Source organism: Blautia sp. DFI.1.216, assembly GCF_020594215.1.
Taxonomy (GTDB): domain Bacteria; phylum Bacillota; class Clostridia; order Lachnospirales; family Lachnospiraceae; genus Blautia_A; species Blautia_A wexlerae.
Genome location: NZ_JAJDML010000025.1, coordinates 1 through 52953 on the forward strand (window position 1 = coordinate 1; position 52953 = coordinate 52953).

Consider the following 52953-nt stretch of genomic DNA (forward strand, 5'->3'; position numbering starts at 1 on the left):
CGGAGGACACCAAAGCCGGAATGATACAGGCGTATCTTGATAAGTACACCGGGAGTATGGTCTGTTCCAAGCAGCTCTACAAGGAAGCCTTGAACCATGCCTTTGACGAACCGAAGCAATGGGAAATCCGGGAAATCAACGAGATTATGAATCAGAGCATTACCGGCTGGCGGTACTTCCCGAACCCAAGAATGTTTTCCGAATATGGCAGACAAAAGGGCTGGGAGCGTGAAAACCCGGCAACGGACTCCGGCAACCCGTCTGAAAAAACGATGGACGGTTTTGTGGAGGTCGCAGAACAGATGGAGCTTCCATTCTGAAAAGGACAGCCCGTTGCACCCCCTGTTGCTATCCCGTTGCCGAGCCGGTTGCCGGGGGAAATCCCATAACTGCGGGCTTTTCTCCCTTATAACAACCAAAACAACAGAAAAATAAAAGAAAAATATAAATAGTAACTATCGCCAGATTGAGATTGTTTGCAAGGTCTTTTGAAGCCCGTTGCCGGACTTCGTTGCCGACACCCTCTGTCTGGCTGTTTTCATGTGCGCAGGCAATGAGCCAAGCGGATACGCTTGCGTATCCATTTGGCGAATGCTGCGACAACGATAATTATGGAGGATAACTGCCTATGGCAAATAATAAGATGAATATTGAAGGAAAAAATTACTCGGATATTCCGGTGTGGCGTAGATATACGCTTACCATTGAGGAAGCAGCCAGATATTATCATATCGGCGAAGGAAAATTGAGAACGCTTATTGACACACATCCCAATGAGGATTTTTATGTGATGAACGGCAATCGTGCCCTCATTAAGCGTGAGAAATTTGAGAGGTATCTGGATCAGGCTACGGCTGTGTAAACAGAGCTGACAGATTTACCAATTTCACATGATATAACTATGCGGAGAGCCGGATTTGTGCTATGATAAGAGTGCAAGTCTGGCTCTCTTTTTTTGAAAGGAGAGTTCACGATGAGTGAGAAAAGACGAGATAACCGTAATCGGATTTTGCGAGAGGGCGAGTACCAGCGTAAGGATGGGAGGTATCGGTTCCGCTATATTGATGAGGACGGAAAAGAGAAAAATGTATACAGTTGGCGTTTGGACAAGAATGACCCAATGCCAAAAGGGAAGAAGCGGGAGCCTTCCCTGCGTGAGAAAGAAAAACAGATTGAAGCGGATTTGTTTGACCGTATCGTAACCAACGGTGGCAACTATACTGTTTTGGAACTGGTAGAAAAGTACATTTCATTGAAAACAGGAGTTCGTCACAATACGGTTGCCGGATATAAAACGGTCATCAATATGCTGAAAAAAGAGAGTTTTGGGAATCTGCGAATTGATAAGGTGCGTTTGTCAGATGCAAAGGCATGGTTAATTAAGCTCCAGCAGATTGATGGACGGGGATACAGTTCGATTCATTCTATCAGGGGAGTTCTCAGACCGGCATTTCAGATGGCAGTAGATGATGACCTGCTCCGTAAAAATCCATTTGAATTTGAACTTGCATCCGTCATTGTCAATGATTCTGTTACCAGAGAAGCGATTACCCGAAAGCAGCAGAGAGATTTACTGAAGTTTATTCAGGAAGATAAACATTTCAGCAGATACTATGATGCAATCTATATTCTTTTTCACACAGGGCTTCGTATCTCAGAGTTCTGTGGGCTGACGGTTTCAGAAATCGAGTTTGGAGAAATGCGTATCAAGGTAGACCATCAGTTACAGCGTACTGCACAGATGCAGTATGTAATTGAAGAACCAAAAACAGATAAAGGCATCCGCTATGTGCCGATGACGGAAGCTGTCGCAGCGTGTTTTCGCAGAATCATTGCCAACCGCAAGACACCAAAAGTTGAACCGATGGTGGAAGGATATGCAGGATTCTTGTTTCTGGATAAAAACGATATGCCGATGGTTGCCCTTCACTGGGAAAAGTATCTGGAGCATATTATTCAGAAATACAATAAAATTTACCGTATCCAGATGCCGAAAGTTACCCCTCATGTATGCAGGCACACCTTTTGCTCTAATATGGCAAAATCCGGGATGAATCCGAAAACCTTGCAGTATATCATGGGTCACGCAGACATCAGTGTAACCTTGAACACTTACACCCATGTGAATTTTGATGATGCAAAGGAAGAAGTATATCGGATAGCGAATAGTTAAAAAAGCCCGTTGGTAAGGACGTTTGCTTTACCAACGGATTTACCAAGATTGCAGGGAAAAACACAAGAAAATACGAGAAGATTTGAGAAAATATCTTGAAAAGAAAGGAAAACTCAAAAGTCGGAAAACCCTGAAAAATCAAGCATTTGAGAAGAAATACAAGACTTAAATGGAGATATAAAAAGATGATTAAAGTATTATTCATTTGCCACGGCAATATCTGCCGCTCACCAATGGCAGAATTCATTTTTAAAGACATGGTTTCTAAACAAGGTCTTTCAGACCGATTTTATATCGCATCTGCTGCAACCAGCACTGAGGAGATATGGAATGGAATCGGGAATCCGGTATATCCTCCGGCGCGAGAGGAGCTTGCTAAGCATGGGATTGATTGTAAGGGTAAGCGCGCAGTTCAACTAACGAAGGCAGATTATGATAAATATGATTATATTCTCGGTATGGACCACTGGAATCTGAAGAATATGTTAAGAATATTGAAATCAGATCCAGAGGACAAGGTTAAACTTCTTCTGGATTACAGTGATGATCCGAGGGATATCGCAGATCCGTGGTATACAGGTGGATTTGATGTCACATATTCAGATGTGGTGGAGGGCTGTGAGGCTTTTCTGGAATATCTGAAAGATAAAAAGAAACTGTAATAAATATTGTCGATGAAATTTACTTTACAAATAGCTGTGGCTATTTTATACTATGTCTACAGCGACTCTTAAGGGGGCTTTCGCTCCCTTATTTTCTTTTTTCCGAAAACGGAAAGTCAACATTCAAATCAGGGCATCCTGCCCGTATTATTTTCAAAGCAAGAAAGGAACTGAATATGCAGAAAGACTATGAAACATTCGTAGAGAAACTGGAGATTGGTATTTACGAGGCTACAGGGATTCCGAGGGAAAATATTTCTTTTGAGAAAGAAGGCGGGAGGTTTGCACCTGTAGGAGACAGACTGTTGGTGAAGTTTGCAGAGCATGATGATGCCTGGGAGGTCTGTGGACTTTATACACAGGAACTTTTTAAATCTTATCAGAATGGCAGTCCGTTTGAGGAAATTATAAAAGAAATCACAGATGATCTGAATCGGATAAAAAAGGCGGATATTTATGAGAAAACAAGAGTGATCAGGGATTATGAGAAGACAAAACCCCGCCTGTTTATAAGATTGCTGAATGCAGATAAATATTCCGCGGATCTTCAGGATGCGGTGTATAAAACTCTTGGTGATATTGCACTTGTGCTTTATATGAAAGTTACGGAATATGAAGGATGTGTGACAAGTACAAAAATCCGGCAGGGAATGCTGGAGCAGTGGGGAAAAGAATGTGATGAGGTGTTTCAGGAGGCGATTCTCAATACGTATTTTATGAGTCCACCCAGAATTTACAGATGGGAACAGATGATTTTTAATCCGGAATATGAAGGTGAAAGTTTTATGAATCTGGGTGATAAGTGTGAATTGAAGAAAGATGCAATGGGAAATTGTCTCAGTACAACGAAGAAAACAAATGGTGCAGTTGCAGTGTTCCTGCCGGGAGTGGCAGAACAATTGGCATATATGCTGGATTCCGATTTCTATATGGTGTTTACCAGTGTACATGAGGTAATGATCCATAATGATAAATTTGTAGAACCTGAAGATTTGCAGTGTGTTTTGCGGGATACGATCAGGGAGGCTACACCGAAAGAGGACTATCTGACGTCGAGAATCTACCAGTACAATAGGGAAACACATAAATTTATCTGTGTAACTCCGCTGGAAAAAGATGAGAAATAAAAATATGAGAGTACTCTGTAAAAAAGTACTCTCATATAAAGGATATTTAGAAACGTTATGAGTAATTTATACGGTTATCCGAGCAGTGCAGAGTCATTGCTGAACTCTTCTCCGCTTGCTTTTTCAAACTGATCCAGAAGGTTTTTAACTGTCAGTTTTTTCTTTTCTTCTCCCTGGATATCCAGAATGATTTTTCCTTCCATCATCATGATCAGACGATTGCCATGTGCAATAGCGTCCTTCATGTTGTGGGTGATCATCAATGTCGTAAGGTGATCGCGGTTTACGATCATATCTGTAATCTCCAGAACTTTGGCAGCTGTTTTCGGATCAAGAGCTGCGGTATGTTCATCCAGAAGCAGAAGCTTTGGTTTCTGAAGTGTTGCCATCAGGAGAGTAAGAGCCTGTCTCTGACCGCCCGACAGAAGACCTACTTTAGAAGTCAGTCTGTCTTCCAGACCAAGACCAAGAATTTTCAGGAGCTCTTTGTATTCTTCGCGCTCTGCTTTAGTGATTCCGGAGCGGAGAAGACGGGATTTTCCGCGGCGTTTTGCAAGTGCAAGGTTTTCTTCGATACCCATTGTTGCAGCGGTTCCTGTCATTGGATCCTGAAACACACGTCCAAGGTATGTAGCACGTTTATGTTCAGAAAGTTTTGTAACATCAATATTGTCGATAAGGATCTGTCCTTCATCAACCGGCCAGGTTCCTGCAACAGCATTTAGCATAGTAGATTTGCCGGCGCCGTTTCCTCCGATAACAGTTACAAAATCGCCTTCGTTCAGCTTCAGGTTCAGACCATTTAATGCACGTTTCTCATTAATGGTTCCGGGATTAAAGGTTTTATAGATATTTTTAAGTTCAAGCATTTTTATTTACCTCCCCTTTTGGCTGGTTTATTAAAGTATTTGCCTTTCCAGTATGGGAATGCAAGGAAGAGAGCAACTACGATTGCGGACAGCATCTTCAGCAGGTCAGTGTCGATACCCATCCAGATAACAATCTGAAGTACCAGATAATACAGAATGGAACCGAAGATAACTGCTAACAAGCGAAGGGCAAAGTTGCGGAAAATACGTCCAAAGATTGCCTCGCCAATAATAACTGCTGCCAGACCGATAACGATGGAACCACGTCCCATGTTGACATCTGCAAATCCCTGATACTGTGCAAGGAGTGCACTGGAAAGTCCTACCAGACCGTTGGAAATCATAAGTCCGAGAACTTTATTCATGTTTGTGTTGATACCCTGGGCGCGTGACATATTTGGGTTACATCCGGTTGCGCGAAGGGAACAGCCAAGCTCTGTTCCAAAGAACCAGTAGAGAATGGCAATCAGGAGAATACACATAACTGCTACAATAAAAATTGTGTTTTTGGAAAGAGATGCATTTTTTATATGTCGCAGGGAAACCAGAAGATTATATTTATCAACGTTGATTGCCTGATTTGCTTTTCCCATGATCTTCAGGTTTACGGAATACAGAGATAACTGTGTCAGGATTCCGGCAAGGATTGCGGGAATTCCCATAAAGGTGTGAAAAATTCCGGTTACAAGGCCTGCCAGCATTCCGGCGAGAGTAGCGGCCAACATAGAAATCCAGACATTATGACCGGAAAGCATCATCATAATACACACTGCACCACCGGTGCACATAGTGCCATCAACTGTAAGGTCTGCAATATCAAGAATACGGAAAGTGATATAAACACCGATTGCCATAATTCCCCAGATCAGACCCTGGGCTACTGCACCCGGAAGTGCAGTGATTAATGTTATAATTTGCATTTGTAATTTCCTCCTGTTGAGATGCGAAAAGCGAGAGAGGCGTCAAACCTTTCCCGCTGATCGCATATAAATTGAATTTTTTATAACTGTTTGATAAGCTGTTATTTAAAATCCTGTTGGTGTGAGTATTTTTCAACTGTCTGACCGGATTTATTTGGCAGTTTCTTCAGCAGCCTCGCCGATTGCAACATAATCGTCCGGAACTTCGATGCCCAGCTCTTCGCAGATATCTTTGTTATATTCTTTTGTGAAGTTTGGTGCATATTCGATCGGCATTGTGGAAATATCTTCACCGTCCTTTAAAATCTTAACAGCCATCTTGCCGGTCGTAACACCAAGGTCATAATAGCTGATGGAAAGTGTCGCAACACCGCATCCGCTGCAGATACCTTCTTCGCCTGTGATTACCGGAACTTTTGCCGGAAGGCAGATGTTGTTGATGATCTCTGTGTTGGAAGCAACTGTATTATCTGTCGGTACATAAATTACATCACTTGCGTCAGTTGCTGTTGTAGCAACAGAAGAGAGATCATTAGAGTCAGAGAATGCATAATATTCACATGTATATCCGAGTTTTTCAAGTTCAGCTTTTACTGTATCTACCTGATACTGAGAGTTTGCTTCGGCAGAACAGTAGAGAAGACCTATATTTTTTGCATCCGGGAAAAGTTCATTGAGCATTGCTGCCTGCTGATCAAGGGGAGCAAGGTCTGCAGTTCCGGAAATATTTCCGCCCACAGTCCCGTCGAAATCATCCAGTCCAAGTGCAACACCGTATTCAGTAACAGAAGTACCAAGAATCGGAATATCGCTTGTCCCTGCTGCAGCTGCCTGAAGAGCAGGAGTTGCATTTGCAAGAATCAGATCAACATTATTGGAAACGAAGCTGTTAATGATTGTAGAACAGGTGTTGGAATCTCCCTGTGCGTTCTGCTCGTCAAAGGTAACTGCGTCTTCTCCCAGTTCTTTGGTGACTTCATCCTTGAATCCCTGTGTCGCAGCGTCGAGAGCTTCGTGCTGTACAAGCTGACAGATACCGATTGTATATTTGTCTCCGTCAGCAGCACTTGCTGTTACTGCGCAGGTTCCCATAGCCATGGCTGCTGCAAGAGTGATTGCTAATGCTTTTCTTTTCATAATGATATATCCTCCTAATATAATGTTTAAATTAAGTCAGGTAAGAATTGCGTTTATTATTTAATAATATAAAACTTACCTGAATCCGAATGATTTTCTGCAGGGAAAGCAGTACTGGTAAATGATTCGGATAATGTCATCGGGCTATTCGACTATGACGTTTTAAAGTATAACGCTTTAGTGTGAAAAAGTCAAGCAACCTGCACAATTATATTTTTAATTCATATAGTATAAAGAGTATATGAAGAAAGCAGAGTGTCGTCATGGCATATTCGATCATGCTGGATGCCGGACATGGAGGTCAGGATCCGGGAGCCGTATATAAGGGAAGACAGGAAAAGAATGACAATCTTAAACTTGCTCTTGCGGTAGGTGAGATTTTAAAAAATAAAGGGATTGATATCTCTTATACCCGTACCGGTGATGTCTATCAGACACCTTTTGAGAAGGCACAGCTTGCAAATCAGGCAGGAGTAGATTACTTTATTTCATTTCATCGAAACAGCAGCCCAAAGGAAAATCAGTATAATGGAGCGGAAGTTCTGATTTATGATAAAAGCGGGATTAAATATCAGATGGCTGAGAATATTCTGGGAGCTCTGGGAGAAGTGGGATTCCGCGAAATCGGTGTAAAAGAGCGGCCGGGACTTGTGGTCCTCAGACGAACCAGGATGCCGGCTCTTTTAATAGAAACCGGATTTATCAATTCTGAAGAAGATAATAAACTGTTTGATAACAAGTTTAGCGATATAGCTCAGGGAATTGCAGATGCGATTCTTGGAAGCCTGGATGAGGAAACAGTGCAGGAACCGCTTTATTACAGAGTGCAGACTGGAGCGTTCAGAAAAAAAGAGAATGCGGACCGTATGTTATATCAGTTACTGGAAAAAGGTTATCCCTCTTTTATGTTACATGAAAACGGATTGTATAAAGTTCAGACAGGTGCCTATCAGCAGATTGGTAATGCAGTAAATATGGAGCAGAGACTGAGGGATGATGGTTACAGTACGGTTATTGTGACAAAATAGCTTTCTGGAAATATTGGAAGTCTGCGGATTTTTTGTTTAACCGAATCAAATAAGTCCCCTGCGGAGGTTGCGAAAAGCAATAAGTAGTGGGGGACATAGTTTTAAGAATTAACTTGGTTGTACGTTAATAGAAAAAATATGGTACACTGTATCTATCTATAGAAATTCCATAGAAATCTTCGTAAATAATGCATATTGTTCCGGCTCATCAGAGCGTGAAATTCTGTTGGACTGTTACAAACGCATTATTTGAGAGGTGCTGTAGAAAAAACAGATAACGAGGAGTTAGTAATGATGAATGACGTATATGAAAAATTTTTAAAAAGTTCAGAAGAGTTTATTTTTGCAGAAAACAAGCCGGAAAAATCTGATATTATTTTTGTCCCTGGAAATGGTTATCCGCAGATGGCGGAAAAAGCAGCAGAATTGTTTAAGAAAGGGATGGCGGACTGGATTCTGCCCAGTGGAAAATACAGCGTAGTAAATGGAAAGTTTTCAGGCGTTCTTGAAAAAAGCAATGTATATAATAAGGAATATGGAACAGAATGGGAATTTCTCAGGGATGTTCTTATAAAAAACGGAGTTCCGGATCAGAAAATCCTGAAAGAAGACCAGGCAACCTTTACTTATGAGAACGCAATTTATTCCAGACAGGTGACAGATCATGCAGAACTGGAAATAGAAAGAGCGATTTTGTGCTGCAAATCTTACCATGCAAGAAGATGTCTGATGTATTATCAGCTCTTGTATCCGAAAACAGAATTTTATGTGGTGCCTGTGAATGCAGATGGAATTACCAGAGAAAACTGGAGAAAGAACGAAGAAGGAATTGATGCGGTTACAGGAGAACTCTCCAGAATCGTGAAACAATTTTCACTGATGCTGGAGAGATGACAGTTACGGCTGTTCTTCTGTTTCAGTTTTCTTCTCGGGAAGCCAGATGTGGACAAGTTCGATTCTGTTTTTGTCCAGACGGTCAACAACCAGGCGGATGCCACTTTCAAGTGTGACAGACTGACCCTCTTTGGGAAGGCAGTCAAGCTGTTCAATAATATATCCGCCAATAGAATCATAATCTTCAGATTCCAGATTAATATGGAGGGCTTCGTTGATATCATCCAGCTTGGCAGAACCCTGAACAACATATTCTCTTTCAGGCTGGATTTCTTTAATATCTTCGACTTCATCCTCATCGTATTCGTCGCGAATCTCACCTACGATCTCTTCCAACAGGTCTTCCAATGTGACCAGACCGGCTGTGGCACCGTATTCGTCCAGAACGATTGCCAGATTGACGGATGCTTTACGCATTTCGATCATCAGGTCTGCTGTAGCTTTGTATTCATAGGTAAAATAAGGCTCACGCAGGATGTTGCGGATTGAAAAAGGTTTGTCCTTTGGATAAACAAGAAGATCTTTCATATTGATAATACCGATTACGTTATCAGTGTTGTCCTCATAAACCGGAAAACGGGTATGCATATCTTCACTGAAGACCGCCATAAGTTCATCATAGGAAAAATTGATATCTATAAAGGTCATGTCGATTCTGGGAATCATGACATCTTTTGCAGTTGAATCGCCAAAATCAAACACATTGTAGATCATCTGTTTTTCTTCGTTTTCAATGACGCCGTCTTTTTCACCTACATTGACGAGAGTACGCAGTTCATGTTCAGTCATGGCATTTGCCTTTTCGTCCGGGTTAACATGCAGAATGACCAGTACACCTTCTGTTATTTTATTTACAATGAAAACAACGGGAGTAAGGAGAATCATAAGCCCGTATATTATTCTTGAATAGGCCAGGGACAATTTTTCAGCATGAATTGTTGCCAGGTTTTTGGGGGTTATCTCACCGAAAATGAGAATCAGCAGAGTCAGGATGCCGGTTGTGATTCCTACATATGCGTTTCCCAGAATCTTTATGGTGAGTGTAGTCATGAGAGAAGAAACAGACATATTTACAATGTTGTTTCCGATTAATACGGTACTGAGCATCTTTGGGGAATCGGAAATTATTTTTTCCAGAATAACAGCACGTTTGTTGCCCTGCTCGGCAAGAGACTGTATCCGAATCTTATTTACGGTTGTCATAGCGGTTTCCGCAGAAGAAAAAAATGAAGAAAGTGCGATCAGTATCAGAATCGCCACCGCCTGAAAGGCAATACTTGAATCCAAGATTTATTCACTCCTTTTGATTATCTTTATTGATTGAATCATATCATAAAACATTTAAGCAAAATATACATGATTTCATATAAAAAATCAAGAAAAAGCTTTTGGTTCAAAGATAGTATAAAAAAATTTAAAAGAGGACTGTCGAAAAAGTAAGATTTGTGTTATAATTCACTCGATTAAAATGAAAAAAAACATTACAGAATATTTACAAAATGATAAAAGTTTGATAATATACAGATATGTAATATTATTGTATTACGTAAAAAGAGAACTGATATTTGGCCGAAAGTAAAAAAATGATTATCAGGAAACATAAGAATCGAATATAAATATAGAGGTGCGATATGTCCAATAATATAAATAGAATAAGAAAAAATAAATTAAAAGGAACGGGTATTTTTGCGGCAGCGGCTTTAACAGCGGCTTTGATTGCAGGAAATAATATACCGGGTGTAACAAGACAGGTCAGTGCGGCTGAGTCACAGGAGAATACTGTGTCTTCTCTGATTCCGGACAACATCACGCTTGATAAGCCTGTAGAACTTGCGGATGTAGAACTTCCGGCAACGGAATATGGAACTTTTGAATGGGCAGATGGAAGTTTCGTTCCTGCACAACGTGTACAGAGCTGTGAGGTACTTCTTATACCGGCAGAAGGGCAGGATTTAAGCCATGTGGATGGATGGGATCCGGAGAGCGGCGCGGTTGTCGGTTACATCAATGTAATAGTGAACAGTATTACGGATGGTGATAATGTTGATAAGACAGAAGGCTCAGGTAAAACAGATCCAACAGAAAATGCAGATCCAACAGAAACGCCTGAAACTTCGTCAGAAAAACCTGCCGCAGATGAAAACGCTGATACAGACAATAAAGAAGATAAGGAAAGTAAATCAGATCAGGATAATAAAACTGATACAGACAATGAAGAGAATAAGATTGAAGAAGATAAAACAGATAATAAAAACAACAAAGATAATAACAGCAATGCAGATAAGACGGATAAAGATACAGAAACTACCGGTAAGCTGGAACCTGCAGATGATATGACACAGGATAAAGAAGATACGAAGAAAGATGATGAAGATGGCGCAGATGATAATATCTTTGATAATCCTGTTCTGCCGGACGATAAGGATGACCGTCCTACAGATGCAGAGGATTCTCTTTCTGATGAAGAAAAAGAAGAGAGGGCCGCACTTAATCATACCTGCGACGGTATTACAGTAAGTGGAGTTAATCTTCCATGGTATGTACAGTTCAGAGTTTCAAGCGGTGACAGCTATCAGTTTACCAATGAATCAGATGCAATGATTTTCCAGTCATATGAATTTGAACTCTGGGATCTTAAGAATAATACAGAATATGAGATCCCTAATGGAGATTATATCAGTGTCACTGTGCCGGTAAAATCCGGATATCAGTATACTATCGAACATCTCCTGGACAACGGGGCAACTGAGACGATTATTCCGAGTGTAGAGAATGGTATTATGGTATTCAGCACACATTCTTTCAGTCCATTTGGAATTGCAGGAAGCAGACAATTAGTAGGACCTGATGCGGGGAATGATACGGACGACACAGATGCGGTAACTCCTGCACCGGCTTCCTCCGACAGTCAGAGTTCTGATTCCGGAAAGAACAATACAGTATCTATGAATGACAGTTCTGACAGCAATAATGGTTCTTCTTCTGATCAGAATGATAATTCAACGGAAAATAAAGCTGTGAAAAATAACAATACAGTAAATACCGGAGATACAACATCAATTATGCCGTTTGTGATACTGTTTGTGGCAGCTGCAGTGATCGCCGGTGTGGCTGTATTTATAAAAAAGAGAAAGAAATAAAAGAATAACACTGATTCCTCCCCCATATAGTTTAACAGGAGGGGAAGCAATGAAAGTCAGAGCAATTTTGAAATCACTATTATTTGCATATGCATTAACAGGAGTGGCATTACTGCTTTTGGCCCTGGTACTGTTTGCTTTTGATCTGGGAGAAACAGCTGTAGATGCGGGGATTATTATAATTTATGTACTTGCATGTTTCATGGGAGGCTTTATGGCCGGCAAAATTGTGCGTAAAGACAAATATCTGTGGGGTGTTATCACAGGTCTGGCTTACTATGTATTACTGTTGACTGTCTCTGTTATGGCAAAAGGCGGCTGGGATATGAGTGCAGCTCATGCAGTTACAACATTTTTTATGTGCACAGGCGGTGGAACACTGGGTGGAATGCTGTCGTAAAAAAAAGCTTTTAAAATGAGAAGATATATGATATACTATGCCAAGAATATAATTACATAAGGAGGATAGAGTTATGGAACATATCAAAACCCTGAATACAAAGAATTTACAGAACACTGTAAAAAAAGGTGGATGTGGCGAGTGCCAGACTTCCTGCCAGTCCGCATGTAAAACTTCCTGTACAGTAGGAAACCAGAGCTGCGAGCAGAAATAAGATCAGCTATGGAGAAATGAGATAAGCAGCGGAACTTTTATTCCGCTGCTTATCTTACGCTTAGAAAGGATTTTAGTAAAATGAGTCTGATTCACCGTTATAAAAGCAATGGCTTTAATATTGTACTGGATATCAACAGTGGATGCATCCATCTGGTAGATGAGGTTACATATGAGGTTCTTCCATATCTGGAAGAGGGCCTTGGCACAGAAGCTATTGCAGAGAAACTGGAAAACAAATATAACAGAGAAGATATTGAGACATCTGTAAGAGAATGTAATAAGCTGAAAGAAGATGGAATGCTTTTTACAAAAGATGTTTATGAGAATGTAATTGAAGAATTTTCAAATAACCGGCAGACCGTTGTAAAAGCATTGTGCCTGCACATTGCTCATGACTGCAATCTGGCCTGCCGTTATTGTTTTGCCGAAGAAGGCGAATATCATGGCAGAAGAGCTCTTATGTCCTATGAAGTCGGCAAAAAAGCTCTTGATTTCCTGATCGCGAACTCCGGTTCCAGAAAAAACCTGGAAGTAGATTTCTTTGGCGGCGAGCCGCTGATGAACTGGCAGGTTGTAAAAGATCTGGTAAAATATGGCAGAGAGCAGGAAAAGCTTCACAATAAGAAATTCCGTTTCACTTTAACAACAAACGGAGTTCTTCTGAATGATGAAGTAATGGAATTCTGCAATAAAGAGATGGGCAACGTTGTACTGAGTGTGGACGGACGTAAGGAAGTACATGATTACATGCGTCCATTCAGAAAAGGTGCAGGAAGCTATGACCTGATCATGCCGAAGTTCCAGAAGTTTGCAGAATCCAGAAATCAGGACAAGTATTATGTAAGAGGTACTTTTACTCACCATAATCTTGATTTCTCCAAGGATGTGCTTCATCTGGCAGATCTTGGATTCAAACAGATTTCTGTAGAGCCTGTAGTTGCGGCTGATACGGAGGAATATGCGATCCGCGAGGAGGATATCCCCCAGATCATGGAAGAGTATGATACTCTTGCAAAAGAAATGATTAAAAGAGAGAAAGAGGGAAAAGGATTTAACTTCTTCCATTTTATGATCGACCTTACAGGTGGCCCTTGTGTATACAAGAGACTGTCAGGCTGCGGTTCAGGAACAGAGTACCTGGCTGTAACACCCTGGGGTGATTTTTACCCATGTCACCAGTTTGTTGGTGAAGAACAGTATCTCATGGGAAATGTAGACGAAGGCATCACAAAGCCGGAAATCCAGAAGGAATTCGGCGGATGCAACGTTTACACAAAGAAAGACTGCAAAGACTGCTTCGCACGTTTCTACTGTAGTGGCGGATGTGCGGCAAATGCATTCCATTTCCAGGGAGATATCAAAGGCAATTATGAAATCGGATGCGAACTCCAGAGAAAACGTGTGGAGTGCGCCATCATGATAAAAGCCGCACTGGCATGTGATTAGTGGGCAGTAATCTGTCTGACTGATACCGCCGTCGGCTGTTATCATAACAGAAAATGGCTGGCAGGCGGATGAACATGACCGCGGACAAAAAATCAAGAAGGGAAAAGAACTATGAAGAAAAGTAAAGGAATCGTAGTGCTGCTTCTGACACTGATCCTGACTGTGTTCTTTTGCTTTACTGCAGCCGTAGGTATCGGTCCTACCGGAACCGGTGCAGCAAAACATATCAACACGGGTCTTGATCTTGCCGGTGGTGTCAGCATTACCTACCAGGCTAAGGAGAGCAATCCGACAAGCGAAGAGATGTCAGATACGATCTACAAGCTTCAGAAGCGTGTAGAGCAGTACAGTACTGAGGCTCAGGTATACCAGGAAGGATCAGACCGTATTACAGTTGAAATTCCTGGTGTTACAGATGCAGATACTATTCTGAATGATCTGGGTAAACCAGGTTCCCTGTATTTCATCACAAAAGAAGATGCTGACGGAAACCAGAACTTTACTACAGGACAGGATGGATATGTTCTCTCCAGAACTATGGATGAGATCAAGGAATCCGGAAGTGTTGTTCTGGAAGGTTCTGATGTAGCAGATGCCCAGGGTGGTGCGATCCAGAATCAGAACACAAGTGCAAAGGAATATGTGGTAAGTCTTACTCTTACTTCTGATGGAGAAAACAGTGGTAAAACAAAATTTGCAGAAGCTACAAAGAATAATGTAGGCAAGCAGATCGCTATCGTCTATGACAATAACATTATCAGTGCTCCGAATGTAAATGAAGAGATTTCCGGCGGAAAAGCACAGATCAGCGGAATGTCTGACCTGGAAGAAGCACAGAACCTTGCTTCTTATATCCGTATCGGTTCTCTGGGACTGGAACTGGAAGAACTTCGTTCCAGTGTTGTAGCTGCACAGCTTGGTGAAGAAGCAATCTCTACAAGTGTTCTTGCAGGTGCGATCGGTCTGATCATCGTTATTATCTTTATGATCATTGCATACCGCATACCTGGTATAGTTGCAGGTATTGCACTGATTCTTTATACATCATTAATGCTGATCACGCTGAATGCCTTTGATATTACTCTTACTCTTCCGGGTATTGCGGGTATTATCCTTGGTATCGGTATGGCGGTGGATGCCAATGTTATTATTTATGCCCGAATCAGAGAGGAAATTGGTGCAGGAGTTTCAGTAAGGAATTCTATTAAGTCCGGTTTCAGCAAAGCTTTCTCTGCAATCTTTGATGGAAATATTACAACGCTGATCGCAGCCTTTGTGCTGATGTGGCTTGGTTCAGGTACTGTTAAGGGATTTGCTTATACACTTGCCCTTGGTATCGTGATCTCCATGTTTACAGCACTGGTTGTATCCAGACTGATTGTAAATGCACTTTATGCAGTTGGTGTACGTGATCCGAAATTCTACGGATCTGCAAAAGAACGTAAGGCAGTTGATTTCCTTGGAAAGAAGAAAGTATTTTTTGCTATTTCCATTATCCTGATCCTCTGCGGTCCGGCAGCGATGTTTGCTAATTCGCATGCAGGAAACAAAGCGTTAAATTACAGCCTTGAGTTCTCAGGCGGTACTTCTACAACTGTTACATTTAATGAAGATATGGATATTAAGACCATTGATTCTGAAGTAACTCCTGTTGTAGAAGAGGTGACAGGAGATAAAAATGTTCAGCCTACAAAGGTAGTCGGAACAAATCAGGTTGTGATCAAGACACGTTCTCTGAATCAGAGCGAACGTGAAGCTCTGCAGAGTGCACTGGTTGAGAAATTTGGTGTAGATGACAGCACGATTTCCACAGAAAGTATTTCTTCTACAGTAAGTAGTGAAATGCGTCGTGATGCGATCGTAGCCGTTATAGTAGCTACAATCTGTATGCTTCTTTATATCTGGTTCAGATTTAAAGACATCCGTTTTGCAAGCAGTGCGGTATTGGCGCTTCTGCATGATGTTCTGGTTGTACTTGCATTCTATGCTATTGCCAGAGTATCTGTCGGTAATACATTTATTGCCTGCATGCTTACGATCGTAGGTTATTCTATCAATGCTACAATCGTTATTTTTGACCGTATACGTGAGAACCTTCACAGTGGTTCCAGAGAAAAACTGGCAGAAATTGTAAACACAAGTATCACCCAGACTCTTACAAGAAGTATTTATACCTCTTTTACAACTTTTGTTATGGTAGCTGTTCTTTATATCATGGGTGTTTCTTCTATCCGTGAATTTGCAGCACCTCTGATGGTTGGTGTTCTTGTCGGTGCATATTCTTCTGTATGTATTACAGGTGCGTTGTGGTATGTGATGAAAAAGAAATTTGCAGGAAAAGGACAGCCGGCAATTGCTGCAGCCTCCGCATCTGCAAAGTCCTCTTCAAAGCCGAAGAAAGCACGTGATGTATCACAGAAAGATCCGACTCAGCCAAAGAAGAAAAACAGAAAAAGAGTAGCTGAACGTCTGGCTGCCGAAGAAGCAGCTAAAAAACAGCAGAATGATGATGCTGAATAAAACAATAATTGTCTGAAAAACAGGCAGACAGAAATATCCCGGGGTAAAACTCCGGGATATTTTTATGAGGAGAGAAAATATATGGAGAAATGGGTAATAGCAGCAAAAAGAGCAGATTTTAACCAGATCGGTCAACAGTTTCATATTGATCCGGTGATTGCGAGACTGATCAGGAACAGAGATGTGATCGGAGAAGATAAGATAAGAGAGTATCTGTCAGGAACAGTACAAGAGCTTCCTTCTCCCTGGCTGATGAAGGATATGGAAAAAGCTGTAGATATCCTGGAGAAAAAAATATCGCAGAAAGCAAAAGTCCGTATTATTGGTGATTATGATATTGATGGTGTGACCTCTACATACATTTTAATGAAAGGTCTTGCGAGGATCGGAGCAGATGTGGATACTTATATTCCGGACAGAGTTGCAGACGGATATGGGATTCATGCACATCTTATAGAAAGAGCGGAAACGGACCGGATCGATACGATCGTGACCTGTGATAATGGAATTGCTGCGGCTGCTGAAATCCAGATGGCAAAGGATAAGGGAATGACAGTGATTATTACAGATCATCATGAGGTTCCTTACAGGGAGGAAAAGGGAGAACGCCAGATGGTGCTTCCGCCGGCAGATGCGATTTTGAATCCGAAACAATATGATTGTCCATACCCGAATAAAAACCTGTGTGGGGCAGTGGTGGCCTTTAAATATATTGCAGCACTTTACGAGAGATTTGGTGTTCCGGCAGAGGAACTGGAAGATTATTATGAACTGGCGGCTATTGCAACAGTAGGAGATGTTATGGATCTTCAGGGAGAGAACAGGATTCTGGTAAAAGAAGGACTGTACCGTCTGAGAAATACCAAAAATCAAGGATTGCAGGAACTGATCCGAGCAAATTCTCTGGAAGATGCTAAAATCACAGCTTATCATATCGGATTTGTGCTGGGACCATGTATCAATGCCAGTGGAAGACTGGATACAGCTGCCCGTTCTCTTGCACTTCTCAATGCAAAAACAAAGGAAGAAGCAGCAAGGCTTGCCGGAGATCTTACAGCTCTTAATCAGAGCCGAAAAGCTCTCACTGAGAAAGGAAAAGAAGAGGCAATCCGGATCATAGAGACTACAGAGCTGAAAAATGACAGAGTACTGGTAGTTTATCTTCCAGATTGTCATGAAAGTCTTGCCGGTATTATAGCAGGCAGGATCAGGGAAAAATATCACAGGCCTGCCTTTGTATTGACGGGCGGTGAGACAAGTGCAAAAGGAAGTGGAAGATCAATAGAAAGTTACTCTATGTATGAAGAACTGGTAAAATGTGCAGACCTGATGATACAGTTTGGAGGTCATCCGATGGCAGCAGGTCTTTCTATAGAAGAAAAAAATATAGAAGAATTCCGGAGACGCCTCAATGTCAACTGTACGTTGACGGACGAAGAATTGCGTCCTAAGATCGTGATTGATGTGCCGATGCCTGTGTCTTATATTACAAAAGAACTGGTAGAACAGATTTCGCTTCTGGAACCCTTTGGAAAAGGGAATACAAAACCGGTCTTTGCACAGAAAAATCTCAGAGTGCTTGATTACAGTATTATCGGGAAAAATAAAAATGTACTAAAATTAAAACTTCTCGATCCGCAGGGGATTTCAGTGGAAGGCATTTATTTCGGAGAAGCAGAGGATTTTGTGAACTTCATCAGGGAAAAAGACAGTATTTCTGTTACTTATTATCCGGAGATCAACAGATTCAGGGGACGAGAGAGTCTCCAGATCATTATTCAGAATTACTGTTAATATTACCGCCTGTTTTGTAACCGCCGGTAAGCCTGGAAATACAAATGTCAGGGCTTAACAGTAACTTGATTCTGAAATAAAAAGGTGATATACTATAAAATATTTATGAGCGAACAGCAATATAACACACACTGGAGGAGAAATAAAATGAAGAAAATTGAAGATTATGTATTAAGTATACCGGATTTTCCTGAACCGGGGATTATTTTCAGAGATATTACAAGTGTTCTGCAGGATGCGGATGGCCTGCAGCTGGCAATCGACTCCATGCAGGACTGTCTTAAGGATATAGATGTGGACGTGATTGCAGGAACAGAGTCCAGAGGCTTTATCTTTGGTGTACCGATCGCATATAATCTTCATAAACCATTTGTACCGATTCGTAAAAAAGGCAAACTTCCCCGCGAAACAGTATCTGTAAGCTATGATCTGGAATATGGCAGTGCAGAGATTGAAATGCATAAAGATTCCATAAAACCAGGTCAGAAAGTGGTTATCGTTGATGATCTGATCGCAACAGGCGGTACGATCGAAGCAGCGATCAAGCTGGTGGAACAGCTTGGCGGTGAGGTTGTCAAGGTTGTATTTCTCATGGAACTTGCAGGTTTAAAGGGACGCGAAAGACTGAATGGGTATGATGTAGCGTCCGTAATTTGTTATGATGGTAAATAAGCACAGCTGATTGTGCAGGACAGGCAGGTGGGAGCATATGACAGAGATAACAAAAAGTACAGAAGCAAAAAAAGATGAAATGCAGGTTGAAAAAGAGAAGCTGGAATCTGTAAAGAGGGCAGATGCGGCAGTAAAGACCATGCATGATTTTACAAGTCCGGAGGTGCTTTATAAAGAACTGATAAACAGTGTTCTGAAGTATCATCCATCAACAGATATTTCCATGATAGAGAAGGCATATAAGGTTGCAAGTGAAGCTCATGAAGGACAGAAGAGAAAGTCTGGAGAGCCATATATCATTCATCCTTTGTGTGTTGCCATCATTCTGGCAGATCTGGAACTTGACAAAGAAACGATAGTTGCAGGTCTTCTTCATGATGCAGTTGAAGATACCTGGATGACCTATGAGGAAGTGGAGAAGGAATTTGGTTCAGAGGTTGCACTTCTTGTGGATGGTGTTACCAAGCTGGGACAGTTATCTTATTCTGCGGATAAAGTAGAAGTTCAGGCAGAGAACCTCAGAAAGATGTTTCTTGCCATGGCTAAGGATATCAGAGTTATTCTGATCAAGCTTGCAGACCGTCTTCATAATATGCGTACCTTACAGTATATGCGTCCTGAAAAGCAGCAGGAAAAGGCCAGAGAGACCATGGATATTTATGCTCCTATTGCCATGCGTCTGGGTATTTCCAAGATAAAGGTAGAGCTGGATGACCTGTCGCTGAAATACCTTAAGCCGGATGTATATTATGACCTGGTGCATAAGGTTGCCCTGCGTAAAAGCGAGAGAGAACAGTTTGTAGGTGCGATTGTAAAAGAAGTTAAGAAACATATGGATGATGCCAATATTAAGGCGCAGGTGGACGGACGTGTAAAACACTTTTTCAGCATCTACAAGAAGATGGTAAATCAGGATAAGACTATTGATCAGATTTATGATTTATTTGCTGTCCGTATTCTTGTAGATACAGTGAAGGATTGTTATGCTGCCCTTGGTGTGATCCATGAGATGTATAAGCCAATTCCGGGACGGTTTAAAGATTATATTGCCATGCCGAAACCCAATATGTATCAGTCATTGCATACCACATTGATCGGACCCAACGGACAGCCCTTTGAAATCCAGATCCGTACTTATGAAATGCATAGAACTGCAGAATATGGTATCGCTGCACACTGGAAATATAAGGAGTCGTCTGACGGAAAGGCTCCTGTAGGTAAGAGTGAGGAAGAGAAACTGAACTGGCTGCGTCAGATTCTGGAATGGCAGAGAGACATGTCTGATAACAAAGAATTCATGAGTCTTCTGAAGAATGACCTGGATCTTTTTGCGGACAGTGTTTACTGTTTCACTCCACAGGGAGATGTTAAAACACTTCCAAGCGGTTCTACACCGGTGGATTTTGCGTACAGTGTTCACAGTGCAGTCGGAAATAAGATGGTAGGTGCCAGAGTTAACGGTAAGCTGGTTCCGATTGAATATGAGATCAAAAACGGTGACCGTATTGAGATCATTACTTCCCAGAACTCTCAGGGACCAAGCCGCGACTGGCTGAAACTGGTTAAGAGTACGCAGGCAAAGAACAAGATTAACCAGTGGTTCAAGAAGGAATTAAAAGAAGATAATATCCTTAAGGGCAAGGAGATGCTTGCGCAGTATGCGCGTGCAAAGGGGTTTAAGATCACAAATTATACAAAAACCCAGTATCTGGAGGCCGTTTTGCGTAAATATGGTTTCAGGGACTGGGATTCAGTACTTGCTGCAATTGGTCATGGCGGATTGAAAGAAGGTCAGGTTTTCAATAAGCTGGTAGAGGCTTATGATAAGGAAAATAAGAAGAATCTGACAGATGAGCAGGTTCTTGAGGCTGCTTCTGAGACACAGGAGAAGCTTCACATTGCCAAGAGCAAGAGCGGCATTGTGGTAAAAGGAATCCATGATGTGGCAGTCCGTTTTTCCAAGTGTTGTAATCCAATCCCGGGTGATGAGATTGTAGGCTTTGTTACAAGAGGACGTGGAATCACAATTCATCGTACAGATTGTGTCAATGTGCTGAATATGTCTGAGACAGACAGGACACGACTGATTGAGGCAGAGTGGCAGCAGCCTGATACCAAGGAAAAAGAGAAGTATATGGCTGAGATTCAGGTTTATGCAAATAACCGTACAGGGCTTCTTGTGGATCTTTCTAAAATATTTACAGAACGTAAGATCGACCTGCGAAGTATCAACAGCCGTACAAGCAAGCAGGAGAAGGCAACTATTTCCATGAGTTTTGAGATTGGAAGCAAAGAGGAACTGCGTTCCCTGATCGAGAAGATCCGTCAGGTAGAGAGTGTCATTGACGTAGAGAGAACTACAGGCTGATCATGGAAAAATCTGCTGGAACATTATTTTATGGAACTGCTGCAGATTGACAGAAAGGAATAACATGAAGAATTTAGAATTACAGAAATGTATATTAGGACCTGTATATACAAATTGCTATCTCCTTAAGAATAAAGAAACCGGAGAACTGATCATTGTTGATCCCGCAGATTGTCCGGAGAAGATTGAAATGAAGATTTCCCGGATGAATGGAAAACCGGTGGCAATTCTTCTTACCCATGGACATTTTGATCACATTCTGGCTGCACAGGCAGTAAAGGAGAAATATAATATTCCGATTTATGCCTGTCGTCAGGAAGAGGAGATGCTCCGCGAACCTTCAATCAATATGACTGTACATTATGGACAGGGATGTTCTATTGTGCCGGATGTATTTCTGGAGGATCTGGATGTTATCAGACTGGCGGGATTTTCCGTTCAGATGATCCATACACCGGGACATACCAAAGGAAGCTGCTGTTATTATCTGAAAGATGAAGGTGTATTGTTCAGCGGTGATACAGTGTTCTATGGCTCTGTTGGAAGAACGGATTTTCCGGGTGGAAGTACAGCAGAAATCGTGAGAAGTCTCCATAAACTGGTAGATTCGCTTCCTGAAGAGACCGAGGTTTTCCCCGGACATGATGCATCTACCACTATTGGTTATGAAAAGAGGTATAATCCATTTGTGTAAAATAGGCATTCTGTTTGAGAACAGAGATTTTGAACATGATGTTTATGAACTGATCAAAGCGTTTTATCCCGAAGCGGAGATACATACTCTTTATGAAAATGCTGAAGCAGAGTATGACCTCCGCTTCAGTGTGGAACAGGATAATGACAGTTATATCATAAAATACGAAAGGACAGAGAATCTGTCGAAACAGGAAACAGAGCAAAAAGGGGTAATTTCCGCAGACATACTTTCTAAAGAGAATGCAGGCTGTGGAATACAGGATGCTCATGCTCTGAGAAAAGAGAATAAAGATAATATCAAATATGCTCTGTATCAGTTGTTGGTAAAACTGACGGGCAGAACTCTTCCATGGGGAAATCTGACAGGAATACGTCCTGCCAAACTGGCAATGGGAATGATCGAATCCGGAATGAAAAATACGGAAGCAGCCCGGGAGATGCGTGAGAGATATCTGGTAAGTCCGCAGAAAACAGCGCTTGCCATCACTATTGCAAACAGGGAAAGAGAGATTCTGAAGGATATTGACTATGAAAATGGATATAGCCTTTATATTGGAATCCCGTTTTGCCCAAGTATCTGTCTGTATTGTTCCTTCAGCTCCTATCCGCTGAAAGTGTGGGAGAAGAGAACAGATGAATATGTGGAAGCTCTCTGCCGGGAGGTAAGAGAGACTGCTCTTATGATGAAGGGAAGAAAACTGGACACCATCTATATTGGCGGCGGTACCCCGACTACACTGCTTCCACATCAGATCCGTAAGCTCCTGGATACAGTGGGAGAAGCTTTTGGCTATGAAGGACTGGCAGAGTTTACTGTGGAAGCCGGCAGACCGGACAGTATTACACGTGAAAAGCTGATGGCGATCAGGGAGTATCCGGTAACAAGAATTTCCGTAAATCCACAGACTATGAATCAGGAAACCCTGGATATTATCGGCCGCAGACATACTGTGGAGCAGACAAAAGAAGCGTTTCATCTGGCACGAGAGCTGGGATACGATAACATTAACATGGATCTGATCGTAGGTCTTCCGGGTGAGGATATTCACATGGTAGAGCGGACTCTTGAACAGGTTCGTGAACTGGCACCGGACAGTATTACCGTACATTCACTGGCAGTGAAACGTGCAGCAAGGCTGAATATTTTTAAAGAGAAATATCAGGAAATGTCTTTTGAGAATAATCAGGAAATTATGGATCTGACCATGAAAACTGCGTATGAAATGGGAATGGGTCCTTATTATCTGTACAGACAGAAGAATATGAAGGGAAATTTTGAAAATGTTGGCTATGCAAAGGTTGACAAAGCGGGAATTTACAATATACTGATTATGGAGGAAAAACAGCCTATCATCGCACTGGGGGCAGGCGGTTCTTCCAAGCTGGTCTTTGACCATGGACAGAGAATTGAACGTGTGGAGAATGTAAAAGACGTTTCTAATTATATTTCCCGCATTGATGAGATGATCGAGAGAAAACGGACAGCAATAGCTACCTGGCTGTAGGATGTGGAGGTAACATTTTGGACACAGTACAAAAGACAGCGGCAGGTTCACAGCAGAGGATCCTGGAATTTGACCTTGCTTCTGAACTGCATCATGGAATGCTGGTAAGTAATCTGGCTTATGCGGTTGCAGAGGAGATGGAACTGCCGCATGAACAGTGCTATGAGCTTGCAATAGCAGGAATGCTCCATGATATAGGAAAGCTGAAGCTGACAAGTTATATTAACGGACAGGAGCAGGATCCTCTGGTGATCGAGGAACTGAAGTATGTCCGGATGCATTCTACATTGGGATATGAGGAACTTAAAGGGCAGGGATATTCGGATTTTGTATTGGAGAGTATCCTGTACCATCATGAGAATTATGATGGCAGTGGATATCCGTCCAATAAAGCAGGTGATGACATACCCATAGGTGCCCGGATACTCAGAGTCTGCGATGTATATGCAGCATTGATCTCTGACAGACCATACAGAAGAGGATTTGATATTTCTTCAGTTATGGAGTTGATGATTGATGAAGTAAAAAATTTTGATATGCAGGTTTTTCTTGCGTTTCAGAGAGTGGTTCATAATGGAGACGGGCAGAATTTTTATAAAAGAGGAGGACAACATGGCATTAAAGAAGAAACCGGTAACCGGTATGAAGGACATTTTACCAAAAGAGATGGAAATCCGTAATTATGTGATGAACATGATTCGTGAAACATACGGAACATTTGGCTTTTCATCTATAGAGACACCATGTGTGGAGCATATTGAAAATCTTTCCAGTAAACAGGGCGGAGAGAATGAGAAACTTATTTTCAAGATCCTGAAACGTGGGGAGAAACTGAAACTTGCGGAAGCAGAGAAAGAAAGTGATCTGGTTGACTCCGGACTTCGCTACGATCTGACTGTGCCGCTTTCCAGATATTATTCCAACAACGCAAATGAGCTTCCGGCTCCTTTTAAGGCACTTCAGATGGGCAATGTGTGGAGAGCAGACAGACCACAGAGAGGACGTTTCCGTCAGTTTATGCAGTGTGATATTGATATTCTGGGTGAGTCTACTTATCTGGCTGAGATCGAACTGGTTCTTGCTACCACAACGTTGCTCGGAAAGCTGGATTTCCATAACTTTACGATTCGCATCAACGACAGAAAAATCTTAAAAGCGATGGCGCAGTACAGTGGATTCCCACAGGAAAGCTTTGACACTGTGTTTATCATTCTGGACAAGATGGACAAGATTGGTTTGGAAGGTGTTGCAGAAGAACTGGAGAAGGAAGGATTTGCAAAAGAGAGCATTGATACTTATCTTGGACTTTTCAAAGAGATCACTTCTGACATTGAGGGTGTCCGTTATTGCAAGGAGAAATTAAAAGATGTTCTGGATCCTAAGGTTGCCGAGGATCTTGAGACTATTATTTCTACTGTGGATTCTGTTAAAACAGCAGACTTCAGGATGTCCTTTGATCCGACTCTGGTACGTGGAATGTCCTACTATACAGGTCCGATCTTTGAGATTTCTATGGATGAGTTCGGCGGCAGTGTAGGCGGCGGCGGACGTTACGATGAGATGATCGGTAAATTTACCGGAAACAATACATCCGCATGTGGTTTCTCCATTGGATTTGAGAGGATCGTAATGCTTCTCCTTGAGAGAAATTACGAAATTCCGACAAAGAATGGCAAGAAAGCATATCTTATTGAGAAGAACATGCCGGCTGATAAGATGCTGACTATTCTGAAACAGGCTCAGGAAGAGCGTAATGCAGGAACTCAGATCAATATTTCTATTATGAAGAAGAATAAGAAATTCCAGAAAGATCAGATGACAGCAGAGGGCTATACAGAGTTTGTAGAATTCTTTAAAGACAGAATGTAATAATTCGTAACTGTTCAGCAACATTGCGAGATAGCAGACTGCCGGATAGTTACAACAATTCTTATAATATAGAAAGCATGAAAAGAGGAAAGAAACATGGCTGAAAGTATGCAGGGACTGCACAGAACATGCCGATGTGCAGAAGTAACAAAGGAAATGATCGGCAAAGAAGTTGTCCTTATGGGATGGGTTCAGAAAGCTCGCGATAAAGGCGGAATTATTTTCGTAGATTTAAGAGACCGTTCCGGTATCATGCAGCTGATTTTTGAGAATGGCAGCATTGATGAAGAAGGTTTTGCAAAAGCAGGTAAGCTGAGAAGTGAATTCGTAATCGCTGTTACCGGTGTGGTAGAAGAAAGAGGCGGCGCTGTTAACAAGAATCTTGCAACAGGTGAAATTGAGCTTCGCGTAAAATCCCTTCGTGTTCTGTCTGAAGCAGAGGTACCTCCGTTCCCAATTGAAGAGAACAGCAAGACAAAAGATGAAATCCGTCTGAAATATCGTTATCTTGACTTAAGAAGACCTGACCTTCAGAAGAATATTATGCTTAAGAGCAAAGTCATGATGCTTACAAGACAGTTCTTCGCAAAAGAAGGATTCCTTGAAATTGAAACTCCGATGCTTGGTAAGAGTACACCGGAAGGTGCAAGAGATTATCTGGTACCGTCTCGTGTTCATCCGGGACATTTCTATGGTCTGCCACAGTCTCCGCAGCTGTACAAACAGCTTCTGATGTGCTCTGGTTATGACCGTTATATCCAGATTGCAAGATGTTTCCGTGACGAAGACCTTCGTGCGGACAGACAGCCGGAATTTACCCAGATCGATATGGAACTCTCTTTTGTAGATGTTGATGACGTAATTGATGTAAATGAGAGATTCCTTGCTTATCTGTTCAAGGAAGTACTTGATATTGATGTAAAACTTCCAATCCAGCGTATCACATGGCAGGAAGCTATGGACAGATTTGGTTCTGATAAACCGGATATGCGTTTCGGAATGGAACTTCATGATGTAAGTGATGTAGTTAAAAACTGTGGATTCAGCGTGTTTACTTCTGCGTTGGAAAATGGCGGCAGTGTTCGTGGTATCAATGCAGAAGGACAGGGCGCTATGCCACGTAAGAAAATTGACAAACTGGTTGAGTTTGCCAAAGGTTACGGTGCAAAAGGCCTTGCATACATTGCAATCGCTGAAGATGGCACAAGAAAATCTTCTTTTGCTAAATTCATGACAGATGAAGAGATGGATGCTCTGGTAGCAGCTATGGATGGTAAAGCAGGAGACTTACTTCTGTTTGCAGCAGATAAGAAGAAACTGGTTTATGATGTACTTGGCGCACTTCGTCTGGAACTTGCAAAGCAGATGGATCTTCTTGATAAGAATGAGTATCGTTTCGTATGGGTAACAGAGTTCCCGCTTCTTGAATGGAGTGAAGAAGAGAATCGTTTCACAGCAATGCATCATCCATTTACCATGCTTATGGAAGAGGACCTTCCACTTCTGGATACAGATCCTGGAAAAGTTCGTGCAAAAGCATATGATATCGTATTAAACGGTAATGAAATTGGTGGAGGAAGTGTCAGAATCCATCAAGATGATATTCAGGAGAGAATGTTTGAAGCACTTGGATTCACAAAAGAAGCTGCTCACGAGCAGTTCGGATTCCTTCTGGACGCATTCAAATATGGAGTTCCGCCTCATGCCGGACTGGCATACGGACTTGACCGTCTGGTAATGCTTATGGCGAAAGTTGACAGCATCCGTGACGTAATCGCATTCCCGAAGGTTAAAGATGCTTCCTGTCTGATGACTCAGTCTCCGAGCCGCGTAAGCGAGGAGCAGTTAAAAGAACTGGAACTGGAAGTAAGACCGGAGGAAGTAACTGAATAAGGATGGAGCTTACAATTCAGACGTTTTTGATTGTATGCCCGTTGGTATTCCTTGCAGGATTAGTTGATTCTATCGCAGGCGGGGGTGGTTTGATCTCCCTGCCTGCGTATTTGCTTGCAGGGGTTCCGATGCACAATGCGATAGCAACGAATAAATTATCCTCGGCAACTGGGACAGCGATTTCAACAGCACGTTTATGTAAGAATAAATTTGTAGACTGGGGAGTTGCACTGCCATGTATTTCCATGGCTCTTGTCGGTTCTTTTGCAGGCGCTCATATTGCGCTTCTTGCCAGTGATAAGATATTAAAATGGATGCTGATTCCAGTACTTCCTATTGTTGCGTTTTATGTAATGAAGAAGAAAAATCTGGATGATAACAGCAATGTAGAGATTTCCAGAAAGAAACAGTGGATTTTGTGTGCGGTGTGTTCTCTGGCTGTTGGCTGCTACGATGGCTTTTATGGGCCGGGAACTGGTACGTTTCTGCTTATTTTATATACAGGAGTAGCAAAACTTCCCGTAGCGAAAGCTTCCGGAACTATGAAACTTGCAAATCTTTCTTCTAATATAATGGCATTAGTTGTTTTTTTATTTAGTGGAAAGATTGTCATATATCTTGGACTTGCAGCTTCTGTTTTTTCCATTGCAGGGCATTATGTAGGATCTGGAATGGTAATGAAAAATGGAAATAAAATCGTAAGACCGATTATTCTGATCGTTCTGGTTTTACTGTTTATCAAAATTATAACGGGGATGTAAAAAGAATAAGACAAAGATTAAAAAGACCACCATATCATAGAATGATTCGGGAAAGGAACATTTCTGTGATATGGTGGCCTTTTTAGTTGTTTAACCAAACTGCGAAGCAGTTATTTGGTTATGAGCAAGTAGCGGAAGCGGATTGCGAATATCCGATTGACTAATCGTTAATTGGAACTGCTTTCAGTAGAAGTATTATCATCTGTCTGCTTATCTGTATCGGCAGAAATATTTTCATCCTCAGAATCAGAAGTCTCGAGAGGAGAATCTGTCAAAGTACCGAAAATAGCATTTCCCAAAGTATTTCCCTCATCCTGAAGTTTCCAGGATACCCCATCATTGATTAGAACAAAATCTACATCATTGACGGTAGTAACGGTATTATCATTGATGCTGTTCAGAAGAATTTCGAAAGATTTCTCGTATCGTTTCTGGGAGCCATCGATAACTGCGTCAGCAGAAGCCAGATATTTATCAAGCTTTTCCTGATAATCAGCCAGGATCGAATCACTGTCAAAGGTTGTAATTTCAGTTGTAACAGTGGCATTGTATCCATTTTCACTGCTGGATTTAATGACATAATTAAAATTTTTATGAATCTGTTCGGCAAGTGCTGAGGCAATGGAATTTTTTGCAGTATCGGATGTATTCATGATATTTACTACACCCAGATAAGATGTCATTTCTTTCAAATCCAGTTTCTGTAGAGTGTCAAGATAGACGGTCAGGGTATCTTCCGGTGAAAGGATATCCGGATCTGCCAGATCAGCTATAAGACCGCCGACAAGGTCATCTTCCAGAGAATTGGTACGCTGGATCTTCCATTTTTCCTTTTTATCATTGCCTGTATTGACAAGCTGTATGTTACAGTCTGTCTCAGCTGTATCATAGTCATTTGTGTTTAAAAGATGATTCAGGATCAGATAATGAGCCTCAAGAGATCTGGAAGAATCTTTGATATTTCCTTTTTGCGCCTGGGCTGACTCTGTGATCTGTGTCCGGAGAAGTTCTGCTTTAAAATCTCTGGCAAGAACTTTGGAATCGATTGTGGTCAGTTTGACAGAAACAGTGGCAGAATGATTGGCTGTGCCGACGATGACATCCGAAATTTTGTAATTAAATTTCCGGAAAAAGAGAGAAAAGGTTTCATTGATTTCATCAGTTAAATCAGTATTCTCTGTGGCATCGGGGAACAGCTCTGTATAGGGTATGTATTTTTGCGTAGTTTCTGAATCGAGATTTTTTAACTGATCCAGTTCATTTCTGACTACACTCTTTACATCTGACTCATTTTTGCGGAAACAGCCGCTGCTTACAGATACAGCAAAAAGAAAAAATAAGACAGAGAAAAGAAGAATCAGGTGTTTGTTTATATTCATACGTGTTCTTTCCTTTCACAGTGCTTTCTGTGCAACTGTTTGACAGTTACTTTTCTGTTTATTTTAACAGATTTTGTACTGACTGTCAAAAAAGTGAAAAAGATGAACGAAATTCATAAAAAAAACGTGAAAAAATTGTGAAAAATGTTGCCATTTAGTTACAAAGCTTTTATTTTAAGACGGAATCTGATATGATAGGAAAATGAATAATAATAATAATATAAAGAAGCAGTAGTGTATAATAGATGTTAGCCTGAACAAGGTGACAATATCAAGGAGGCAATTTATGAAGAAACGTATTATTATCGTTTTGGGAATCCTGATCGCAGCAGGCGGTATCGGAACCGGAGTCTGGTATCACTTTAAAGGAAACGGTCAGAGTGGAACCGGTGATTCTATTGTGTATGTGTCAAAAGTAAGTGTGATCACCGGATCTGAAACAACAGCGGTAAATCGGTTTGCCGGTGTGGTAGAACCGCAGAAAACTGTAAACGTAAAAATAGAAAGTGGACGAAAAGTAAAAGAAGTGGAAGTTAAGACCGGAGAAGAGGTAAAGGCCGGACAGCTTCTTTTTGAATATGATCTCAGCAGTATTGAGGATGATCTGAAGCAGGCGCAACTGGATCTGGACAGATTAAAAAATGAACAGATCAGCCTGACAGAACAGATAGCTACGCTGGAAGCGGAGAAGAAAAAGGCAAAGGCCGAAGATCAGTTGTCCTATACCATTGAAATCGAGACTAACAAAATGAATCTCAAGAAGAATGAATATAGTCAGAAGAGTAAACAGTCTGAAATTGATAAACTTCAGAGCGCAACACAGAATACAGAGGTTCGAAGTGAAATAGATGGTGTGATACAGAAAATTGACACTTCCAAAATGACAAGTGACGACGGTGATTCTGTGGATGACAGCAGTGCAATGGACAGTAGCATGTCGTCAGGTGACGGAAGTTCGGACAGTTCTGCATTTATTACGATTCTCAGTACAGGTGCTTACAGAGTGAAAGGTAAAGTTAATGAACAGAACAGGGATTCTATTGTACCCGGAGAGGCAGTGATCATCCGTTCCAGAGTAGACAGCAGTAAAACATGGAAAGGAACGATGGGATCCGTAGATGTGAATAATGGAACTTCAGATGACAGCAGTAATGATATGTATATGGGTATGGCAAGTACCAGTTCCGATGATCAGACAACGTCTACTTCTTATCCTTTTTATGTGGAATTGGATTCCTCTGAGAATCTGATGCTTGGACAGCATGTGTACATAGAACGTGACATCGGACAGGATGAGAAAAAAGACGGTCTGTGGCTCAGTGATTACTATATTCTGGACACAGATACCAATGAACCGTATGTATGGGCAGCCAGCGATAAGAACAGACTGGAGAAGCGTTATGTAACACTTGGAGAACATGATGATGATCTTGGAGAATATAAGATTGTTGAGGGCCTTACAAAGAAAGATGCGATTGCATTCCCGACAGCGGCTCTGGAAGAAGGCGAAAAAACAGAGATCGGAGATCTGGCTCAGACAATGAGCCAAGGCGCGGACGGGATTACAGATATGGATGCTGATCATGGAAATATGGATGATGAACAGCCAGATTCCGCAGATGGGGAAGCCTATACAGATCCAGATATGGAAGAGAGTTCTGAAGATGACAGTTCGGATGACTCGATTGATCCAAATGAGGAACTTGTACCAATCGATGAGGCACCTGGTATGAGCGCAGGTGAAGACGTGGAGGGGATCGAATGATACTGGAATTAAAGGGTATATATAAAGAATATCAGCAGGGTAAAATGAAGGTTCCGGTATTAAAAGATGTGAATTTCTCCATGGAAGAAGGAGAATACGTGGCAATTATGGGACCATCCGGTTCGGGAAAAACTACTCTGATGAACATTATCGGATGTCTGGACAAACAGACAGAGGGAACTTTCTTTCTGGATGGCGTGGATATTAAGGCGTGTTCGGAGAATGAAATGTCGGATATCCGGCTGAATAAGATAGGGTTTGTTTTTCAGAGCTTTCATCTTCTCCCTAAGCAGAGTGCTCTGGCAAATGTTGAGATGCCATTAAATTATGCGAGGGTACCTAAGAAGGAGAGAAGAGAACGCGCTCTGAAAGCACTTGACAGAGTGGGCCTGGCGGACAGAGTGGATTTTAAGCCAAATCAGCTTTCAGGAGGTCAGATGCAGAGGGTTGCCATTGCCAGGGCGATCGTCAATAACCCGAAACTTCTTCTTGCAGATGAACCTACAGGTGCTCTTGACAGTAAATCAGGTGCGCAGGTTATGGAACTTTTCCAGAGGCTGAATGATGAGGGGGTATCTGTATTGATGATCACCCATGATGCGGATATTGCCGCACATGCGAAAAGGGTGGTTACGATCAAAGATGGTATCCTTCAGGAAAAGAGGTGATCTTCATGGGCAAAGTAAAGAAAATCCTCGCAGGAGTGCTTGTGGTGGTAATCGCAGGAAGCGGAATTACAGCGGGATTGATGCAGCTGAAGAAAAACAGCCAGAAAACAGTGGCGGTTACTCCTGTGAGCGGGTTACTGCAGGAATTTTATACACCTTCCACCACGCTTGACGGAAACATTACATCCAGTGCAACACAGACAGTAAACGGTGATAAAGACCTGATCATTGATCAGATTTATGTGACAAAGGGAGATGCCGTAAAAAAAGGGGATCCTCTGGTTTCTTTTGATACTACTCTGGTGGAAATGGAACTGAATATAGCAAAGCTGAAAAAACAGAAACTGGAGCAGGATTTAAATAAAGCAGTGAACAGATTGAACAGCCTTCAGAATGGTGGACCTGTAGAGGAAACAGATGCGGGTACAGACGCCGATAACCTGAATTCAAAAACAGGAAGAACTGATAATGATACAGGCGATGATGATATGAAACCGGATGATACGTTATCATCCACAGCAGATATGTCCGGCAGTTACCTGGCAACAGCCATGTATCCGTTTTTATTATCTGCTTTTACAGATGGAGATGCAGTGGATAATGCGGGCTCAGACAATTCTTCATCCAAGGCAGATTTACCGGGAGATGATGCTTCAACAGATACCGGAAATACAGGCGGTTCATCAGATGGAACATCTGCGGATCATGATATTCCGGTATATACGGATCCTTCAGCAAATGGATTCAGTGACGGAGAGAAGGATGATTTTAATTCCGGAAAAAATGATATGCCGGAATTATCACCAACGCCAACGCCGGCACTGGATGATCATACCACATATTTTGATCCCTATTACCGAAAAGGTGATCCGAATATCACTGATGGTGACGAGCCGTTTTATCAGAAACTGGATGCAGATTCTGTTCCGTTTACAGGAAGTGGCACAGAGGACGATCCATATGTATATCTGTGTAGCAGTGCAAAAGAAAAAGTAACAGTAATGGGTTCATTCTTTAATAAACTTGCAGGATACAGTCCTGATGGAACCAAAGTTGTTAATCAGGGTGGTTACTGGTACCGTCTGGAATTTCATCAGAATGATACAATAGCGGACTATGATGATCTGAAAACCTCCTGCACAGGTTATTATCTGGTAAACGGAAGTCTTCTGGAGAAACCGGTATATGAATTTGCAGAGGTGGAATTCACACTGGCAGATGCAGATAAATATGATGAGAATCCGGATGATGGAGGAGATGATAATCCTGGTGGGAATGATGAACCTACCGGAACTCCTGTTTCCAGAGCAGATGCCATCAAGTATCAGAAGAGTAAGATTGCCAGCCTGAAGCTGGATCTTCAGGAAAGCGATATCAAGATATCACAGCTGGAAAAGAAAGCGAATAAAAAGCTTATCACTGCAAAACTGGATGGTACGGTTACTTATGTGGGGGATTCCGGAAGCGGTGAGACAACTGACGGTAAGGCTCTGATCAAGATAAAAAGCAGTGATGGTTTTTATGTTGTAGGTTCTGTGAGTGAACTGATGCTCGATGATTTTAAAGAAGGCACAAAGCTTAACTGTACAAGTTATACCAGCGGATCTTTTGAGGCAGATGTTATGGATGTTTCGGAATATCCTGTAACCGGAAACAGCTTCTATGGAAGCAGTAATCCAAATGTGTCTTATTATGCATTTACAGCAGTGGTAAGTGACAAGACACTTCAGTTGGAAGATCAGGACTGGGTTACTGTCAATTATGAAGCATCTGCTGCAGAGAACATTATGGTCATTCAGAAAGCTTTTGTCAGAAATGACAATAATAAAAACTATGTGTATAAAGATGATAATGGTATCCTGAAGAAACAGGAGATTTCAGTGGGTGCAGCTGTAGACAGCGGTTACAGTGTGATTGTCAAAGGTGGGCTCAATGAAGATGATCTGATCGCATTTCCTTATGGAAAAGATGTGAAAGAGGGCGCAAAGACAAAAGAAGTTACTCTGGATCAGATGTATGGATATTAATTGAGAAAGGAGACATTTTATGCTTGAAAATATACGCCTGGCTTTTCAGGGAATATGGTCACATATGATGAGATCCTTCCTGACTATGCTGGGTATCATTATTGGTATTGCATCTATCATTGCAATTGTTTCCACCATCAAAGGAACCAGTGAACAGATTAAGGAAGACCTGATAGGTGCAGGTTCCAATACAGTAAAGATTTATCTGTATGATGGAGATAACCAGTATGATGCGGAATATGGAAATTCTTCAAAAACACCGATTTTGACAGATGATGTAAAAGAAGAAGTAAAAGATTTGGATCATGTTGAGAATGCGACCTTTTATTATAACAGTACCAGCGCATCTATTTATAATAACAATAACAGTCTGGAGGGTGGAAGTGTTTACGGGATTGATGTGAACTATCTGGCTACCTGCGGATATATAATTCAGTCAGGACGGGGATTTGTAAAAGATGACTACAAAAATTACAATAAAGTTGCGCTGATCGATGACAATGCGGCACAGAATCTGTTCCCGTCACAGAACCCGGTAGGGCAGACTGTGGAGATCAATCAGGAACCATATACGATTGTGGGAGTGATCCGGCAGGATGAGAATTATCAGCCGACGATCAACAGTATTGACGAATACTACACTTATTATCAGTCGATTGTAGGAAGTGTAATGATTCCGGACAGTTGCTGGCCGATTTCCTTTAAATTTGATGTTCCTCAGAATGTAATTGTGAAAGCAGACAGCACAGATACCATGAGTTCGGTGGGAAATGCAGCAGCAGATGTGCTGAATAATTTAATTGCAGCCTTAAATACAGACGGAAATACAACCATGAAATACAAAGCCGATAATATTATGGAGCAGGTCAAGAATATGCAGAAACTCAGTGAGAGTACGAATAATCAGCTGATCTGGATTGCAAGTATTTCTCTCCTTGTGGGTGGTATTGGTGTCATGAATATCATGTTGGTTTCTGTTACGGAGCGTACCAAAGAGATTGGTCTGAAAAAGGCTATCGGGGCACGTAAGAAGACTATTCTGGGACAGTTTCTGACAGAGGCTTCCGTACTTACCAGTATTGGCGGTATTATCGGAGTAATAACAGGAATCGGGCTGTCGAAAGTGGTGGGAAAGGTTACCGGTTCTCCTACTGCGATCAGTGTGCCATCAATTGTGATCGCAGTATTGTTTTCTACAGTGATAGGCGTGGTATTTGGACTGCTTCCTTCTGTGAAAGCAGCAAATTTAAATCCTATTGATGCGTTGAGAAGTGAATAAACACTGCACAGATAAAACAGACTTGATGTACAATACCTTTGTATATTGAGTCTGTTTTTCTGTAACATTTTTAGTTACTGTTTACTGGTAATATCCTGCAAAGCGTGTTATTGAAAACGAAGTGAACAATAACCATTTTTCTGTGGATTTTAAACAGAAAAACAATCAAATTTGTATAGATGTCAAGAAATGTGCTAAAATTTGTACAAAAAATAAAAAAATATGGAAGTACAAAGACAGGTTGTGCTATAATGGAGTATCTCAAAAAGAATTATTTATACAGGAGGAAGTTCGCGGATGGTATCATTTACCTATATCATCAAAGATAAATTTGGAATACATGCAAGGCCCGGACTGCTTCTTGTGCAGGAAGCCGGAAAGCTTACGAGCAATATCACTATTTTTAAAGGAACAGACAGTGGTGATGCGAAGCGGATGTTCTGTGTTATGAATCTTGCAGTAAAACAGGGAGATCAGATAACAGTACATGTGGAAGGCGAGAATGAAGAGGCAGATGCCGAAGTAATGAGAGAGTTTTTGAAAAATAATCTGTAACTGTGAAGATGTCAGACAGTTATGCCATAATCTTTAATAAGGAGAATTGGAGTAATGAGAGTATTAGAAGGTAAGTCCGTATTTTCAGGAATCGCAATTGGAAAGATTTCTATTTTGCAGAAAGCAGACACAAGTGTAAAGCGTACGAAGGTAGAAAATCCAGAGGCAGAGATCACACGTGTGCAGGAAGCAAAAGAGAAAGCAGTTGAACAGCTTCAGAAACTGTATGATAAGGCACTCCGGGAAGTAGGAGAATCAGGTGCTGCTATTTTTGAAGTGCATCAGATGATGCTGGATGATGAGGACTATCTGGATTCTATTGATAACATTATCCGTACGGAGAATGTAAATGCAGAGTATGCAGTAGCAACAACAGGTGATAATTTTGCAGACATGTTTGCGCAGATGGATGATGACTACATGAAAGCAAGAGCGGCAGATGTAAAGGATATTTCAGATCGTCTGGTGCGTGTATTATCAGGACACGATGAGGGAGATATGGATGCTGCAGAACCATCTATTATCGTTGCTGAGGATCTGGCTCCAAGTGAAACTGTACAGATGGACAAGAGCAAAGTTCTTGCATTTGTTACAAGGAAAGGTTCTTCCAATTCCCATACAGCAATCCTTGCAAGAACTATGAATATCCCGGCGCTGATCAATATTGAATATGATGACAGCATGGATGGGAAAATGGCAGTTGTAGACGGCAAGACAGGTTCTCTTATTGTGGAACCGGATGCAGATACTCTGAAGAAATATCAGGATCAGAAAGACGAGGAGTTGCGCCAGAGAGCAATGCTCAAAGAATTAAAAGGAAAAACTACAGAGACAAAGAGTGGACATAAGATTCATCTGTACGCAAACATCGGAAGCACAGGCGATGTAGCTAGTGTACTGGCTAATGATGCAGAAGGTATTGGTCTTTTCAGAAGTGAATTCATTTATCTGGAAAAAGATAATTATCCGACAGAGGAAGAGCAGTTCCAGATTTATAAAGCAGTAGCACAGAATATGGCAGGAAAGAAAGTAATCATCCGTACACTGGATATCGGCGCAGACAAGCAGATTGATTACTTTGATATGGCACACGAAGAGAATCCGGCAATGGGTTATCGTGCAATCCGTATCTGCCTGGACAGACCGGAAGTATTTAAGACACAGCTTCGTGCACTGTTCAGAGCAAGTATGTTCGGAAATATCTCTATTATGTATCCGATGATCATCTCTGTAACAGAAGTAAAACAGATCAAGGCTATTGTTGCAGAGGTTAAGAAAGAGCTGACAGAGCAGGGCATTCCGTTTAAAGATGACGTAGAGCAGGGTGTAATGATCGAGACACCGGCTGCAGTTATGATCAGTGATCTTCTTGCAAAAGAAGTTGATTTCTTCAGCATCGGAACTAACGATTTAACACAGTATACACTGGCAATCGACCGTCAGAATGCAAAACTGGATAATATTTATGATTCTCATCATGAAGCTGTACTTCGTATGATCCAGATGGTCATTGATAATGCACATAAAGAGGGAATCTGGGCAGGAATCTGCGGAGAGCTCGGAGCAGATACTACATTGACAGAACGCTTTATACAGATGGGGATTGATGAATTATCTGTATCACCTACATTTGTTCTGCCAGTACGTAAGATCGTAAGGGAACTGGACTGATTCTGGCATAAATATCGCAAAAGAATAGAAACAGGCAGTCAAAATTCCGCATGGGTCAATCTATGCGGAATTTTTTTGCAATAAATTAGCGGTTCCTGATTGTGATACATAAAAAAATATGATAAACTGAACATAGTCTGTAATTTTATGAAAAGATAATTGATACATAAAAAATCTGAAGTGGATCAGAAGCAAAGGAGATATGAATATGGGAAAAATTGCCATTGTCACAGACAGTAACAGCGGCATAACACAGGACCAGGCAAGAGAACTTGGAATCAGCGTAATTCCAATGCCTTTTTATATTAACGAGAAGCTTTATCTTGAAGGAATCACTCTTTCACAGGAAGAGTTTTATGAGAGACTTAAGAATGATGAGGCTATTTCTACTTCACAGCCGGGGCCGGCAGATGTATGCGGACTTTGGAATACATTACTGGAAAAGTATGATGAAGTAGTGCACATTCCAATGTCAAGCGGACTGAGTGCATCCTGCGATACAGCAATGGGACTGGCTCAGGAATATGACGGAAGAGTACATGTAGTAGACAATCAGAGAATTTCTGTTACGCAGAGACAATCTGTACTGGATGCCCTCATATTAAGAGATGCGGGCAGAAATGCGACACAGATCAAACAGGTTCTGGAAGAGCAGAAGCTGGATTCCAGTATCTATATTACTCTGGAAACTCTGAAATACCTTAAGAAAGGCGGAAGGATTACTCCTGCAGCAGCAGCAATCGGAACAGTTCTGAACCTGAAACCTGTGCTTCAGATCCAGGGTGAGAAGCTGGATGCATATTCCAAAACAAGAGGCAAGAAGCAGGCAAAACGTGTCATGCTCAAGGCTATGCAGAATGACTGGGAGAACCGCTTCGCAGAATACGTAAAACGTGGCGAAATGTGTCTGCAGTCTGCTTATACAGGAAATCAGGAGGAAGCAGAGGAATTTAAGAAAGAAATTGCCGAAGTATTCCCCGGAATTGAGATTGTGCAGAATCCGTTATCATTAAGTGTTGCATGCCATATCGGACATGGTGCTATTGCAGTTGCATGTTCAAGAAAAGTGGTAGTAGAATAAAACAATCTGAGGAGTTAGGAAAGAATGAAGAAACTTATGGAACAGATGGCGGAAGAACTTTCCGCAGCATTTGAAAAATCCGGATACGACCCATCCTACGGAAAAGTAACCGTATCCAACAGACCGGATCTTTGCGAATTTCAGTGCAACGGTGCTATGGCAGGAGCCAAAGCATACAAGAAGGCACCGTTTATGATCGCTGATGATGTAGTAGCATACTTAAAAGACAGCCAGGTTTTCTCCATGGCAGAAGTCGTAAAACCGGGATTTATCAATTTAAAAGTAAAAGGTGAATTCCTTGCAGATTACTTAAAGGAAATGGCAGCAGACGAGAAACTTTCCGTATCTGCAGCAAAAGAGCCGAAGACGATCATCATCGACTACGGTGGACCAAATGTTGCGAAACCTCTCCATGTAGGACACCTTCGTTCTGCAATCATCGGAGAAAGTATTAAGAGAATCGGTCGCTTTGTAGGACATAAAGTGATCGGTGATGTTCATCTGGGAGACTGGGGTCTTCAGATGGGGCTGATCATTACAGAACTGAAACACAGAAAACCGGAGCTGGTTTATTTTGATGATTCTTATACAGGAGAATATCCGGAGGAAGCACCATTTACGATCAGCGAGCTGGAAGAAATTTATCCATGTGCAAGCGGCAAGTCCAAAGAGGATGAAGCGTACAGAAACGAAGCTCTGGAAGCAACTCATCTTCTTCAGCAGGGCAAACCGGGATACATGGCTCTCTGGAACCATATTATGAACGTATCCGTTACAGACCTGAAGCGCAACTATGACAAATTAAATGTGTCTTTTGATCTCTGGAAAAAGGAATCCGATGCACAGCCATATATTCCCGGAATGGTTGAGGAGATGAAAGAAAAAGGATTTGCCTATGTAGACCAGGGTGCACTTGTAGTAGATGTAAAAGAAGAGAACGACGCAAAAGAGATTCCTCCATGTATGCTTCTGAAATCAGACGGAGCTTCTCTTTATACAACTACAGACCTTGCAACAATTGTAGAGCGAATGAAATTATTTAACCCGGATGAGATCCTGTATGTGGTAGACAAACGTCAGGAACTTCACTTCATCCAGGTATTCCGCTGTGCAAGAAAGACCGGGCTTGTAAAAGATGATACAAAGCTTTCTTTCCTTGGATTCGGAACCATGAACGGAAAAGACGGAAAACCGTTCAAGACAAGAGAGGGCGGCGTTATGCGTCTGGAAACTCTCATTAAAGACATCAACGAAGAGATGTTTACCAAGATTGTTGAGAATCGCAGCGTGAAAGATAAAGATGCGAAAGAAACTGCAGAGATCGTAGGGCTTTCCGCGATCAAATACGGTGACCTTTCCAATCAGGCTACCAAGGATTACATTTTTGATATTGACAGATTTACATCATTTGAAGGTAATACAGGTCCGTATATCCTTTATACGATCGTTCGTATCAAATCTATTCTGAACCGTTTTGCAGAAGAGGGCGGCAACCTTGAAGCAGGTACAATCCTTGATCCTGTAAACGACAGCCAGAAGAACCTGATGCTTCAGCTGACAGGTTTTGGTGCAACCGTAGAGAACGCCTTTGAAGAAAAAGCACCGCATAAGATCTGTGCATATATTTACGAAGTATCCAATGCATTCAACAGCTTCTATCATGAGACAAAGATCCTCAGCGAAGAGAACGAAGCACAGAAAGCTTCCTTCATCCAGTTGCTGAAACTCACTAAGAAAGTTCTGGAGACATGTATCGATCTTCTTGGATTTTCTGCACCGGACAGAATGTAAAAATAAGATTCATCAATAAATCAACTTGTTGGTATACTAAGCCCTGTTTACATATATTGTAAATGGGGCTTTTCAAAAAGAACGAAGTGTGCTATCATGTATTTATCTAATCTATACGTGATGAAATTCTTTCATCACATTTTCCATTTTTATTTTAAACGAATTGTGAATATCTGCTTGACTCAGATAAACTGCGGAGCAGTTATTCGGTTATGAGCAAGTAGCGAATCTGATGATTTTATCTGTTTGACAATTGAACAGGAGGTGAACCAGTGAATTTATCTGGAACTGTATTAAAAGGGCGTTACTGTATTCTGGATCCTGTTGGAAAAGGCGGCGGAGGGAAAGTTTACCTTGCCAGAGACCTGGAACTGGGCGTTTTGTGGGCGGTAAAAGAAATACCGGTATCCGACAAAAGTGAAGCCCGTATGCTTTTGAAACTTTCGCATCCGTCTTTGCCAAAGATGATAGATTACATAGAAGATAACCGAAAATGTTACCTTGTTATGGAATATGTCAGGGGAAAATCTCTGGGTGAGTATTTAAGAGGCGGAAAACATTTTTCCATAAATGAAATCGTTAAATATGGAATGGAGATTTCAGATGTATTCTCCTATTTTCATGGTCGGAAACCACCGGTTTATTATGGAGATCTGAAGCCTGACAATCTGATGCTGGGTGAGAATGGAAGATTATATCTGATCGATCTGGGCGGTGCTGTAAACGGATATAAATATCACCATAAAGTATGTACAGGCACTGCCGGTTTTGCTGCGCCGGAACAATATGAGGGAAAGATAAATGCAGCAACAGATATTTATACATTTGGAAAAACATTATCTGCCTTATGTGGAAAAACAGATTGTCTGTTATTCATCCGGAACATGTCATTATTCTGGCTTATTTTCAGATGCTGCATGAAGAAACCGGAAATGCGTTATCAAAATATGAAGACTGTACAGAAAAAACTAAGCAGAATCCAGAAGAGACAAAATCAGAGTAAAATTAAAAACATGTTGGTTTTGGCAGGGAGCAGTATTGCTTTTGCAGTAATAACTGTTTTTCTTCTGTTTAGTTCTGATCTGGTATCCGGCTCCAAAACATTTGATTTTTATGAAGAGCTAACTGATATTACAGACCTTTATTATCAGGAAGAATTTCAAAACGGCAGTAAAGTGGACAGGGAAAAAATTTGTGAACAGGCAGATGCCGGACTGCGGAAATTACAAAAACAATGCACTGAAAAAGAGGAGTCCAGAAAGATATTACAGCTTCTGGCAGTAAACAGTGAGTACCAGGAAAATTATGAAAATGCAGGATTCTACTATGAGCAAATACTTCTTTATGATGAAACTTACAGAGCCGGATACGGTGAATATGGAATGTTCCTGTTCCGTACCTGGCAAAAGGAAGCCGGTCAGGCACTATGGACAGAATATAAGTCGAAAGAAACAATGTTAGACGATACAGTCAGCAGAAATCTGAGATTGTGGGAAAAGGAGATGACTAAGAGTGAAGAAAAATCATAACAGACTCTGGATTGTGACATTTGTATGTTTATGCCTGTGCCTGACTTCGACTATCTCTGCCATGCAGATGGGAGGTTTTGATATTGATGTAGGAAATGGAGAAAACAGCAGCTGGCAATGGCATGAGGAACAGCAGTGGAATCAGAGCAGTTGGGAGAATACATGGGAAAATAACCGGCAGACTGGAGACAACACATCAGAAACTCCTGCACAGAACGATCAGACGCAGGACAATGGATATCAGTATGATTTTGATACAGGAAACGGAACACAGGATAATATACAGCAATGGAATGGTGTACAGCAGAATAACACTGACTGGAATAACAGCAGTCAATGGAACAATAATTCTCAGTGGGATAATAATTCTCAGAATAATAATGTCCAGAATAATAATGCCCAGAATAATAACGTTCAGAGTAATAATGCCCGGAATAATAATTCTGCATGGAACGCTCAACCTCAGACAGATAACAATATGCAGATAACATCCCGGACGGATAATGAATCCGCTGTTAAGATATCAGAAAAACCCACCCCAACATCAATACCTGTACCAACACCTAAACCTGCGAAAAATCCGAAGCCGACAAAAACACCCAAATCAACTCAGCCCCCAACTCCTAAGCCGTCAAAAAAGAAAAATAAGAAGAAACAAAATAAAGCAAAGAAAACAGAAAAAGAAAACAAGAATACAGGTAATTCCAAAGTGTTTCAGAATAAAGAAAACCAGGGGGATACTGTTGAATACACGCATGTAAAAGATGAAGCTGTTAAGTTTCATTGCACACAAAATACAGATAGTTTCCATACCCCGCGAATTCAGATAATATCCCGGGGCTCTGTTCAGATTCTTTCTTTTCGGCTTAACAAAACAGAATGTCCCTGGCATTGGGAAGGAGACTGGATCATACCGGATACGGAAGATGAAAATGTAAAAGAAATAGAATTGTTGGTTATCTCTCAAGGCGGAAAGCTGATAAAAATGAATCCCCGGATTTTTTCCTCATAGACGCTTCAGGAAAACAATGCTATAATTTATCATATTATATCAATTTTTCTGAGACAGGAGGAACCTATGTACAAAGTAATTTTGTTTGATTTAGATGGAACATTAACAGAATCCGGAGAGGGTATCACGAAATCTGTTCAGTATGCACTGGAGAGAATTGGAAAGCCTGAACCGGACCTTGAGAAACTGAAGGTTTTCATAGGACCGCCGCTTATGGAGATGTTTATGCAATATGCACAGATTGATGAGGCAACCGCAAAACAGGCGGTGGAAATTTACAGAGAACGCTATTCTGTGACAGGAATCTTTGAAAATGCCGTATATCCGGGAATTGAGAACATGCTGGCACAGTTGGAGAAGAAAGGATATATTCTCGCAGTAGCATCCTCTAAACCGGAAGTATATGTGAGACAGATCCTGGATCATTTTGGACTTGCCCGGTACTTCACAGAAATCGGCGGAAGCGAATTGAATGGTCGAAGAACAAACAAGACAGAAGTGATCGAAGATGTTCTGAAACGTCTGAATATGGACAAACACAGAGATCAGGTTATTATGGTTGGAGATAAAGAACATGATGTATACGGAGCACGCAAAGCTGGCCTGGAATGTATTGCAGTTTCTTTCGGATATGGAACTGAAGAAGAGCTTAAACAGGCAAAACCTCTGAAAATCGTTGATTCTGCAGAAGGAATCGTAGATTTTTTCGCCTGAGCCCTCTGCGAAAACAAAATATTGTTTCTAAAATCTGGAGGGCAGGATATCCGGCAGGAATCCATTTTGTGATTTCGCAGATCGTTGCAGGGACTGCGTTGGCAGTATTTGCAAGAACAGCAGAAAATTCGGCAGAGACATACTATAATTACACGATTTTTCTCACAGGCTTAACAGGAATCCTGGCTATGATCCCGGCATTGTATTTTTATCGAAGAGATAAAGTTAGAAGAATTGCCGGCGGCCTGATCCCGGCGCAGAAAAAAGTACCGCTTTCTATATCGGAAACAGTTCTTTTACTTCTGGCAGGAGCCGGATTTGCACAATATGGAAACTTCCTGATGGCAATACTTCAGTCATTTATCAACAGCAGCACCTATCAGGAGAGTATGACCAGAATTACAGAAGGAAAATCACTTTTTATGATGATTTTCTGGATGGGAATCGTTGCGCCGGCAGCAGAGGAAATGATCTTTCGCTGGTTAATCTATCTGCGTCTGCGTGACTGGATGAAGCTGCCGGTGGCAGCAGTGATTTCCGGGTTGATATTTGGTATCTATCACGGAAATATCGTACAGGGAATTTACGCAAGTATCCTTGGAACAGCATTTGCGTGGATACTGGAGATGAGTGGGAATATTTACAGCAGTATGCTGCTCCATATGGGAGCAAACATCTGGTCACTGCTTATCTCAGAATATGCACTGGATTTGTATTCCATGAAATATGGGGTACAGATTCTCATATTGATCTATCTGATTCTGTTGATCAGTGTGGTATATTGCCTTACCCATTTCGAAAAGATGTGCAGTATAAGAAAAAAGAAAAGAATGATATAAAAATAGAGACAAGATAAAGACATCTGCAATTGTGGAATGACAGTACACATGCAGGTGTCTTTGTTATTAGAAAAAAGATTATGTTAAGGCAAAAAGAAAATAATCAGTATACGGAAATTTAGATGTACTGGAAAGAGTAAAACCTAACAGTTTGATTAGGATTCGGAAATAACCTTTTACTGAATTAAACAGAGAATATCTGTTTGACAAATAAGTATTTAGCTATTAAGTACTTGACAGATACAACAGTATTCTGTATTATGAATGTATCAATACAACTAATACACTAAATACACACATAAAATAAAACAACACATCATGAAACACGTAACAGAAAGGAGGAATCACCAGTGATTGTTTTGGATTATCAGGACAGGCGTCCAATCTATGAACAGGTTACAGATAAATTTCAGATCCTAATCCTGAACGGTGTCCTGCCGCCGGGATCGCAGATGCCGTCAGTAAGGCAGCTTGCCACAGAACTGTCCGTCAATCCCAACACGATCCAGCGTGCATATATGGAGCTGGAGAAACTGGGACTGATCTATCCTGTAAAAGGCAGAGGAAATTTCGTAGCAGACAGCTCTCAGGTACAGAAGATAAACAGAGAGAGCTACCGAAAAGAATTCACAGCACTGATACAGAAAGGCAGAAACACAGGATTCAACAGAGAGGAACTGGAGAAAATGCTTGCGGAAATCTTTGAAAAGGAGGACGAATCATGATAGAGATCAGAAACTGCAGTAAAGCTTTCGGAGAGATCCATGCCATTGACCATGTATTAATGGAAATCGGTGAACGCCAGATTTTCGGACTGGTAGGGACCAACGGTGCAGGAAAGAGCACGCTGCTTCGAATGGCTGCCGGAGTGATAAAGCCGGACGAAGGAGAAATCCTGGTGGATCAGGAACCGGTCTATGAGAATGAAAAGATAAAACAGCAGATATTTTACATTTCAGACGGTGGATATTTTCCACAGGGATATACGGCAGCAGATCTGAAAGATTTCTACAGAGAATATTATCCGGACTTTATGACTGACCGTTACAGTAAATTAATGGACCAGTTTCATCTGGATGAGAAACGCAGGATCAGTTCCTACAGCAAGGGAATGAAGAAACAGCTTCTGGTCATTATGGGAATCAGTGCAGGGACAAAATATCTGTTATGCGATGAAACGTTCGATGGACTTGATCCGGTCATGCGTCAGGCAGTAAAGAGTCTGTTTGTGTCTGAAATCATGAATCGGGATTTTACCCCGGTGATCGCATCTCATAATATGAGAGAACTGGAGGACGTGTGTGACCATGTAGGATTCCTGCACAAAGGAGGAATTCTTTTATCCAGAGAACTGGAAGACATGAAATTCCATATCCATAAGATCCAGTGTGTACTGCCGGATCAGACAAAAGAAGAAGCACTTTTGAAAGAATTGGACGTTTTAAAGAAAGAACATCAGGGATCACTTCTGATACTTACTGCAAGAGGGACCAGAGAAGAAATACTTCAGAAAGTACAGACACAGAATCCAATATTCTGCGAAGTGATTCCATTGACACTGGAGGAGATATTTATCAGCGAAACGGAGGTGGCAGGCTATGAAGTCAAAAACATTTTCTGGTAGATCATTAAGAAGCAGCTTAAAAGGCAGTACCTGGATTCTGGTGCTGTTGTTACTGGGGTTTATGGTTGCATTTCCGGTAGCAGAACTGATGCTGATCGGAAATCAGACGGATGAAATCCACAGGATGACTTTTGCCATGATCTGTTCCTATCTGATAGTTCCAGGCTTTTTGGTTACAATGCTTGCGGCCGTTGTAAATGCCCTGAATGAATTCTGGTATCTTTTTTCCAGAGATAAAATTGATTTTTATCACAGTCTTCCGGTAACAAGAAGCAGGTCCTTTTGGGAAAAAGCAATCAGAGGTCTGGTGCTGTATCTGGTTCCATATGTGATCATGGAACTGATCACAATGGCGATCGCAGTCAGCAAAGGACATGGTAGTCATCTGATCACGGCAGCGGGGAAAATGTTTCTGGAACATTTGCTTATGTATCTGCTGCTGTATTTCGGAGCAGTGTTGGCACTGGCAATTGCGGGAAATATTCTGGCAGGTATTCTGTCATTATGCTGTGTTTACCTTTACGGACCGGTATTGGGCATTCTTTTATGGGTGCTGGAAATGATGTATTTCAGAACGAATATGGGACTTAAAGAGGGAATGGCAGAAAAGATATCTGTTTTTCTTTCACCTGTATCTATTTCCGTGGCATTGCGGACTTATTCAGGACAAAAGAATTTCTGGATCATTATAGTGGGCGGGATACTGCTTCTGATTGTTCTGGCAGTATGTGCATATCTGGCATATACAAAGCGTCCAGCTGAGAAAACAGGAAAATCTTTTGTTTACGGATTTCTGGAACCAATCCTTTTGTTTATGGTCGTAATCCCTGCTGCTCTGGCAATTGGAACGATGTTTGCGCTGATCGGACCGGAAGAGAACAGGACTGGCTGGTGGATATTCGGGCTTGTGCTGGGGACAGTTGTATTTTATGGAATTTTGCAGGTTATTTTTGCAATGGATTTCCGTAAAATGGCAGCACATAAGCTGCAGCTTCTGCTTTTGGGAATATGTGTAGCTGTCAGTGCCTGGATATTACACACAGATGCCATCGGATATGATACAAGAATTCCGACAATGGCAAAAACTGAGGGAATCAGCCTGAATCTGGAGTGGATAGGAACTGAGAGTGTGAATGAACCGCAGATGGAAGTGAGTTCTGGTTCATATAAACTGGACAGACTCTTTTATTTTATGGGCGGAAATTATGGCAGATGGACAGATGCAGGAATGTCAGATAAAATCTATGAAGTGTTAAAAGAAATTGCGTCTTATCAGAACAGTAAGGAGTGCAGCGGAACAGAAATAGGAGTTCAGTTTAAAAAGAAGAGCGGTTTCGATATTACCAGACAATATATAGTGACAGCGGAGCAGCTTGGCAGACTGCTGGAAGCATGCTATGAGCAGGGAACATTAAAAGATAATAAATATGATATTCTGGAAAAGTACAGACAGAAAGTGTCTTTTATAACAGTAGATCCTTTAAATGAATTAGATGATCAGTACTCTGTAACATTGGAAAAATCTGACAGTCAGAAGCTGCTGGATCTGCTGAAACAGGATATAGCAGAAGCCTCACCGCAGGAACTTATAGGAATCCCGTGTGGACAGATGGAGCTTTACGCTACTTCCTATGCAGATATGGATGAGCATATTGCACCGGAATCCTATGCAGAAGTAGGAAGATATATTTTCCCGACATTTAAGCGGACACTTGTTTTCCTGAAAGAAAAAGGTTATGCTTTTGTTATGGAAAAAGAAAATCTGAAACAGTACGATTATTCAGTGACATATAATGCAGAAGAAATGGATGTCACAGATTCTGAACAGAAAGAAGAATTAGCCCAGAGCCTGATCCGTGAATGGGAGTGTCCGGCATGGCTGGAAACGGAGGCGGGTGTGAGTGTGAAAGTGGCTCTGAACAGTACAGAGTCTGCCGGAGAATCGCTAAACGGAATAGAGTTTGCTGTACTGAAAGCGAAAGAGCCGGAATTTATAAAGAAAATAGTAGAAACTGGCGAGGAAGAAGAATGAAGAAAGCAGTTCGTCTGGACAAGTTCCTGGCAGATGCAGGAGCAGGAACCAGAAGTGAGGTAAAAAAATTTATTCAAAAAGGAAAAGTCCAGGTCAACGGTGTGCCTGCAAAGAAATCGGAGATCAAGGTCAGTGAAGAGGATGAAGTAGTTCTGGACGGAAACAGAATTTCCCAGGCACCGGAATTTGTCTATTATCTTCTGCACAAACCGGCAGGGTATGTTAGTGCCACAGAAGATAAGCGGGACAAAACAGTGATGGAACTTGTAGCATCAGACAGAAAAGACCTGTTTCCGGTGGGAAGACTGGACAAAGATACGGAAGGACTGCTTCTGATCACAGACGACGGAGCACTGGCGCATGAATTGCTTTCTCCAAAGAAACATGTGGACAAGACCTATTATGCAGTTACAGACGGATGTATGACCAAAGAGGATGTGCAGCGCTTCGCAGATGGTCTGGAAATCGGAGAAAAAAATCCCACAATGCCGGCAAAACTGAAGATCCTCAGTACAAGAAAAGTTGAAGAGACAGAACTGGAACAGTACCCGTCAGGATGGTCATCAGAAATTCAGCTTACGATCAAAGAGGGGAAATTCCATCAGGTCAAGCGAATGACAGAAGCAGTAGGAAAGAAAGTCGTCTATCTGAAACGAATTTCCATGGGAGTATTGACATTGCCGGATGATCTCAAAAAAGGCGAATGCCGACAGTTGACTGCAGAAGAAGAAAAGAGATTAAAAGAAAGTGTTGTCATAAAATAAGTAAAATTGTAAGAATACATGGTTGATTGTCCGCTGATATAATGGACATTATAACATGTGTCGGTAAAGTGCAGGAAACTGAGTTTGTCAGAAGCAGATCAGAACCTGGAAGAAACTGTAAAAATAATAAAAAATTTGCAAAAAACCCTCTTTACATGGAGGGTTTTTGTATGCTATACTACAGAAGTTGCGAGTCATGCGCATCTATTGTGCATGCAAAAATATACACGTTCGGAGATTCCCGCGGATGGTGCCCTGCGGTGTGAGGCTGGGTCCCCAGGAAAAAGAACCGGGCGGAAGAAATTAACCAAAAAAGGAGAACAAACATGAGCGTTATTTCAATGAAACAGCTTTTAGAAGCAGGCGTACATTTCGGACATCAGACAAGAAGATGGAACCCTAAAATGGCTCCATACATCTACACAGAGAGAAACGGTATCTACATCATCGACTTACAGCAGTCTGTAGGTATGGTTGACGATGCTTACAATGCAATCGCTGATATCGTAGCAGACGGTGGAAGCATCTTATTCGTAGGAACAAAGAAACAGGCTCAGGATGCTATCAAAACAGAAGCAGAGCGTTGCGGACAGTTCTATGTAAACGAGAGATGGTTAGGTGGTATGCTTACAAACTTCAAAACTATCCAGAGCCGTATTGCAAGACTGAAAGAAATCGAAGCTATGGAAGCTGATGGAACATTTGACGTTCTTCCTAAGAAAGAAGTTATTGAGCTGAAAAAAGAACTTGCAAAATTACAGAAAAACATCGGCGGTATCAAAGAAATGAAGAGACTTCCGGATGCAATCTTCATCGTAGATCCTAAGAAAGAAAGAATCTGCGTACAGGAAGCTCATACATTAGGAATCCCGCTTATCGGTATCTGCGATACAAACTGCGATCCGGAAGAACTGGATTATGTAATTCCGGGTAACGATGATGCAATCCGTGCAGTAAAATTAATCGTTTCCAAAATGGCAGACGCTGTTATCGAAGCAAAACAGGGTACTGCAGATGCAGACGGTGAAATCGAAGCTGAATCTGAAGAGTTCGCAGCTACAGAAGAATAATTTTTTGAACCAGTACAGGAAAGCCGACAGGCTTTCCTGTCATTGAAAAAGGAAAAGCCCCTCCGGGCGATTTACGAATATTATTCAGGAGGAAAATGAAATGGCTATCACAGCAGCACAGGTAAAAGAATTAAGAGAAATGACCGGCGCCGGAATGATGGATTGTAAGAAAGCTCTTACAGCTACAGAAGGTGATATGGATAAAGCAGTAGAATTCCTTCGCGAAAAAGGTCTTGCTACAGCACAGAAGAAAGCAAGCCGTGTAGCAGCAGAAGGTCTTTGCAAAACTTTAGTTTCCGAAGACGGAAAGAAAGCAGTTGTTGTAGAAGTTAACGCTGAGACAGACTTCGTAGCTAAGAATGAAAAATTCCAGAACTACGTTGCAGATGTAGCAGCTCAGGCTATGAACACAACAGCAGCAGATATCGATGCTTTCCTTGCAGAAGCATGGGCACTTGATACAACTAAGACTGTTAAAGAAGCTCTTGCAGCTCAGATCGCAGTTATCGGCGAGAACATGAACATCAGAAGATTTGCTCAGGTTACAGAAGAGAACGGTTTCGTTGCTTCCTACACACATATGGGCGGTAAGATCGGTGTTCTTGTAGACGTTGAAACAGACGTAGTTAACGATGCTGTTAAAGAAATGGCTAAGAACGTAGCAATGCAGATTGCAGCTCTGAAACCACAGTACACAAGCGATAGCGAAGTAAGCGCAGAATACATTGAGCATGAGAAAGAAATCCTTATGGCTCAGATTCAGAACGATCCGAAAGAATCCCAGAAACCGGCTAAGGTTATCGAAGGAATGATTACAGGACGTATCAAAAAAGAGCTTAAAGAAATCTGCCTTCTTGACCAGACATACGTTAAAGCTGAAGACGGAAAACAGTCTGTAGCTAAATACGTAGAGCAGGTTGCTAAAGAAAACGGTGCTAAGATCACTGTTAAAGGTTTCGTACGTTACGAGACAGGTGATGGTATCGAAAAGAAAGAAGAGAACTTTGCAGAAGAAGTTGCAAAACAGATGGCACAGTAATCTGGTTTTTGCAGAACTTTAAAAAGAGTCTTAAAACCCTTGAAAATCCAGTATTTTCAAGGGTTTTTCTTATATACATCACTTCATATATTACATTATAATATGTGCAACAGCAATATGGAACACTCCCAGAATATCTATGGAGCAAATGACATTTTGGAAGAATACAGAAAGTGTGAGTAAAGAAATTATGGAATTGTTGAAAACAATCAGAGGAGACATTACAAAAATTACAGATGTTCAGGCAATCGTAAATGCTGCGAATAATTCACTTCTTGGTGGCGGAGGTGTGGATGGAGCAATTCACAGAGCAGCAGGACCAGAACTTTTGGAAGAATGCAGAACATTACATGGATGTGAGACAGGGAAGGCAAAAATTACAAAAGCATATAAGCTCCCTTGTGAGTATGTTATCCATACAGTAGGACCAATATGGAATGGTGGGAATCAAAATGAAAAAGAATTACTTGCAAGCTGTTATTTATCTTCTATGCAGCTGGCACTGGAACACAAAATCAGAAAAATCGCATTTCCGTCAATTTCTACAGGAGTGTATTCATTTCCGGTTGGACTTGCAACAAAAATTGCAGTAAATACAGTTGCTGGATTTTTGAAGGAACATCCAGATGATTTTGATCTGGTGGAGTGGGTTTTGTTTGATGAACATACGGAATTGGTTTATGCGATAGAAGTAAATGCGCATAATAAAGGAATATAGAAGATGAGAATATTGATGTTAGGAAACAGTTTTACAACGGCAAATCATATGCCGGACATGTTGGATGAGTTGACCGGTGCAGAGATTGTGCAACATACCCGTGGAGGGGAACGATTGGCAGATCAGTTAAATCCGAAAACAAAGATGGGAAAGCGTACACAGGAAGCTTTGCAAAATGAAAAATGGGATTTTGTCATTTTACAGGAAATGAGCAATGGTCCAATTACATCAAAAGCCAGTTTCCTTGAAAATGCAGAAAAACTCTGTGAGAAGATCAGGGAGAATGGAGCAAAGCCAGTTTTTTATGCGACCTGGGCATATCAACGTGGAGGAAAGAAGTTGGAAACTTTTGGAATGGATTATGATGAGATGTATCAGAAACTGTATGAAGCTTATCACCTAGCAGCAGATAGAAACCATACTTTGATTGCAGATGTTGGAAAGAAATTTTATGAACTTTCAGATAAAGTAAATCTTTATGCGGATGATGGGTGCCATCCAAATGAAAAAGGTTCCCAGATAGCAGCAGAGATAATTGCAGAAGTCTTGATGAATTGAATAACGTGATATGAAAAAAGTAGCTTGATTATCGAGTTAGTTACTCTCGGTTCAAACTGCTTTTCTTTTGGGCTTTATCTCTCATACAGGAGTATTGTCATCATCAAGTTGGAAAATATCGGCTATCTGGGATTCTATTTTTATGAAATCGTGGTGCCACAGGCAAAAGAAACTGCTTTGTCCATGGCTGCGGATGGAATGAAAGCTGAAAAAATAGCCCACTATCTTAAAGTAAGTGCTGCGATGGTTCAGAACTGGATCGATGAAAGCATGAGTGTTGTACAATAATTTAATGATATAATGAAGAGAAGCTGCCAGGAGAGAAGAAAAATCTCTTGGTGGCTTTTGGGAATTAAACCTATGATTTTTTTGTAAAATAGTGAGAGTATGATATCATCCTGCATATCTAACTTCCATAAATTGTCTTTCGTTATCAGAAATCGGTGGATTTTCCAGCGCTTTAATCCAGTAGATTTCTCCATCGCATTCTAACTGAATATACATCTTTCCGCTTATGAGTGCACATTTAATGATTTTCGTTAATGATCCGGTTTTCAGTGTTGTGTTTACCGCAGTAGCGCCTGGTCTGGTATACGCCGGAAGATCACTGCTTACTGTGAAATGTCGGCTGCTTCCATCTGCGGAATATATTTCTTTGTAAGATCCATATCTGCTTGTCGGAACAAATTTTCCATTGACATATTCGTAGGTGAAATTAATTGCATTGATACCAAGAGAATAAGAAACG

The 52953-nt window shown here is 41.4% G+C and carries 47 protein-coding genes and 1 pseudogene; 42 read left to right on the forward strand and 6 right to left on the reverse strand.

Annotation, left to right across the window (positions count from 1 at the left end; translation table 11 throughout):
- The 5 genes and pseudogenes from LJE11_RS10910 to LJE11_RS10930 form a co-directional block, all read left to right on the forward strand.
- Nucleotides 1-320, forward strand: a pseudogene (locus LJE11_RS10910) (virulence-associated E family protein); the annotation flags it as partial.
- Between the two features lie 308 nt (nt 321-628).
- Nucleotides 629-862, forward strand: coding sequence for an excisionase (locus LJE11_RS10915; protein ID WP_016218019.1), 234 nt, complete (start codon nt 629-631; stop codon nt 860-862).
- Between the two features lie 111 nt (nt 863-973).
- Nucleotides 974-2173 (forward strand): site-specific integrase, encoded by a 1200-nt coding sequence (locus LJE11_RS10920; RefSeq protein WP_064786536.1) that lies wholly within the window; start codon nt 974-976, stop codon nt 2171-2173.
- Nucleotides 2174-2358: 185 nt separating this feature from the next.
- Nucleotides 2359-2835, forward strand: a complete 477-nt coding sequence (locus tag LJE11_RS10925) for a low molecular weight protein-tyrosine-phosphatase (RefSeq protein ID WP_120062321.1) — start codon at nt 2359-2361, stop codon at nt 2833-2835.
- A 176-nt stretch (nt 2836-3011) separates the two neighbouring features.
- A complete protein-coding gene (locus LJE11_RS10930) occupies nt 3012-3962 on the forward strand; it encodes a DUF5688 family protein (protein ID WP_055054001.1) in 951 nt (316 codons plus the stop codon).
- 74 nt (nt 3963-4036) lie between these two features.
- Here the strand turns inward: LJE11_RS10930 and LJE11_RS10935 are convergent, their stop codons facing one another.
- From LJE11_RS10935 to LJE11_RS10945, 3 genes are all read right to left on the reverse strand, one after another.
- Nucleotides 4037-4831 carry an ABC transporter ATP-binding protein gene (locus tag LJE11_RS10935; protein WP_008703743.1) on the reverse strand — a complete coding sequence of 265 codons (795 nt, stop codon included), beginning with the start codon at nt 4829-4831 and terminating at the stop codon, nt 4037-4039.
- 2 nt (nt 4832-4833) lie between these two features.
- Nucleotides 4834-5751, reverse strand: a complete 918-nt coding sequence (locus LJE11_RS10940) for an ABC transporter permease (protein ID WP_062807805.1) — start codon at nt 5749-5751, stop codon at nt 4834-4836.
- Nucleotides 5752-5901: 150 nt separating this feature from the next.
- Entirely contained in the window at nt 5902-6888 is a 987-nt protein-coding gene (locus tag LJE11_RS10945; protein WP_227295977.1) for an ABC transporter substrate-binding protein, read from the reverse strand.
- Between the two features lie 263 nt (nt 6889-7151).
- Between LJE11_RS10945 and LJE11_RS10950 the strand changes: the two genes are divergently transcribed.
- Together LJE11_RS10950 and LJE11_RS10955 are read left to right on the forward strand one after the other, a co-directional pair.
- Nucleotides 7152-7916: an N-acetylmuramoyl-L-alanine amidase gene (locus LJE11_RS10950; RefSeq protein WP_008703740.1), complete on the forward strand. Its 765-nt coding sequence runs from the start codon at nt 7152-7154 to the stop codon at nt 7914-7916.
- 291 nt (nt 7917-8207) lie between these two features.
- Nucleotides 8208-8810 carry a YdcF family protein gene (locus LJE11_RS10955; protein WP_330363408.1) on the forward strand — a complete coding sequence of 201 codons (603 nt, stop codon included), beginning with the start codon at nt 8208-8210 and terminating at the stop codon, nt 8808-8810.
- A 3-nt stretch (nt 8811-8813) separates the two neighbouring features.
- Here the strand turns inward: LJE11_RS10955 and LJE11_RS10960 are convergent, their stop codons facing one another.
- Entirely contained in the window at nt 8814-10097 is a 1284-nt protein-coding gene (locus LJE11_RS10960) for an HlyC/CorC family transporter (RefSeq protein WP_008703738.1), read from the reverse strand.
- 344 nt (nt 10098-10441) lie between these two features.
- Here LJE11_RS10960 and LJE11_RS10965 point away from each other — a divergent pair, with 344 nt between their 5' ends.
- The 14 genes from LJE11_RS10965 (at nt 10442) to LJE11_RS11030 (ending at nt 28090) form a co-directional block, all read left to right on the forward strand.
- Nucleotides 10442-11950: a hypothetical protein gene (locus tag LJE11_RS10965; protein WP_195284601.1), complete on the forward strand. Its 1509-nt coding sequence runs from the start codon at nt 10442-10444 to the stop codon at nt 11948-11950.
- Nucleotides 11951-11999: 49 nt separating this feature from the next.
- A complete protein-coding gene (locus LJE11_RS10970; RefSeq protein WP_008703735.1) occupies nt 12000-12350 on the forward strand; it encodes a TIGR04086 family membrane protein in 351 nt (116 codons plus the stop codon).
- Nucleotides 12351-12423: 73 nt separating this feature from the next.
- A complete protein-coding gene (gene scfA, locus LJE11_RS10975) occupies nt 12424-12564 on the forward strand; it encodes a six-cysteine ranthipeptide SCIFF (protein ID WP_008703734.1) in 141 nt (46 codons plus the stop codon).
- Between the two features lie 80 nt (nt 12565-12644).
- Nucleotides 12645-14012 (forward strand): thioether cross-link-forming SCIFF peptide maturase, encoded by a 1368-nt coding sequence (gene scfB / locus LJE11_RS10980; protein WP_008703733.1) that lies wholly within the window; start codon nt 12645-12647, stop codon nt 14010-14012.
- A gap of 111 nt (nt 14013-14123) precedes the next feature.
- The gene (gene secD / locus LJE11_RS10985) at nt 14124-16532 is read left to right on the forward strand and encodes a protein translocase subunit SecD (protein WP_118610897.1); all 2409 of its coding nucleotides are present in this window, start codon (nt 14124-14126) and stop codon (nt 16530-16532) included.
- Nucleotides 16533-16613: 81 nt separating this feature from the next.
- Entirely contained in the window at nt 16614-18326 is a 1713-nt protein-coding gene (gene recJ / locus LJE11_RS10990) for a single-stranded-DNA-specific exonuclease RecJ (RefSeq protein ID WP_195280252.1), read from the forward strand.
- Nucleotides 18327-18473: 147 nt separating this feature from the next.
- A complete protein-coding gene (locus LJE11_RS10995) occupies nt 18474-18998 on the forward strand; it encodes an adenine phosphoribosyltransferase (protein WP_008703730.1) in 525 nt (174 codons plus the stop codon).
- 37 nt (nt 18999-19035) lie between these two features.
- The gene (locus LJE11_RS11000; RefSeq protein WP_026648799.1) at nt 19036-21366 is read left to right on the forward strand and encodes a RelA/SpoT family protein; all 2331 of its coding nucleotides are present in this window, start codon (nt 19036-19038) and stop codon (nt 21364-21366) included.
- A gap of 64 nt (nt 21367-21430) precedes the next feature.
- A complete protein-coding gene (locus LJE11_RS11005) occupies nt 21431-22060 on the forward strand; it encodes an MBL fold metallo-hydrolase (protein ID WP_022380375.1) in 630 nt (209 codons plus the stop codon).
- Complete coding sequence (hemZ, locus tag LJE11_RS11010) at nt 22032-23567, forward strand: coproporphyrinogen dehydrogenase HemZ (protein ID WP_173698167.1); 1536 nt, start codon at nt 22032-22034, stop codon at nt 23565-23567. The genes LJE11_RS11005 and hemZ overlap by 29 nt, the downstream gene beginning before the upstream one ends.
- Nucleotides 23568-23584: 17 nt before the next feature.
- The gene (locus LJE11_RS11015) at nt 23585-24247 is read left to right on the forward strand and encodes an HD-GYP domain-containing protein (RefSeq protein ID WP_227226696.1); all 663 of its coding nucleotides are present in this window, start codon (nt 23585-23587) and stop codon (nt 24245-24247) included.
- Nucleotides 24180-25436 (forward strand): histidine--tRNA ligase, encoded by a 1257-nt coding sequence (gene hisS, locus LJE11_RS11020; RefSeq protein WP_227295978.1) that lies wholly within the window; start codon nt 24180-24182, stop codon nt 25434-25436. Before LJE11_RS11015 ends, hisS begins: the two co-directional genes overlap by 68 nt.
- A 96-nt stretch (nt 25437-25532) precedes the next feature.
- Complete coding sequence (aspS, locus tag LJE11_RS11025; protein WP_022380379.1) at nt 25533-27329, forward strand: aspartate--tRNA ligase; 1797 nt, start codon at nt 25533-25535, stop codon at nt 27327-27329.
- A gap of 2 nt (nt 27330-27331) precedes the next feature.
- A complete protein-coding gene (locus LJE11_RS11030; RefSeq protein ID WP_008703716.1) occupies nt 27332-28090 on the forward strand; it encodes a sulfite exporter TauE/SafE family protein in 759 nt (252 codons plus the stop codon).
- Nucleotides 28091-28257: 167 nt separating this feature from the next.
- On the opposite strand, the gene LJE11_RS11035 is transcribed toward LJE11_RS11030, so the two are convergent.
- A complete protein-coding gene (locus LJE11_RS11035) occupies nt 28258-29469 on the reverse strand; it encodes a hypothetical protein (RefSeq protein ID WP_025578890.1) in 1212 nt (403 codons plus the stop codon).
- 286 nt (nt 29470-29755) lie between these two features.
- Between LJE11_RS11035 and LJE11_RS11040 the strand changes: the two genes are divergently transcribed.
- The 21 genes from LJE11_RS11040 to LJE11_RS11140 all read left to right on the forward strand — a co-directional run bounded on the left by LJE11_RS11040 (nt 29756) and on the right by LJE11_RS11140 (nt 52493).
- The gene (locus tag LJE11_RS11040; RefSeq protein WP_227295981.1) at nt 29756-31234 is read left to right on the forward strand and encodes an efflux RND transporter periplasmic adaptor subunit; all 1479 of its coding nucleotides are present in this window, start codon (nt 29756-29758) and stop codon (nt 31232-31234) included.
- On the forward strand, nt 31231-31902 hold the full coding sequence (locus LJE11_RS11045) for an ABC transporter ATP-binding protein (RefSeq protein WP_008703710.1): 672 nt from the start codon (nt 31231-31233) through the stop codon (nt 31900-31902). The genes LJE11_RS11040 and LJE11_RS11045 overlap by 4 nt, the downstream gene beginning before the upstream one ends.
- Before the next feature lie 5 nt (nt 31903-31907).
- On the forward strand, nt 31908-33929 hold the full coding sequence (locus LJE11_RS11050; protein WP_227295982.1) for a hypothetical protein: 2022 nt from the start codon (nt 31908-31910) through the stop codon (nt 33927-33929).
- Between the two features lie 19 nt (nt 33930-33948).
- Nucleotides 33949-35208, forward strand: coding sequence for an ABC transporter permease (locus LJE11_RS11055; protein ID WP_008703706.1), 1260 nt, complete (start codon nt 33949-33951; stop codon nt 35206-35208).
- A 297-nt stretch (nt 35209-35505) separates the two neighbouring features.
- On the forward strand, nt 35506-35763 hold the full coding sequence (locus LJE11_RS11060; RefSeq protein ID WP_008703704.1) for an HPr family phosphocarrier protein: 258 nt from the start codon (nt 35506-35508) through the stop codon (nt 35761-35763).
- Nucleotides 35764-35817: 54 nt separating this feature from the next.
- On the forward strand, nt 35818-37434 hold the full coding sequence (gene ptsP, locus LJE11_RS11065; protein WP_008703702.1) for a phosphoenolpyruvate--protein phosphotransferase: 1617 nt from the start codon (nt 35818-35820) through the stop codon (nt 37432-37434).
- A 208-nt stretch (nt 37435-37642) separates the two neighbouring features.
- Entirely contained in the window at nt 37643-38515 is an 873-nt protein-coding gene (locus LJE11_RS11070; RefSeq protein WP_118566186.1) for a DegV family protein, read from the forward strand.
- Nucleotides 38516-38539: 24 nt separating this feature from the next.
- Complete coding sequence (argS, locus tag LJE11_RS11075; RefSeq protein WP_178709131.1) at nt 38540-40306, forward strand: arginine--tRNA ligase; 1767 nt, start codon at nt 38540-38542, stop codon at nt 40304-40306.
- A 272-nt stretch (nt 40307-40578) separates the two neighbouring features.
- Nucleotides 40579-41835, forward strand: coding sequence for a serine/threonine protein kinase (locus tag LJE11_RS11080; RefSeq protein ID WP_173704537.1), 1257 nt, complete (start codon nt 40579-40581; stop codon nt 41833-41835).
- Nucleotides 41819-42847, forward strand: coding sequence for a hypothetical protein (locus tag LJE11_RS11085; protein ID WP_173704538.1), 1029 nt, complete (start codon nt 41819-41821; stop codon nt 42845-42847). Before LJE11_RS11080 ends, LJE11_RS11085 begins: the two co-directional genes overlap by 17 nt.
- 66 nt (nt 42848-42913) lie before the next feature.
- Complete coding sequence (locus LJE11_RS11090) at nt 42914-43561, forward strand: HAD-IA family hydrolase (RefSeq protein WP_227295983.1); 648 nt, start codon at nt 42914-42916, stop codon at nt 43559-43561.
- A 68-nt stretch (nt 43562-43629) separates the two neighbouring features.
- A complete protein-coding gene (locus tag LJE11_RS11095; RefSeq protein WP_227295984.1) occupies nt 43630-44400 on the forward strand; it encodes a CPBP family intramembrane glutamic endopeptidase in 771 nt (256 codons plus the stop codon).
- 350 nt (nt 44401-44750) lie between these two features.
- Nucleotides 44751-45125, forward strand: a complete 375-nt coding sequence (locus tag LJE11_RS11100; RefSeq protein ID WP_019162114.1) for a GntR family transcriptional regulator — start codon at nt 44751-44753, stop codon at nt 45123-45125.
- The gene (locus tag LJE11_RS11105) at nt 45122-46024 is read left to right on the forward strand and encodes an ABC transporter ATP-binding protein (RefSeq protein ID WP_055058424.1); all 903 of its coding nucleotides are present in this window, start codon (nt 45122-45124) and stop codon (nt 46022-46024) included. The genes LJE11_RS11100 and LJE11_RS11105 overlap by 4 nt, the downstream gene beginning before the upstream one ends.
- Nucleotides 45999-48056: a DUF6449 domain-containing protein gene (locus tag LJE11_RS11110; protein WP_144136632.1), complete on the forward strand. Its 2058-nt coding sequence runs from the start codon at nt 45999-46001 to the stop codon at nt 48054-48056. The genes LJE11_RS11105 and LJE11_RS11110 overlap by 26 nt, the downstream gene beginning before the upstream one ends.
- Entirely contained in the window at nt 48053-48820 is a 768-nt protein-coding gene (locus LJE11_RS11115; RefSeq protein WP_008703690.1) for a pseudouridine synthase, read from the forward strand. The genes LJE11_RS11110 and LJE11_RS11115 overlap by 4 nt, the downstream gene beginning before the upstream one ends.
- Before the next feature lie 326 nt (nt 48821-49146).
- The gene (gene rpsB / locus LJE11_RS11120) at nt 49147-49890 is read left to right on the forward strand and encodes a 30S ribosomal protein S2 (protein ID WP_008703689.1); all 744 of its coding nucleotides are present in this window, start codon (nt 49147-49149) and stop codon (nt 49888-49890) included.
- Nucleotides 49891-49990: 100 nt separating this feature from the next.
- Complete coding sequence (tsf, locus tag LJE11_RS11125) at nt 49991-50929, forward strand: translation elongation factor Ts (RefSeq protein ID WP_008703687.1); 939 nt, start codon at nt 49991-49993, stop codon at nt 50927-50929.
- A 190-nt stretch (nt 50930-51119) separates the two neighbouring features.
- Complete coding sequence (locus LJE11_RS11130; protein ID WP_008703685.1) at nt 51120-51647, forward strand: O-acetyl-ADP-ribose deacetylase; 528 nt, start codon at nt 51120-51122, stop codon at nt 51645-51647.
- 3 nt (nt 51648-51650) lie between these two features.
- Entirely contained in the window at nt 51651-52205 is a 555-nt protein-coding gene (locus LJE11_RS11135) for an SGNH/GDSL hydrolase family protein (protein WP_008703684.1), read from the forward strand.
- Between the two features lie 24 nt (nt 52206-52229).
- On the forward strand, nt 52230-52493 hold the full coding sequence (locus LJE11_RS11140) for a hypothetical protein (protein WP_008703683.1): 264 nt from the start codon (nt 52230-52232) through the stop codon (nt 52491-52493).
- A gap of 105 nt (nt 52494-52598) precedes the next feature.
- On the opposite strand, the gene LJE11_RS11145 is transcribed toward LJE11_RS11140, so the two are convergent.
- Nucleotides 52599-52953 (reverse strand): hypothetical protein (locus tag LJE11_RS11145; protein WP_195280255.1); only part of this gene is annotated, 355 nt, incomplete at its 5' end.

Coding starts and splice junctions, on each gene's coding strand:
- LJE11_RS10930 (WP_055054001.1), top strand. CDS start 3,012: ATGCAGAAAGACTATGAAACATTCGTAGAGAAACTGGAGATTGGTATT.
- aspS (WP_022380379.1), top strand. CDS start 25,533: ATGGCTGAAAGTATGCAGGGACTGCACAGAACATGCCGATGTGCAGAA.
- LJE11_RS10995 (WP_008703730.1), top strand. CDS start 18,474: ATGAAGAAAATTGAAGATTATGTATTAAGTATACCGGATTTTCCTGAA.
- LJE11_RS10935 (WP_008703743.1), bottom strand. CDS start 4,831: ATGCTTGAACTTAAAAATATCTATAAAACCTTTAATCCCGGAACCATT.
- argS (WP_178709131.1), top strand. CDS start 38,540: ATGAAGAAACTTATGGAACAGATGGCGGAAGAACTTTCCGCAGCATTT.
- LJE11_RS11070 (WP_118566186.1), top strand. CDS start 37,643: ATGGGAAAAATTGCCATTGTCACAGACAGTAACAGCGGCATAACACAG.
- tsf (WP_008703687.1), top strand. CDS start 49,991: ATGGCTATCACAGCAGCACAGGTAAAAGAATTAAGAGAAATGACCGGC.
- LJE11_RS10915 (WP_016218019.1), top strand. CDS start 629: ATGGCAAATAATAAGATGAATATTGAAGGAAAAAATTACTCGGATATT.
- ptsP (WP_008703702.1), top strand. CDS start 35,818: ATGAGAGTATTAGAAGGTAAGTCCGTATTTTCAGGAATCGCAATTGGA.
- LJE11_RS11000 (WP_026648799.1), top strand. CDS start 19,036: ATGACAGAGATAACAAAAAGTACAGAAGCAAAAAAAGATGAAATGCAG.
- LJE11_RS11050 (WP_227295982.1), top strand. CDS start 31,908: ATGGGCAAAGTAAAGAAAATCCTCGCAGGAGTGCTTGTGGTGGTAATC.
- LJE11_RS10970 (WP_008703735.1), top strand. CDS start 12,000: ATGAAAGTCAGAGCAATTTTGAAATCACTATTATTTGCATATGCATTA.
- LJE11_RS11135 (WP_008703684.1), top strand. CDS start 51,651: ATGAGAATATTGATGTTAGGAAACAGTTTTACAACGGCAAATCATATG.
- scfB (WP_008703733.1), top strand. CDS start 12,645: ATGAGTCTGATTCACCGTTATAAAAGCAATGGCTTTAATATTGTACTG.
- LJE11_RS10945 (WP_227295977.1), bottom strand. CDS start 6,888: ATGAAAAGAAAAGCATTAGCAATCACTCTTGCAGCAGCCATGGCTATG.
- LJE11_RS10965 (WP_195284601.1), top strand. CDS start 10,442: ATGTCCAATAATATAAATAGAATAAGAAAAAATAAATTAAAAGGAACG.
- LJE11_RS10920 (WP_064786536.1), top strand. CDS start 974: ATGAGTGAGAAAAGACGAGATAACCGTAATCGGATTTTGCGAGAGGGC.
- LJE11_RS11130 (WP_008703685.1), top strand. CDS start 51,120: ATGGAATTGTTGAAAACAATCAGAGGAGACATTACAAAAATTACAGAT.
- LJE11_RS10925 (WP_120062321.1), top strand. CDS start 2,359: ATGATTAAAGTATTATTCATTTGCCACGGCAATATCTGCCGCTCACCA.
- rpsB (WP_008703689.1), top strand. CDS start 49,147: ATGAGCGTTATTTCAATGAAACAGCTTTTAGAAGCAGGCGTACATTTC.
- LJE11_RS11005 (WP_022380375.1), top strand. CDS start 21,431: ATGAAGAATTTAGAATTACAGAAATGTATATTAGGACCTGTATATACA.
- LJE11_RS11115 (WP_008703690.1), top strand. CDS start 48,053: ATGAAGAAAGCAGTTCGTCTGGACAAGTTCCTGGCAGATGCAGGAGCA.
- LJE11_RS10955 (WP_330363408.1), top strand. CDS start 8,208: ATGATGAATGACGTATATGAAAAATTTTTAAAAAGTTCAGAAGAGTTT.
- LJE11_RS11110 (WP_144136632.1), top strand. CDS start 45,999: ATGAAGTCAAAAACATTTTCTGGTAGATCATTAAGAAGCAGCTTAAAA.
- recJ (WP_195280252.1), top strand. CDS start 16,614: ATGGAGAAATGGGTAATAGCAGCAAAAAGAGCAGATTTTAACCAGATC.
- secD (WP_118610897.1), top strand. CDS start 14,124: ATGAAGAAAAGTAAAGGAATCGTAGTGCTGCTTCTGACACTGATCCTG.
- LJE11_RS11045 (WP_008703710.1), top strand. CDS start 31,231: ATGATACTGGAATTAAAGGGTATATATAAAGAATATCAGCAGGGTAAA.
- LJE11_RS10940 (WP_062807805.1), bottom strand. CDS start 5,751: ATGCAAATTATAACATTAATCACTGCACTTCCGGGTGCAGTAGCCCAG.
- LJE11_RS11105 (WP_055058424.1), top strand. CDS start 45,122: ATGATAGAGATCAGAAACTGCAGTAAAGCTTTCGGAGAGATCCATGCC.
- LJE11_RS11040 (WP_227295981.1), top strand. CDS start 29,756: ATGAAGAAACGTATTATTATCGTTTTGGGAATCCTGATCGCAGCAGGC.
- LJE11_RS11060 (WP_008703704.1), top strand. CDS start 35,506: ATGGTATCATTTACCTATATCATCAAAGATAAATTTGGAATACATGCA.
- hemZ (WP_173698167.1), top strand. CDS start 22,032: ATGAAAAGAGGTATAATCCATTTGTGTAAAATAGGCATTCTGTTTGAG.
- hisS (WP_227295978.1), top strand. CDS start 24,180: ATGGCATTAAAGAAGAAACCGGTAACCGGTATGAAGGACATTTTACCA.
- LJE11_RS11030 (WP_008703716.1), top strand. CDS start 27,332: ATGGAGCTTACAATTCAGACGTTTTTGATTGTATGCCCGTTGGTATTC.
- LJE11_RS11035 (WP_025578890.1), bottom strand. CDS start 29,469: ATGAATATAAACAAACACCTGATTCTTCTTTTCTCTGTCTTATTTTTT.
- LJE11_RS10950 (WP_008703740.1), top strand. CDS start 7,152: ATGGCATATTCGATCATGCTGGATGCCGGACATGGAGGTCAGGATCCG.
- LJE11_RS11055 (WP_008703706.1), top strand. CDS start 33,949: ATGCTTGAAAATATACGCCTGGCTTTTCAGGGAATATGGTCACATATG.
- scfA (WP_008703734.1), top strand. CDS start 12,424: ATGGAACATATCAAAACCCTGAATACAAAGAATTTACAGAACACTGTA.
- LJE11_RS11090 (WP_227295983.1), top strand. CDS start 42,914: ATGTACAAAGTAATTTTGTTTGATTTAGATGGAACATTAACAGAATCC.